35 protein-coding genes and 2 pseudogenes (1 of these 37 running past the window's edge) are annotated in these 46,580 nt (G+C 44.9%); 19 read left to right on the forward strand and 18 right to left on the reverse strand.

Annotated features, from left to right (window positions below; genetic code table 11):
* The 4 genes from QUB25_RS04250 to ftsH2 all read right to left on the reverse strand — a co-directional run.
* On the reverse strand, positions 1-2,444 hold the 5' portion of the coding sequence (locus QUB25_RS04250; RefSeq protein ID WP_333182121.1) for a PAS domain S-box protein. 103 nt of this gene lie to the left of the window's left edge; the window shows 2,444 of its 2,547 coding nt (coding positions 1-2,444); it begins with the start codon at positions 2,442-2,444; the stop codon falls past the left edge of the window.
* Between the two features lie 125 nt (positions 2,445-2,569).
* The gene (locus QUB25_RS04255) at positions 2,570-3,859 is read right to left on the reverse strand and encodes an aminopeptidase P N-terminal domain-containing protein (RefSeq protein ID WP_333182122.1); all 1,290 of its coding nucleotides are present in this window, start codon (positions 3,857-3,859) and stop codon (positions 2,570-2,572) included.
* 138 nt (positions 3,860-3,997) lie between these two features.
* Positions 3,998-4,408 (reverse strand): hypothetical protein, encoded by a 411-nt coding sequence (locus QUB25_RS04260; RefSeq protein ID WP_333182123.1) that lies wholly within the window; start codon positions 4,406-4,408, stop codon positions 3,998-4,000.
* 133 nt (positions 4,409-4,541) lie between these two features.
* Positions 4,542-6,428 (reverse strand): ATP-dependent zinc metalloprotease FtsH2, encoded by a 1,887-nt coding sequence (gene ftsH2 / locus QUB25_RS04265; RefSeq protein ID WP_006633417.1) that lies wholly within the window; start codon positions 6,426-6,428, stop codon positions 4,542-4,544.
* Between the two features lie 323 nt (positions 6,429-6,751).
* Between ftsH2 and QUB25_RS04270 the strand changes: the two genes are divergently transcribed.
* Positions 6,752-7,834, forward strand: coding sequence for a ParM/StbA family protein (locus QUB25_RS04270; RefSeq protein WP_333041971.1), 1,083 nt, complete (start codon positions 6,752-6,754; stop codon positions 7,832-7,834).
* A gap of 20 nt (positions 7,835-7,854) precedes the next feature.
* Positions 7,855-8,373, forward strand: a complete 519-nt coding sequence (locus QUB25_RS04275; RefSeq protein WP_333041970.1) for a hypothetical protein — start codon at positions 7,855-7,857, stop codon at positions 8,371-8,373.
* A 190-nt stretch (positions 8,374-8,563) separates the two neighbouring features.
* Here the strand turns inward: QUB25_RS04275 and QUB25_RS04280 are convergent, their stop codons facing one another.
* The 4 genes from QUB25_RS04280 to QUB25_RS04295 all read right to left on the reverse strand — a co-directional run bounded on the left by QUB25_RS04280 (position 8,564) and on the right by QUB25_RS04295 (position 11,795).
* Positions 8,564-9,487, reverse strand: a complete 924-nt coding sequence (locus QUB25_RS04280) for a hypothetical protein (RefSeq protein ID WP_333182124.1) — start codon at positions 9,485-9,487, stop codon at positions 8,564-8,566.
* Between the two features lie 239 nt (positions 9,488-9,726).
* Positions 9,727-11,124 carry a magnesium transporter gene (mgtE, locus tag QUB25_RS04285; RefSeq protein WP_333041966.1) on the reverse strand — a complete coding sequence of 466 codons (1,398 nt, stop codon included), beginning with the start codon at positions 11,122-11,124 and terminating at the stop codon, positions 9,727-9,729.
* A gap of 153 nt (positions 11,125-11,277) precedes the next feature.
* Positions 11,278-11,427 carry a hypothetical protein gene (locus QUB25_RS04290; protein WP_333182125.1) on the reverse strand — a complete coding sequence of 50 codons (150 nt, stop codon included), beginning with the start codon at positions 11,425-11,427 and terminating at the stop codon, positions 11,278-11,280.
* Between the two features lie 17 nt (positions 11,428-11,444).
* A complete protein-coding gene (locus QUB25_RS04295) occupies positions 11,445-11,795 on the reverse strand; it encodes a hypothetical protein (protein WP_333182126.1) in 351 nt (116 codons plus the stop codon).
* A gap of 85 nt (positions 11,796-11,880) precedes the next feature.
* Here QUB25_RS04295 and QUB25_RS04300 point away from each other — a divergent pair, with 85 nt between their 5' ends.
* The 4 genes from QUB25_RS04300 (at position 11,881) to QUB25_RS04315 (ending at position 22,517) form a co-directional block, all read left to right on the forward strand.
* Positions 11,881-12,105: a PAS domain S-box protein gene (locus QUB25_RS04300; RefSeq protein ID WP_333182127.1), complete on the forward strand. Its 225-nt coding sequence runs from the start codon at positions 11,881-11,883 to the stop codon at positions 12,103-12,105.
* 715 nt (positions 12,106-12,820) lie between these two features.
* Positions 12,821-18,310: a PAS domain S-box protein gene (locus tag QUB25_RS04305; RefSeq protein ID WP_333182128.1), complete on the forward strand. Its 5,490-nt coding sequence runs from the start codon at positions 12,821-12,823 to the stop codon at positions 18,308-18,310.
* Between the two features lie 126 nt (positions 18,311-18,436).
* Positions 18,437-21,532 carry a response regulator gene (locus QUB25_RS04310; protein ID WP_333182129.1) on the forward strand — a complete coding sequence of 1,032 codons (3,096 nt, stop codon included), beginning with the start codon at positions 18,437-18,439 and terminating at the stop codon, positions 21,530-21,532.
* A 10-nt stretch (positions 21,533-21,542) separates the two neighbouring features.
* A complete protein-coding gene (locus QUB25_RS04315; RefSeq protein ID WP_333041958.1) occupies positions 21,543-22,517 on the forward strand; it encodes a diguanylate cyclase in 975 nt (324 codons plus the stop codon).
* Between the two features lie 339 nt (positions 22,518-22,856).
* Here QUB25_RS04315 and crcB read toward each other — a convergent pair whose 3' ends face one another.
* Positions 22,857-23,255, reverse strand: coding sequence for a fluoride efflux transporter CrcB (gene crcB, locus QUB25_RS04320; protein ID WP_333182130.1), 399 nt, complete (start codon positions 23,253-23,255; stop codon positions 22,857-22,859).
* 128 nt (positions 23,256-23,383) lie between these two features.
* Between crcB and QUB25_RS04325 the strand changes: the two genes are divergently transcribed.
* The 5 genes from QUB25_RS04325 to QUB25_RS04345 all read left to right on the forward strand — a co-directional run bounded on the left by QUB25_RS04325 (position 23,384) and on the right by QUB25_RS04345 (position 28,957).
* Complete coding sequence (locus tag QUB25_RS04325) at positions 23,384-24,013, forward strand: macro domain-containing protein (RefSeq protein WP_333182131.1); 630 nt, start codon at positions 23,384-23,386, stop codon at positions 24,011-24,013.
* A 381-nt stretch (positions 24,014-24,394) separates the two neighbouring features.
* Entirely contained in the window at positions 24,395-25,000 is a 606-nt protein-coding gene (locus QUB25_RS04330; RefSeq protein ID WP_333182132.1) for a hypothetical protein, read from the forward strand.
* Between the two features lie 163 nt (positions 25,001-25,163).
* Positions 25,164-26,951 (forward strand): aspartate--tRNA ligase, encoded by a 1,788-nt coding sequence (aspS, locus tag QUB25_RS04335; protein WP_333182133.1) that lies wholly within the window; start codon positions 25,164-25,166, stop codon positions 26,949-26,951.
* Between the two features lie 87 nt (positions 26,952-27,038).
* The gene (locus QUB25_RS04340; protein ID WP_333182134.1) at positions 27,039-28,151 is read left to right on the forward strand and encodes an AAA family ATPase; all 1,113 of its coding nucleotides are present in this window, start codon (positions 27,039-27,041) and stop codon (positions 28,149-28,151) included.
* On the forward strand, positions 28,148-28,957 hold the full coding sequence (locus QUB25_RS04345; protein ID WP_333182135.1) for a DUF3226 domain-containing protein: 810 nt from the start codon (positions 28,148-28,150) through the stop codon (positions 28,955-28,957). Before QUB25_RS04340 ends, QUB25_RS04345 begins: the two co-directional genes overlap by 4 nt.
* A gap of 43 nt (positions 28,958-29,000) precedes the next feature.
* Here QUB25_RS04345 and QUB25_RS04350 read toward each other — a convergent pair whose 3' ends face one another.
* A complete protein-coding gene (locus QUB25_RS04350) occupies positions 29,001-29,234 on the reverse strand; it encodes a hypothetical protein (protein WP_190663608.1) in 234 nt (77 codons plus the stop codon).
* A gap of 166 nt (positions 29,235-29,400) precedes the next feature.
* Here QUB25_RS04350 and QUB25_RS04355 point away from each other — a divergent pair, with 166 nt between their 5' ends.
* A complete protein-coding gene (locus QUB25_RS04355) occupies positions 29,401-29,607 on the forward strand; it encodes a ribbon-helix-helix domain-containing protein (RefSeq protein ID WP_333182136.1) in 207 nt (68 codons plus the stop codon).
* Between the two features lie 78 nt (positions 29,608-29,685).
* Entirely contained in the window at positions 29,686-29,898 is a 213-nt protein-coding gene (locus QUB25_RS04360) for a ribbon-helix-helix domain-containing protein (protein ID WP_333182137.1), read from the forward strand.
* Between the two features lie 87 nt (positions 29,899-29,985).
* On the opposite strand, the gene QUB25_RS04365 is transcribed toward QUB25_RS04360, so the two are convergent.
* Positions 29,986-31,464, reverse strand: a complete 1,479-nt coding sequence (locus tag QUB25_RS04365) for a glycosyltransferase family 87 protein (protein ID WP_333182138.1) — start codon at positions 31,462-31,464, stop codon at positions 29,986-29,988.
* Positions 31,465-31,765: 301 nt separating this feature from the next.
* Here QUB25_RS04365 and QUB25_RS04370 point away from each other — a divergent pair, with 301 nt between their 5' ends.
* On the forward strand, positions 31,766-32,953 hold the full coding sequence (locus QUB25_RS04370; RefSeq protein ID WP_333182139.1) for a M20 family metallopeptidase: 1,188 nt from the start codon (positions 31,766-31,768) through the stop codon (positions 32,951-32,953).
* Between the two features lie 209 nt (positions 32,954-33,162).
* Entirely contained in the window at positions 33,163-34,818 is a 1,656-nt protein-coding gene (locus QUB25_RS04375) for a SpoIID/LytB domain-containing protein (protein ID WP_333182140.1), read from the forward strand.
* A gap of 344 nt (positions 34,819-35,162) precedes the next feature.
* Here QUB25_RS04375 and QUB25_RS04380 read toward each other — a convergent pair whose 3' ends face one another.
* Positions 35,163-35,462 carry a ferredoxin gene (locus QUB25_RS04380; RefSeq protein ID WP_106149950.1) on the reverse strand — a complete coding sequence of 100 codons (300 nt, stop codon included), beginning with the start codon at positions 35,460-35,462 and terminating at the stop codon, positions 35,163-35,165.
* Between the two features lie 525 nt (positions 35,463-35,987).
* On the opposite strand from QUB25_RS04380, the gene QUB25_RS04385 reads away from it, so the two are divergent.
* Positions 35,988-36,998 (forward strand): Gfo/Idh/MocA family oxidoreductase, encoded by a 1,011-nt coding sequence (locus QUB25_RS04385; RefSeq protein WP_333182141.1) that lies wholly within the window; start codon positions 35,988-35,990, stop codon positions 36,996-36,998.
* Between the two features lie 657 nt (positions 36,999-37,655).
* Positions 37,656-38,156, forward strand: coding sequence for a transposase (locus QUB25_RS04390; protein WP_333182142.1), 501 nt, complete (start codon positions 37,656-37,658; stop codon positions 38,154-38,156).
* A gap of 169 nt (positions 38,157-38,325) precedes the next feature.
* Here QUB25_RS04390 and QUB25_RS04395 read toward each other — a convergent pair whose 3' ends face one another.
* From QUB25_RS04395 to QUB25_RS04420, 6 genes and pseudogenes are all read right to left on the reverse strand, one after another.
* The gene (locus tag QUB25_RS04395) at positions 38,326-39,135 is read right to left on the reverse strand and encodes a glucose 1-dehydrogenase (protein WP_333182143.1); all 810 of its coding nucleotides are present in this window, start codon (positions 39,133-39,135) and stop codon (positions 38,326-38,328) included.
* Positions 39,136-39,420: 285 nt separating this feature from the next.
* A pseudogene (locus QUB25_RS04400) lies at positions 39,421-40,362 on the reverse strand (AI-2E family transporter).
* Between the two features lie 86 nt (positions 40,363-40,448).
* On the reverse strand, positions 40,449-40,721 hold the full coding sequence (locus QUB25_RS04405; protein WP_333182144.1) for a hypothetical protein: 273 nt from the start codon (positions 40,719-40,721) through the stop codon (positions 40,449-40,451).
* A gap of 478 nt (positions 40,722-41,199) precedes the next feature.
* A complete protein-coding gene (locus QUB25_RS04410; RefSeq protein WP_333182165.1) occupies positions 41,200-41,607 on the reverse strand; it encodes a potassium channel family protein in 408 nt (135 codons plus the stop codon).
* Positions 41,602-41,850 (reverse strand): annotated as a pseudogene (locus QUB25_RS04415) (cation transporting ATPase C-terminal domain-containing protein); the annotation flags it as partial. The pseudogene QUB25_RS04415 and the gene QUB25_RS04410, both read right to left, overlap by 6 nt.
* Before the next feature lie 5 nt (positions 41,851-41,855).
* The gene (locus QUB25_RS04420) at positions 41,856-42,005 is read right to left on the reverse strand and encodes a DUF3122 domain-containing protein (protein WP_333182166.1); all 150 of its coding nucleotides are present in this window, start codon (positions 42,003-42,005) and stop codon (positions 41,856-41,858) included.
* A gap of 784 nt (positions 42,006-42,789) precedes the next feature.
* Between QUB25_RS04420 and QUB25_RS04425 the strand changes: the two genes are divergently transcribed.
* Positions 42,790-43,821, forward strand: a complete 1,032-nt coding sequence (locus tag QUB25_RS04425; RefSeq protein WP_333182145.1) for a caspase family protein — start codon at positions 42,790-42,792, stop codon at positions 43,819-43,821.
* Positions 43,814-46,580: tetratricopeptide repeat protein (locus tag QUB25_RS04430; protein ID WP_333182146.1), on the forward strand; the 2,767-nt coding region annotated here is incomplete at its 3' end. The genes QUB25_RS04425 and QUB25_RS04430, both read left to right, overlap by 8 nt.

The following is a 46,580-nucleotide window of genomic DNA, read 5'->3' on the forward strand; positions in this document are numbered from 1 at the left end:
CTTACTAATCGCAATCCTAATGTTTCGGCATTTCCTGCGTCAAAACCCGCCGGGAATCCGCTACCATTATCTTGAATAATTAATTGAAGTTGCTGATAAGTTAATTCATTAAATTCTATGTTAATTTCACCTGCTAAACTTTGGCTAAAAGCATATTTTAAGGAATTAGACACTACTTCGTTAATAATTAAACCGCAAGGAATTGCTGTTTCTATGTTTAAATAAATTGGGTCAAGGTTGAGATTGAATTTGATGGCAGTGTTGCCGCACCCAAAAGATTGATACAAATTAGCAACCAAGTTTTCGACGTAGGGGGGAAGGTCGATGCGATCGAGATGTTCGGATTGATACAATTGCTCGTGAATCAGAGCCATTGAATGGATGCGGGTCTGGCTTTCTTCAAATAAAGCTAGCGTCGGTTCGTCTTCAATATATTGAGCTTGAAGTTGCAGCAGGCTGGAAATTACCTGCATATTATTTTTGACTCGGTGGTGAATTTCTTTGATCAATACTTCTTTTTCGCGGAGTGCTGCTTGGATGCGGACCTCGGTAAATTTGCGATCGCTGATATCTTCGCCAATACCCGCGATGCGGTAAATTTTGCCCGATTCGTCGTAAATGGGAAAAGCTCGATCGCACACCCAGCGAATTGTGCCGTCTGGCAGAAAAATCCGATATTCGGTATTGGTGGACTCGCCCTGCAACACTCGCCCCATTGCCTCTTCCAACAAATGTTTATCTTCTGGATGCAGCCACTCCATCATTTTTAAGGGATCAGCATACAGTTCTTCGCGACTGCGCCCCCAGATTTGTTCGTAAGCTGGACTCAGATACAATAAATCGGTGAATTCCGCAGACATTAGCCAGACGGAATCTTGGATATTTTCTGCTAGCTGGCGGAAGCGTACTTCACTTTCGCGGATGGTTTGTTCTGCCTGTTTGCGTGCGGTAATATCTACTGCAATGCCCACCATGCGGTAAACTTTACCAGAGTGATTTCTAATCGGAAAAGCCCGATCGCGAATCCAGCAGGTTTTGCCGTCCGGCCGGACAATTCGATATTCTATCTCGTCTTCAGACTCAATTTGTCTAGTTAAATTAGCAATAACGCGCTCGCGATCTTCTGGATGGAGGGAATCTGCAAAAAAGCGCCCGTTAGCATACAAATCAGCGCAGCTTCTGCCCCAAATCTTTTCGTAACCCGGACTGATATAAATAATTTCCTGCGGTTGAACATTTACCATCCAAAACACGCTTTCAATGTTTTCTGCTAGCTGTCGGAACCTTTCTTCACTTTCTTTCAGCGCTGCTTCTGTTTTTTTGCGATCGCTAATATCGCGCTGCACGCCAAAATAGCCCACGATTCTGCTGTGGGAATCGTAAATGCAAATATAGTCGCCTTCTACCCAAAATGGAACCCCGTCAAACTTGCGATTTTCATTTTCGATGTGAATTCTGCCAGCCTCAAAAAATTGCCTTATTATCTCTCTGCTACCAGTCAAGTTGTGCGAAAATAAAGAGTCAAGCGTCCGGCCAATAAACTCTTCCCTGGTACCTCCGTATTGAGCTATCAAAGCATCGTTTGCCTTCGTTACCCGCCCCTTAGCAAATATGTAATCCAAGACTTTTTCTTTGTCAACTGTATCATCCCAGTGTACGGGTTCGTCCAGCATCATAAAGAAAAAACCATCTAAAGATTGAGAGAAAAACAATTCTAGCTGTTCCTGGCTTTCTCGCAGAGCTTCTTCGGCGTGCCAGCGATAGATAATTTCTTCCCGCAATTGAGTGTTGGCTGTTTTTAAGTCTTCAGTGCGCTTTTGATATTTAATTTTTAGCTGATTTTTGATTTCTTGCAGCGCTATTTCTGCCTGTTTTTTTTCGGTGATATCCTGAGTAACTACCATGCCGGCAAAAATTTCTTCCCGGTCGTTTTTGACTGGAGCAATTGTTGTTGAATAAACACGATCGCCGTATTTATATTCAAAAGTATTCTCTTTTCCTGCCAAAGCAGCGCGATAGGTAGTCTCAAAAAGGGGCAAATCTTCAGGTGGGGATACTTCCCACAATGTTTTGCCTTCCAGCAGTTCTTTGGACAAACCAACTACTGCCAAACCTTGGCCGTCAACTAGAGTATAGCGCAAATCGAGATCGAACAAAAACACCGAGCCATTGGGATAATGTTTGATGAGAGTTCGGTACATTTCCTGGCTTTTTTCCAGAGATGCGATTAACTGAATGCGATCGTCCTCGGTGATATCCGATTCAGTTGCCCAAGCCGAAGAGTCCGCATTCTCCACTGCTTTGAGTTGTGCTTCTAATTTATGGCACAATTCTCTCTGCTGCTGCAAATCCTCTTCAAGTTTCCGAATTTTTGCTTTTTGCTCTGCTACTAATGCTTCACAGGTTTCGAGAGGTCGATCGATCTTGGTAGGATCAATACACATAATTGCTCTAGGTTTGCCAGTTGCGGACTTGAGCTTTTTCAAGTTAATACTAACAAAGCTCAAGCCTTTACTGCCAACTTAATTAGCCAGAATCTTTTTTGACTTGTGCTTAAAGCCTTCTACCTTTATTTAGGAACTCCCGCCGTCAAGACTTCATGACAATCCGCTGTCACCAAAACATCATCTTCAATTCTCACGCCAATCCCGCGCCATTTTTCAGGAACCTCCGGCTGTCCTTCCACGGGTTTAATATAAGGAGAAATATAAATCCCCGGTTCCACCGTCAGCACTTGTCCTGCCTGCAAAACTTGCGGATTTTCGCCGTACTGATAAACGCCGACATCGTGCACGTCCAATCCCAGCCAATGACCAGTGCGGTGCATATAAAATGGCTTGTATTTCTCTTCTTTAATTATCTCTTCAATGTCCCCCACCAAAAGTTTTAAGTCCATTAAACCTTCCACCAAAACGCGCACCGCTGTTTCGTGAATTTTGCTGTAAGGATTTCCCGGATATACTTGACTAATTGCCTGCAATTGTGCTTGCAAAACTAAGTCATAAATTATCTGTTGTTCGGCTGTAAATTTGCCGCTAACAGGAAAGGTGCGAGTAATATCGGCGTTGTAGTACCCGCAAGCACAACCGGCATCTATTAGCAGCAAATCGTTTTCCTGCATTTGCCGGTTGTTTTCGATGTAGTGTAGGACGCAAGAATTGTAACCGGATGCAACAATAGAAGGGTAAGCCGGAGTGCAGCCATTTAAGCCAAAAGTATGTTCTATTTCAGCTTGAATTTCATATTCGTATCTGCCCGGTTTGGCGAATTCTTGGGCGCGGTTGTGCGCTGCAACTGAGATATTAGCCGCTTTTCGCATTAATGCTAATTCAGTTTCGCTTTTCACAAGCCGCATCGGGTGTAAAATGATGTTGGAATCTTCGATTGCTGTGGGGCCTGTGCCGCGTTTTGGGTAGGTTGCCATCAAGCGCTGCCAGTGATTGAGGACTGTTTGATCGAAACTACGATCGCGCCCGAAGTGATAGTATATGCGATCGGCTTTTTCTAAATATTTCGGCAATTTTTCCGCAAGTTCGGCGATGGGGAAAGCTTCATCCGCGCCGTACAATTCCTTAGCGCCTTCTACTCCGGCGCGATAACCGTGCCAAGTTTCTTTTTCCAAGTCTTTTGGCTGCACAAACAACACAAATTTGTGTTCTTCGTGGTGCGGCGCCAGCACTGCTACCGCCGCAGCTTCATTGAAACCGGTTAAGTAGAAAAAATCGCTATCTTGTCGGTATGCGTATTCTACATCGTTGTGCATGACGGCTGCGGGCGCGCTGCGAAATATCGCCGTCCCGCTGCCAATTTTTGCCATTAACTGTTCGCGTCTTTGCCGATATTCGGTGGGGTTTGTCATCCGATTTTAGATTTTAGATTGTAGATTTTAGATTGAGTGTAATATTAACACTCGGCGGTTTCAAGCGCTGCTTGTCAGACTTGCACCCGCAAGCCCTGGGTTGAAGATATAGGCGATCTGTTTTTTTTGTTTGTCTACTTATTTATTCTCTTGTTCTGCGATCGCCAATTGACAAGTATAGTCAACCAGCCGAGACAAAGATGAGTGGCCATCGACTAAAGTCCATTTCGGAGAGAAATTAGACCAATTTTCGCCATCTTGGCTAACTCTGACAGTTCTCAACTGTCGTTGCTGACAGTCAACTTCCATTTGCGCCAACAATTTATCCTTACTAAACTGTTGAGTTACTAAAATAGTTCTGACTGGATAAGAGGGAGCACCGGGAATATCGGATTTGCTTAATTCAACGCTGCTGGAGTCGATGCAAATATCTACAAAACATCTTGATTTTTCGGCGCGGGCGCTCAAAGTATTGAGGGAAACAAAAATCAAAGTTGCTATTAAAAAAAATGACAAATTCTTAGTATGTATGGCAAATGTAGTATTCATCTGCGTTAATTGGCGTTTAGGGGCGGTTTAATATTATTGACAGTTTAATAAAAAAGTAGGGACGTGGCAATAGTGCTGCGTCCCTACTTTTTAAAGACACGGCATTGCCGTGTCCCTAATTTTTAAACAAGTCTTAAAGCTGAGGAACGTATTGTTCTTTTTCAGGAACAAAAGTGTATTCAGAGACGATTAGGCGCAACTCTTCGCCGTCGATGGTTTCTTTTTCGATCAACAAATCGACTAAGCGATCGATCACGGTGCGATTTTCGCGAATAATTCGGCGCGCGTCGTCGTAGCAGTGATCGACAATCGATCGAACTTGTCCGTCAATCCGAGAGGCTATTTCTTCGGAATATTCCGATCGCGCTGTGTAGTCGCGGCCGAGGAAAATTTCGCTTTGTTGAGCTTCCAGGGCGATCGGGCCCAAGGTAGACATCCCATAGCGAGTAACCATTTGGCGCGCCATACCGCTGACTTGCTGCAAGTCGTTGCCGGCACCGGTGGTTACTTCGGCATCTCCGAAAACTACTTCTTCGGCTGCGCGGCCACCCAAAGCACCGCTAATCCGGGCTAAAATTTGCGATCGAGAAATCAAACCTTGGTCTTCGCTGGGCATGAACCAAGTCAAGCCGCGGGCCTGTCCGCGAGGAACTAAGGTAACTTTTTGAACTGGATCGTGAGCTTGAATGATTGTACCGACGATCGCGTGGCCGATTTCGTGGTAAGCAATCAAGCGCTTGCTCTTGCTGTCCACCAAAGGAGTGCCTTCCATACCTGCTACCACGCGATCGACTGCATCGTCAACTTCGAGCATCGTAATCGCTTCTTTGCGGCGGCGGGCGGTTAAAATAGCAGCTTCGTTGAGCAAGTTAGCCAAATCAGCGCCCGTAAAACCAGGAGTGCGGCGGGCGATGGCGTCCAAAGAAATCTCTGCAGACAGCTTCTTGTTGCGCGCGTGAACTTCCAAAATTTCCAAGCGGCCTTTAATATCCGGCGTATCTACGCTAACTTGGCGGTCAAAACGTCCCGGACGCAGCAACGCTGAGTCAAGCACGTCGGGGCGGTTCGTGGCAGCAATGATGATAATGCCAGTATTGCCCTCAAAACCGTCCATTTCGGTCAGCAACTGGTTCAGGGTTTGTTCCCGTTCGTCGTTACCGCCACCGATACCGGCGCCACGCTGGCGACCGACTGCATCGATTTCATCGATAAAGATGATGCAAGGAGCATTTTCTTTAGCTTTCTTGAACAAGTCGCGAACGCGGGAAGCGCCGACACCGACGAACATTTCCACAAATTCCGAACCGGAGATGCTGAAGAAAGGCACGCCGGCTTCGCCTGCGATGGCTTTTGCCAGCAGGGTTTTACCAGTTCCGGGAGGGCCAACTAGCAGCACGCCTTTGGGAATCTTCGCCCCGACTGCGGTGAAGCGTTCGGGTTTTTTGAGGAATGTCACTACTTCTTGTAGTTCTTCTTTGGCTTCCTCAACGCCTGCTACGTCGTCGAACAGTACGCCTGTTTTAGCTTCCATTTGAAAGCGAGCTTTGGATTTGCCAAAATTCATGGCTTGGCCCGGGCCGCCGGGAACGTTGCCACCGCGGCGGAAGAGGAAAAACAGGCCTCCTACTAACAAGAGGGGAAATACTAGATTGCCTAAAAGTCCCCAGACAGCGCCGTCGTTGCGTAGTGGGTGAGTGTCAAAGCTGATTTTGGAGTCTCTGAGCCTAGAAACCAGTTCCGGGGCATTTGAGGGCAAGTCTACCCGCCACCGCTGCTCGTGATTGTCCAGTTCGGGATCGACTGCTAGGACAATAGCCGTCCGACCTCCGTCGTAAAGGTCAACGCTGGTCACTCGACCGGCGTTTAAGTAATCTAAGAATCGACCGTAGCTCAGGCGGGTGCTGGCGGTGTTCTTGCTCATTTCAGCGGGGGATGGGGCAAAGGCCCCCTGCCACAAGAAAAAGCCGATGACTAAGGCGGGTAAAGTCCAAAGTAGTATAGTTCGCCAAGAAATTTTCATAAATGCGGATGCCTTGAATTGGGGACAGATCGGGTAAGATCGCGGTGTCGGAGAAGTGCGACAAAAGTTTACACTCAGAATCTTAACTAAATTTAACTTAACAATGCACTCTCAGGCAACAGAGCTTTGAGGACTATGGCTCCAGAAAAAGTTAGGTTAGTTACGGTAAGGGCGATCGTCCCGAATATAATGTTTGGTGCTGATTTCGATACCGATCTAGGTAGAGTTAGAAGAATCGTCGCTTTCACCCACTGTCTTTAAGCGTGGCAGTGTCAAGGGATAAGGCATGATAATGGTGAGGCTCAGTGAGGTAACACATTTCAATGACAACTAGACAGCTTGTTCCTAATTCGGCTATGCTGACCCAGCAGACTAAAGTCGCTTCTAACAAATCGATTATTAGTGCTGATTTGGGTCGGACGGCAACTAAAGCTTGCGTGAGTCGCAACCCGAGTAGCGTTGTTTTCATCCCTGCCAACGTGGCTACTATGCCCGTGGAAAAGGTGCGGGGTGGCAGCTTTGAGTCCAAAGCAACAGACCCTCTGTTGGATATGTGGCTGGAGTACCAGGGCAAGGGTTACGCTATAGGTCAATTGGCGGCAGATTTTGGCGCTAATCTCGGTGGCGCTGACCAGTCGAAAGTAGTAGATGCTTTGGTTAAGGTCTTTTCCTGTGCTGGATATTTCCAGATGAAGGGTGAAATAGCAGTTGTGCTGGGTTTGCCGTTTTATTCGCAGGATCAGTTTGAGAAGGAAAAGGAAGAGATTATCAGCCAACTGCGCTCTCCCCACGTTGTGGTGTACCGGGGCGAGCGTGTGGATATTAATATCAGTCACGTTTGGGTGATGCCGGAAGGGTTCGGCAGCCTGATTTGGTGCGAGGCTCAAGATAACAAGGAGTTTACGCCGGAGTTGCCGGAACTGTCGGTGGCGGTTGTTGATATCGGACACCAAACTACCGATTTGTTAATGGTCGATCGTTTCCGGTTCGCCCGGGCAGCTTCTAAGAGCGATTCCTTCGCCATGAACAAGTTCTACGAACAAGTTGCCTCAAAGATTCCGGGAGCAGACCCTCAATCTCTGTCTTTACTGGAAGCGGTGAATAAACCGGAAGGCCAGCGTTTCTACCGTCCGAGAGGAGCGACTAAGCCGACTAATTTAGATCCGATTATTAAGGATTTGCGAGAGGCTTTCGCTAACGAACTGTCCGAACGTTTGGTGCAGTGGCTGCCGGAACGTGTGACGGATGTGGTTCTGACTGGCGGGGGCGGCGAGTTTTTCTGGGAGGTGTTGCAACCTTTGCTTAAAGACGCCAATCTTAAGGCTCACTTGGCTCAGCCTTCCCGGAAAGCTAATGCTTTGGGACAGTTTATTTATGCTGAGGCTCAGCTAGCCACGATTAAGTAACGCATTAAGGCTTGAACCCTATGGCACTGTGGGCAAAAAATAAGGCGAATTTCTCGGTGGCGTTTACGGAAGATGCTGCGGATCAAACTTTGCTGGCCGCTATTGAAAAAGAGTTGGCTTTCACGAAGTATCAGACTTTCAGCAATCTCTGCAAGCAAGCTTTGTGGCAGTTTTTGTCTGTATCTGAGTCTGCTAGCTCTACACAGAGCTTTCAGCGGTTGGAACAGCGTATTGCTGAACTTGTGGTCAAATTTGCTGAGTTTGAGCACAATGTTTCGGCAGAGGAATTAAGCCGTTTGGAGGGACTGGAACATCACCTGACTCAACTCAGCGCGCAGTTGGATCAATTGCAGGGGAGTGTTAACAGTAAGTTTGCTCAAGTTTCTTTTGCCCCAGTTTCAAAAGTAGTAGAGCCTGACCCCATTGAGTCTGAGTCTGTGGCGGATGATAATGTAGTGTCTGACGCTGAGGTTGCTCCTCCTCGGAATTCCGATCCTTTGTTGGAGCGTTTAAGTTCTTTGTTACCCCAAGATTTCTAAAATGAGGTAGACCAAGGCTAAAAAGCCTTGAGATGTAATGTTAGTGGCCCGCTGTTGGCAGCCGGTACTGAATACAGACACAAAGCGATCGCTCTTTTGAAAAAAAAGGGCGATCGCTTTGTTATTTGTCAGTTGTCAGTTGACTGTTGTCTGTTTTCTGTGGTTACAAATTACCAATTACCAATTACCATTATTCGATTAACCCTAATTTTTGTAATCGCGAACGAATCGCACTAGGCTGTCGCTGAAATCTCTGAGCTAATTCGTCAATTTGTTGACCGCTAGCATATTCTTTCTTCAAATTTTCGTCTTCATCCTGACTCCACTTGACATAAGCTCTGGGATATTTCTGGCGAATTTTCTCATTCTGGGTTTTAGGTCGATAACCATTCTTTTGAGCGACATTCAAACCCGAACCAAACTGTGGGTTAATTTCCCCACCGCGACTAGCTAGCGCCTCTTGCACGCGGTTGGGAATCACAGCAATTTCTTCTGAGAGATCAGCCAAAGCAGTGTCTACTTTTTGCTGAAGTTCTGTTAGCTGCCGCTGCTGCAAACTGCCCCACTGTGGCAGTTCGTTGATAAACTGCTGCAAGTCCAGAATTATTGTTGTCAAAGTTTCGACTTGTTGCAACTCGGGTCGCTGTTTGAATTGGCGGCTGGTGAGTTCGATCTCGCTTTGAATCATTTTAATAGTTTTTTCTAAAATTATTAGTCGCTGGCGCAGGTTCTCAATTGCTGAAATTAGAGAGTGTACGTTTTCTCCAGGCGCAACATTGAGATTTTCGCGAGATGTTTGAGAAAGAGCTTCGTCTAAAGCATTTACAGCAAGTTGCAATTCCTCGATCGCGCGATCGGTAGTAGCTGCTTGTTGATTTACGCGATCGAACGTGGCCGCCGCACTTGTTTTAACTTGCTTGTGCAGCTTCTGCCGGTTCACAAAATTCAACACCAACGAAATCACTATAGGCACTTGAGCATAAACGCTCTGCCCCCAAACCAAACTAGCAGCCAATCCCACTGCTGAGGCAGCAATAAAAACCACTTCAGCAGTTTCTAACAAATTGCTCGACTTGGGATTTTGGATTTTGGTGGGTGAATTGGATGATGACATAGGCTAATACCATTTTAGATTTTAGATTTTAGATTTTAGATGTGGAATGACTGAGGAAGCTCGGAGTTTATATCACGGGTCTATAGTGGCATTCTTTTTTTCAACTGGTGCAAGTATGCGGATAAAAATAAAGTACGCGCGACGGCAGATATCCGGTATGTAATCGCACGTAGACCCCGAATTTAGCAGTGGTCAAAAACAGATTAAGTTTTTTATTCACAGCCATCTAATTAAATATATTAAAGCTGCAAAATTAGTCTAGCTAAAGTGAAATAAATTAAGACCCCGAGGACATCAACTGCGGTGGTAATAAAGGGAGCAGACATTAAAGCGGGGTCTAAACCCAAAGAACGAAATAGAAACGGCAGAGCTGAACCGGCAATAGAAGCTAAAATTGCGATCGCAAACAAACTCACTCCCACGGCGAGTGCCACTGCTAAACTCCCTTGCAGAGTATAAGCCCAGCCCGTCGCTACAGTCCCCAATATAGCTCCTAGCAGCGCTCCCGCCATCCCCTCGCGAACAATTACTTGAAACGGGCCCATTGCTGTAATTTCATCAGTGTTCAAACCGCGAATTACAACAGTTGAGGACTGAGCTCCGACATTGCCTCCAGTGCCAGTCAGCAGGGGAATAAAGGCTGCTAGGGCAACTACTTGGTTCAAAATATCTTCTTGAGCTCTAATAATTGCGCCGGTGACAGTATTAGTTAAAAGCAGAACAAACAGCCACACCACCCTTTTCCGGGCAACAGTGATTAAATCGGTCTGAAAATAATTGTCGCCGCCGGACTGGACGCCACCCAAGGTATAAATATCTTTGGCTGCTTCTTGTTCTAAAATGTCGATCGCATCGTCAACTGTAATGATGCCGACCAGCCGCTGTTCGCGGTCTACAACGGGCACAGCTAAAAAATCGTAACGCTGGATCAGCCTAGCTACTTCTTCTTGATCCGTTCCTGTTTGAACAGAAACTACGTCGCGGGTCATAATTTCGCCGACAGTTTTGTCGAGGGGGGAAGTTACTAAATCCCGTAGGGATAAAATGCCAGTCAAGCTGCGTCCGGCGTCGGTGACGTAAAGAGAATAAATTGTTTCGGTAGTTCTAGCCAAAGAGCGAATTCGGTCTAAAGCTTGGGCGACGGTAAAACTTTCTTTGAGAGAAATATATTCCGGGGTCATGATCCGACCGGCGGTACTGGCTTCGTAACCCAAAAGTTGGGCCGTTGCTTCTCGTTCCGTCGGGCTCAGTTCACCCAACAGGCGACGGACTAATATTGCCGGGAGTTCGTCAAAGAGTTTAGCTCGATCGTCCGGGGACATTTTGTCTACAATATCAATGACTTCTTGGCGCTTGAATTTTTCGCAGAGGGACTGCTGAACGCTGGAGTCGAGATATTCGTAAACTGCGATCGCTTCGTCTTTGGAAAGCAAGCGGAAAGCTATTACTTGCATGGTTTCTGGCAGGCCTTCGATAGCTTCAGCTATGTCTGCTTCCTGCACCGGGTGCAAAATCGCTTTTGCTCCTTTAAAGTCTCCTTCTTCCAACAGGGCCCTTAACTGCGATCGAACTAATTCCCGCAGTTCCTTTCGCGCGTAAGTGGGTAGAGAAGACGATTGATAATTTTTTTCTGTCACTGATGACCCTCCTAAACCTGTGCTGCGCGCCTTCCTGAATCCAGTTTAGAGCCTATTGACGCCACTGGTTGCAGTGATCAGACTTGCCCTGACAAGATCCACACCTGACCCCTATTTTTCTGGTGCGCGCCCAGCATCTTGCCCGATTTGGGTTCAAATACATTTATCTTGATCGGCGACACTCATCGGTAGGAAAGGAGAATGGCGGCCGAGCACTTTTTCCAACAGGTTCGTCGAACTTTGATTGCGAATATAATTATTGACTGTTTCTTTCCATTCAGTGTCACTTGCTGGCAATATCATGCTGTAAGAAATGCAAGTTAAAGGCTGCTCCGGTATAACAGAATATTGGCTACGCTGCGAAAGCGCCCTTTCTCTGCTGATTCGTTGAGATCAGTTTCTAGTTTTTCTAAGCGGATGGAGCGATTTAATTTTTTTTCTAAGTTAGCTCGGAAAATATCTAAGCCTTCCATGCAAACTCCTTGCCATTTTTCACCTTCTAAGTAGCCGAAGGGAGGGGCATCTTTTCTGATACCAACTTTGAGAATGCCGGTTTGCCGAATTTCTGCCAGTGCTGTCTGGGCTGAGGCAATTGTAGGTAAAGCTGCGGGAAATAATATCGAAAATATGGCTGTAAATGCTGCGAGTTTGAGGTTTTTATTGGTTGGCATTGAGTTCATTCGTTCGGCATCCGAATAGATATGGTACAGGTTTTTAATATGATACGCAAAAAAACAATATTGTCAATATATTTGGGTGCTTGTATTTTGGGCTATTGGGGAGTTTTGGGTTGTGCGATCGGCTAACTTCAACCAGCACCGTTTAAAATTAATTTTCGGGGGCTACGTCAATCCTTTTTTCTGCCGCGTCACGGGTTATACACATAAAGAAGTTTTGGGCAAGAATTGGTTTGACAACTTATTATCTTGGTATAGTCAACAATTAATTAAAACTGTCAATATTATTGGCCAGCAGTCATAGCGAATCCCCTGACTCCCGCTATGTTCCTGTTCAAACTGCCAAATGTGTAGGGCCGGGATTTAGACTCTCCGATCAAATCAAGGAACAGGGAACAGGAAAATTATTTTATGTAGGAATGGATCTCAAAAGCTGCATCTGAATAGTGTAGAATTATAACAAACCAGATGGGACATTCCAAGGTGCGTATTGTGGGATAAAAATTCTCTGCAATCTGAATTTCATTACGGAATGTTTAAACTTGTATCTTTTCCTTAACCATTTTATATTCTTTACCAAATCTTTATTTTTTTTCTCTAGGGTATTGTTATGGTTGCTTCAAGCGAGCTTACAGCACTTTGTAACAAGAGTGAAATACCCTTTAGTTAAAAAAGAGGTCTTGATGACACACTGTCCCTGCTGCTCGAATTAAATGCTGCGTCACGTTCGCGAGCATCAAATCTACTGGTTTTGTCGCCAATGTTGGCAAACAATACCTATTTACAATCTGAACAGATGTTGCTCATCGCCATCTATAAATCTAGTTAAAGGGCTAGGGGTTCAGGAAAAACATTCTTTACCGATGGAATTTAACAGTCAACTTAGGGGGTATAAAGTTTAGAGAGTGCCTTATCGCTAACTGGTTTTCCGGCTCAAAACTTAGTTTTATTGCATCATTAAATTACCCAAGTATAGCCCAAAAAATTGAAGACCGTTCTATTCATATATCGCTTAATTTATGGTAATCCCTCGACGCAAAGTAATTATAAGTTTAGACCAAACACCACTTAAACGATTGCTACCTCTTTTGCTTGGTGTGGTGGCCTCTCTTGCTGTTTTATTTACGTGGCAACAGCTAACCATCAACGGACAAATTCACATCGAGCAGTTAATTCAGCAGGAAGCCAATGCGATTCAGTCACAACTGACCGAAGGACTATCCATTCGGGTGTTGACACTTCGGCAAATGGCGAATCGCTGGCAAGCCAATGGCGGAACACCAAAGGCTCTTTGGGAAGCCGATGCTGAGGCTTATGTAAAGGATTTTTACGGTTATCAGGCGATCGCATTAGTCGATCCGTCATTTAAAGTGCGATGGGTTGTGCCACTGGCTGGGAATGAGGCAGCGCAAAACCTAGATTTTAATCGGGAACTGCGTCGCAAAATCACTTTGCAAGTAGCTCGTGATTTGCGTCAACCTATCTTAAGTCGCAATATTTCACTTGTTCAAGGGGGTCAAGGATTTTTAGCAAGTTTTCCTTTGTTTGTAGGTGAACGTTTTGATGGGTTGATTGTCGGAGTTGTTCAGTTTCAGACTCTATTTGAAAGTATTTTAAAAGTGTCACCAGGATACAATGTGGCTATCTATGATGGCACAACTTGGCTCTACGGTCAAGAGTCTTTTTCTCAAAATTCAGATCATAAAACAGTTGTAGTGAAAGCCTATGGTGTAGACTGGAAAATCGATGTTTATCCAAATTTAGATTTAGTAGAAAGAGTCAAGTTTTATTGGCCTAGACTTGTATTAATTGGGGGCTTAGTTTTAGTTGGGCTGCTTATGTGGGTCATGTATCTCGCACAAGTTAGTTATTGCAAAGTCGATAAATTCAAAAAAGCCAATCGCCAGTTGCAATGGGAAATTCACCAGCGACAACAGGCAGAAATTGCGATCGCTCAACTAGCTGCCATCGTTGAATCTTCGGAAGATGCCATTCTCAGTAAAGACTTAGAGGGTGTAGTTACCAGTTGGAATGTAGGAGCCGAAACAATTTTTGGTTATACAGCGGCAGAAATAGTAGGGCAATCAGGGAGAAAATTGATTCCCGCAGACTATCGAGATGAGGAAAACGAAATTCTCACCAAAATCCAGCGAGGACAACGCATCAAACACTACGATACAAAGAGGCTGAGGAAAGATGGAACATTAATCGATGTCTCGATGAGTGTCTCCCCCATTAAAGACCCAGCAGGAAATATAATTGGAGCCTCAAAGATTGCCCGGAATATTGCTGACAGCAAACAAGCAGAAGCAGCACTACGTGAAAGTGAAGAACGCTGGGAACTGTCTGTACGCGGGAATAATGACGGCATTTGGGATTGGAATGTTCAAACCAATGAGGTCTTCTTTTCTAGTCGCTGGAAGGAAATGCTGGACTATGAAGACCATGAAATCCAAAACATTATAGACAAATGGGCGAATCTGCTACATCCCGATGATTTGGGACGGGTAATGCAAGCCGTTCAAGACCATTTTGCCAAGAAAACTCCTTTTTATATCACAGAACATCGCGTTCGCTGCAAAGATGGTTCCTACAAATGGATTTTGGATCGCGGTCAGGCACTGTGGGATGATGCAGGTAACGTAATTCGGATGGCTGGCTCTCACACCGACATTACGGAGCGCAAGCAAGCTGAAGTTGCTTTACAGGTAAGCGAAGCCAGATATCGGCAATTGATCGATAACTTAAATGCGGGTTTTGTGATTCATGCGACAGATACCAGCATCCAATTATGTAATGAAACGGCCTGTGAATTACTAGGGCTTTCAATGGATCAAATGCTGGGAAAAACTGCGATATCTCCGGCCTGGCATTTTGTGCGGGAAGATGGCAGCGTTATGCCCCTAGAGGAATATCCGGTAAATCAGGTTTTATCCAGTGGAAGTTCCCTCAAAAATTATGTTGTAGGAATTAAAAAAGAAATTGATAGTTGTGTTTGGGTATTACTTAATGCCTACCCGGAGTTCGATCAAAACGGTCATATCACACAAGTTGTAGTTACGTTTATTGATATTAGCAAGCGCAAAAAAGTAGAGCTGGAAATCCAAAAAACTCGCAATTTCTTACAAGCACTGTTGGATCATCTACCGATTGCAATTTTTGTTAAGGACGCAGAGCCTAAACGATTTGGCAGATTTCAGTTTTGGAATAAAACCAGCGAACTGTTATTTGGCATCTCAGCCGAACAAGCGATCGGCAAAAGTGGCTATGATTTTTTTCCAATAGAACAGGCTATCTTTTTTGATCAAAAGGATAGAGAAGCTTTTGAAAAAGGTAAGACTGAGGATATTCCTGAAGAACTCATTGAAAGTCATAGTCTGGGCAAACGTTGGCTGCATACTGTGAAGATTCCCATTTACGACGAACAGCATCAGTCCCAGTACCTAATTTGTTTTTCAGAAGATATCACCGATCGCAAACACGCAGAAGCAGAGCTTAGAGAAATGAGTGAGGTGATGAAAAATGCGCTGTCGGGGATTTCCAAAATAGACACTCAAGGACGTTACCTCTATGTCAATAAAGCATATTCTGACGTGACAGGCTATCAGCCAGAAGAAATGATCGGGATGTGCTGGGAAAAAACCGTATATCCCGATGAGTTGGAAAAACTGGTTGCAGCCTATTGGCTGATGGTGCAAGAGGGCAGAGTTGAACTGGAAACCAAAGGGGTTCGTAAAGACGGTTCTGTTTTTTATAAGCAATTGGTGATGATTTCAACTTACGACGAACAGGATCAATTTTTGGGGCATTACTGCTTCATGAAAGATATTAGCGATCGCAAAAAAGCCGAACTTGCACTAGAACAGGAACTCCTGCGGAGTAAAGCCTTCTTCAACACTTCCATGGACGGTGTTGTTGTCATGGATTGGGTCGGAAAAGTTGTCGAAGCTAGTCCCAGTTTTGCTCAAATGCTGGGCTACACGCTAGAACAAACCATGAATCTGAGTGTGTTTGATTGGGATGCTGAATGGACGAGGGAAGAACTACAACTTATGCTCCAGAGAGAGGAGGTTATTCCGCTGTTTGAAACGCGACATCGCCGCAAGGATGGTTCTGTATATGACGTGGAAATTAGCTGGAACCGGGTGGAATTACAAGATGAGATGATGAACTTCTGTATCTGCCGGGATATTAGCGATCGCAAACGCAACGAAGCGGAACGCCAACAAGCAGAACAGGCACTGCGAGAGAGTGAAACTCGCTTCCAAGCCTTCATGAATCACAGCCCAGCCCCTGCCTGGATTACCGATGAAAATGGTGTAATGCTCTATGCCAGCCAGACTTATCTCAATACCTTTAAGTTACCCACTGACGATGTGATTGGAAAATCCATTTTTGAACTTTACCCCGCCGCCTTCGCCCAACAATATCTAGACAATATCCAAACGGTTGCTCAAACCAATGAGCTAATTGAAACGATTGAGATTGCGCCCCGTCGAGATGGAACCCTGGGTGAGTTTCTGGTTTACAAATTTCTCATCCCCGACTTACCTGGGCAAATGCTAGTAGGTGGTGTGGCGATCGATGTGACGCGACAACATCAAGCGGAAACCGCTTTACAACTGAGTGAGGAACGCTTAATGCTGGCACTAGAAGCCTCTGGAGATGGACTATGGGATTGGAAAATTGAAACTGGAGAAGTTTACATTAATTCCTACTACCAGGAGATGCTGGGCTACAAGCCCGGTGAGTTGGTGATGGATGTGAACGTCTGGGAACAGATGATTCACCCTGATGATAAATTCTGGGTTTTTGAGGATCTCAATAGTAACTTGCCAGATAGCTCTCTCAAATATGCCTTTGACTACCGTGTGCGTTGCAAGTCAGGTGACTGGAAGTGGGTCGCTAACTACGCGAAAGTCGTTGCCTACGATGAAGATGGTAAGCCTTTACGGATGATTGGAACGCACAAAGACATCAGCGATCGCAAACAAAAAGAACTGGCACTGCAGCACGCAATGGAAGCCGCAGAAGCAGCGAACTTGGCAAAAAGTACCTTCCTAGCCAATATGAGCCACGAATTACGCACTCCCCTCAACGTGATTCTAGGATTTGCTCAGGTAATGACCCATGACTCCTCCCTAACTCCCAACCAAAAAGAAGACCTGCAAACAATTCGTCGCAGTGGCGATCACCTCTTGAGTTTGATTAACGATGTGCTGGATCTCTCGAAAATTGAATCGGGACACTGCACAGTTGAACACAGCGGATTAGATTTAATTGCGCTGCTGCATTCCCTCCGAAATATGTTGGCGGAACGAGCAAGTTCTAAAGGACTTGACCTTTGTTTCGAGATTGCGCCAGAAGTTCCCCAATTTATGCTTGTCGATGCTCAAAAACTGCGCCAGGTTTTGCTCAATCTGCTGAGTAATGCCATCAAATTTACCGATCGGGGAAGCATTACTTTGCAAGTTAGTATTGAGGCGGACGGTACAGGGGCATTAAGCACAACTCGGCCGATTCTCCAGTTTGTAGTGGCTGACACGGGTTTAGGGATTGCATCGGTCGAACTCGACACCATCTTCGATGCGTTTGTGCAAGCCCAAGCTGGGAAGCGATTGACCGGCGGTACTGGGCTAGGTCTAACCATTAGCCGCAAATTGTTGGAACTCATGGGCGGAGAAATTTCTGTCAGCAGCACTCTGGGAGAGGGGAGTAGCTTCACCTTTACCCTTCCCGTCAGCCCCATCAGTGGAGTTAATGTTACACCCGAAGAGAATAATCGCCTCGTGATTGGGCTGGCTCCCAGTCAAGGGGATCATCGCATTTTGGTGGTTGACGATCAAGCAGAAAATCGCTTGCTAATGGTCAGATTACTGACACAATTAGGATTAGAGGTAAAAGAAGCTACCAACGGACAGCAAGCTGTGCAGATTTGGCAACAATGGCAACCCGACCTAACCTGGATGGACATTCGGATGCCCGTGTTAGATGGATACGAGGCTACGAAGCAAATTCGGGCAATGGAAGACGGACAGAACAGTATCATTATTGCACTTACGGCCCAGGCTTCCCAGAGCGATCGCGCCCTCGCCTTAGCTGCTGGCTGCAACGACTACATCAGCAAGCCCTTCCGGGAACAGACCCTATTTCTTAAGATGGCGGAATACCTAGGTTTAGAGTATGTATATGAGGAAGAGGAAACTGAAATAGGGGAACGGGGAACAGATTGTTTTCCTTCTTACTTCTGTTCTGTTGCCTCTTCCGTTTCAGATTCCCTCGATCCAACGCTTCTGGCGACATTACCAAAAGAATGGGTGGTTGAGTTGGAAGATGCTGCTTTATGTGGGGATGATGTTGCGATCGTTGAACTGGTAGCTCAACTTTCATCAGACCTCGCTCAATTCGGTACTCATCTGACTGAACTCGCCAACCAGTATCAATTTGAGAAAATCCTTAATCTAATTCAAGGTAATTTCCCAAGTGTAATTCCTCCCTTGGATTTATAAACTGTTGTGTAGTTAAACGTTTGCTTAGGACTACGCAATTAGGAATCTGCCCTGAACAATTAAATTTAATTGTTGGCAAAGTCTGCCCCAAAACTCCTTAATTTTTATTGATAATTACTCTCTAAAATGCCTCATAAAATACCCAGAAATTCCCCAATTAATCCTTTCGATTTAACAAATCTAGAGGAATGCAGTGAAGAATCAGTTTATGCTCCCGGTCATATTCAGCCCCACGGAATAGTTTTATTGCTGCAAGAAAAAAGCCTCAATATTTTACAAGTAAGTGACAATGTAGAAGTGTTTTTTGGCATTTCTGTCGCCGAATTGCTAGGTCAGCCATTGCCATGGTTATTTGGTCACGAGCAAGTACAAGAAATTGTTAGGTATCTCAATCAAGAAAAGCTCAAAATTAATAATAGTTTTGAGCTGAAAATACCTCTAAAAGACGGTCAAATTCAAACATTTAGAAGCACACTGCATCAGCAACCAGATGAGTTAATTCTGGAACTAGAACCCCAATTGACTATTGAAAATAATCATTCAATGGATTTTTATCAGCGTCTGCAAACAGTTATCCTCAACTTTCGCAGTGCGTTCGGTCTTTCTGATTTAGCTCAAACCATTGCTAGAGAAGTAAAAGCCATGACCGGATTCGATCGCGTGATGATTTATCGCTTTGAAGCCGATGACCATGGGGTGGTGATTGCTGAAGAGAAAGAAAGCTATCTAGAAAGCTACCTGGGATTGCATTACCCGGCGATCGATATTCCCGTACCCGCCCGCAAATTGTTTTACAGCAATTGGGTGCGCCAAATTCCCAATATCAATTACACCCCTGCCCCCCTAATTCCCACCAACCATCCCCTAACCAATACACCCCAGGATCTCAGTGCTTGTGTGTTAAGGGGAGTATCTCCCTACCACATTGAATATTTACAGAATATGGGAGTGGCTGGGACACTGACGATTTCGTTAATTGACGATCGGCGCCTCTGGGGATTAATTGCCTGTCACCATTACAGTCCGCGATTGGTAGATTACGAAACTCGCAAAAGCTGTGAATTTTTAGGACAATTTGCCTCGATCGAACTGGTGCATCAGCAAGAGCGAGAATTGAACGTTTACCGATCGCAGGCTAAAACTATTCAGGATAAACTTCAGCAGGCATTCCGGCGAGAGTCTAATTTTATCGAACAGGTATTGACCGAAAATGCTTCTCAATTGCTAGATTTAGTTCATGCTCAGGGAGCTGCAATTCTGCTCGATGGTCGTCTGACATTGGTGGGTCAAACACCATCTGAAGCTGAGGTTGACGAACTCGTGCAATGGTTGCTGCAACACAACAAAGAACGAGTGTTTGCAACAGCTTCTTTGTCTCAGTTGTATCCCCAAGCCAAGCAATTCAAAGAGCGAGCTAGCGGTGTTTTAGCAATCTCAATCTTCCTCTGCTACGCCAAACAAAAGTCATACCATATCCTTTGGTTCCGACCGGAACAAATTCAAACCATAAACTGGGCAGGTAATCCACAGGATGCTGTGTCGATCGACGAAATTGGAAAAATGCACCTGTGTCCCCGCAAATCCTTTGAACTGTGGCAAGAGACAGTGCGGGAAATGTCTTATCCGTGGCAAATTGCAGAGTTAGAAGCTGCAGCCGAAATGAGACATATCCTCATGCTGGCGGTGTTAGAATTTTCGCAAGCTGCCCTAGAACACGCTGCAGAAAGGGCAGCTATAGCCAACCGTGCCAAAACCCAGTTCCTGGCCAACATGAGCCACGAGCTCAGAACCCCACTCAACGCCATTCTGGGATTTACCCAGCTTATGAACCGCAGCCCCTATATCCCAGAAGAATTTCAAGAGCATTTAGGGATCATTACCCGTAGTGGAGAACACCTGCTGACATTGATCGACGATGTTTTGCAAATGTCTAGGATTGAAGCAGGGCAATTGGTACTGAGTAAAAGCTGTTTTAATCTGCATCGGCTGCTAGGTTCTATTAACGAGATGTTCACCATCAAAGCGCCTGAGAAAGGGTTACATCTGAGCAGCGAGTGGGATGCTACTGTCCCGCGTTATGTCTGTGGCGATCAAGCAAAACTTCGCCAAATCTTGATTAATCTGCTGGGGAACGCGCTCAAATTTACAACAACAGGAACCATAGCCCTGCGCGGACGAGCTTTTTCATCAGATGATATGCCATCGAGTACAAATTGCGATCGCGCCACTAATCCACCGGATATTAAACCAACTATTACCCTGTGTCTCGAAGTTGAGGATACCGGACCTGGCATTTCTCCCTCAGATTTAGAATCAATTTTTGACGCTTTCATGCAAACCAATCGCGGTCGCAACGATCGAGGAACAGGTTTAGGACTGTCTATCAGTCGTGAGTTTGCGCGTCTGATGGGAGGCGATATCACTGTGCAAAGCACCCTCAATCGAGGCTCGACTTTTACCTGCCAAGTCGTTTTGGAACTACCAGAGTCCGTTGATTTAGAGGAACCTGAAATTAGCGCTCGGGTTATCAGGATCGAACCTGGGCAACCTATCTACCGAATTCTAGTAGTAGAAGACGTTCCAGAAAATCGGCAACTGCTGGTGACACTGCTGGAGTCAGTTGGGTTTGATGTGTGTGCGGTGGAAAATGGGGTAGAGGCGCTCGCTCGTTGGCAAACATGGCACCCTGACCTGATTTTGATGGACATTCAAATGCCTGTCATGGATGGTTATGAAGCGACGAGACAGATTCGAGCACAACAGTCATTAGTCATTAGTCATGAGTCATCAGCAGATAACTCAGGGCAAATGTCACAGGACAACAGACAAATTACACGCATCATTGCCCTCACTGCCTATGCTTTTGAAGACGATCGTATCGCCAGCCTGCAAATCGGTTGCGATGACTACATTGCCAAGCCGTTTACTGAAGACACACTTTTCGACAAAATAGCTCATCACTTGGGTGTGCGCTACTGCTACGCCGAAAAAGTTCCGCGAGATTTATCAGCTTCGCCACCAAAGATATTTATTCCAGACTTGAAAACCATGCCCACCCAGTGGATTGCAGAAGTTCATGAAGCAGCATTAGATCTTAGTGATAATAAGCTTTATGAACTTATCGCTCAAATTCCCAAGGAGAAACGAGATTTCATCGCGGCGATGACATCTCTGGTCGATAACTTTCAGCTTGAAGCGATCGCAACTCTCACCCAGATTTAGGAATAAGAACATGACAGATCTATTCAAACTTGTGGCCCAAACGAATATTCTCATCGTGGATGATACCCCAGACAATCTGCGCTTGTTAGCCAAAATTCTAGAGTCACAGGGCTATATTGTGCGTAAAGCCCTCAACGGGAGAATGGCACTCCAAGGTGTTCATCGCGACCCACCGAGTCTGATTTTACTTGACATCAATATGCCAGAGATGAATGGGTACGAAGTCTGCCAAAAGTTAAAAGCATCGGAAGCGAGTGATCAGATACCGGTTATTTTTATCAGTGCGCTCGAACGACTGGAAAACAAGGTACGAGCCTTTGAACTGGGTGGCGTAGACTATATTACCAAACCCTTTCAAGAGCAGGAAGTGCTGATGCGAGTAAAAAATCAATTACTCATCCAGCAGCAACGCCAACAACTGCTGGAACAAAATCAACGTTTAGAACACGAAATCCAAGAACGTCTGAGGGCAGAAGCCGAAGTAAGGCAGCTATCCGTGACCGATGAATTAACTGGATTATATAACCGACGAGGCTTCTTTTTACTAGCCGATCAACAACTAAAAATTGCTCGACGCACGCAAACATCCTATTTTATTTTGTTCGCTGACCTAGATGGTTTGAAAAAGATTAACGACACTTTAGGACACGAAATGGGAGACAGAGTAATCGTTGACGCCGCTCAAATATTGAAGCAAACCTTTCGTGAGGCGGATATTGTGGCTCGACTGGGCGGAGATGAATTTGCTTTATTTATTCCTAACTTTTCTGGGGATTCATCTATTAATTTCCAGGCTCGGCTGCAAGAAAATATAGATCGCTTTAATCAACACTCCGAGCGAGCTTATATATCAATAAGTCTTGGTGTGGAGTTTGGAGATTTAAATAATGAAGTTTTATTAGAACAGTTGCTAGCAAAGGCTGACAAACTAATGTACGAGCATAAACGCACCAAACGCTGTTTAAATCCTCAACCGTTCTTTTGAGAACAGCTATATCGGAGCGCCATAAGCATTATTTATTAAACGTGGGTTCAACCGAGAAAGAGTAAACTGAAAACAAGATAGGGAAACAGCTTGAAGACTTTACCCCGTCAGCCGGAAAACACGATGCAGTAAACTTCACCACACCTAAACCTGAGAGGGTAGCAACCCCGTTAAAAGCTTTCCCTGTATTAGTTTAATGGTGTGTGCGATCAAAAAATATCGTAGGTATTGTCCACAATCCTGAGCTAAAATCGACTGACTGATGCTGTATGGGTGGAGAGTTTGCCTACAGTTGTATTCTTTTTTTAAACTGGTATTATTTGCATAAACCGATTTTATTTATTTGCCCAATCGCGCTAAAATGATGCCTAACTGAACTGCAATTACTCCTAGTATGGCACTGCCTGCCCAGTAAAATGCGGCGAAGCTGTAAGATCGATCGCGCCACAAGACATTCGTCTCTAAACCGTAAGTTGAAAAAGTAGTATAAGCACCCAAAAAGCCCGTTGCTACCATTAATCGCATTTCCGACGGAATAGTCGGCACTCGTTCAAAAGCGAGCGTAATAAAAAATCCCATAGCTAAGCAACCAGTGATGTTAATAAAAAAAGTTCCGTAGGGAAAAGCCGTACCGAAACGGCTGGCAAACCACAAGGTGATATAATACCGGCTCAAAGCGCCGGCAACGGCACCTAAACTAATTGCGATCGGGTGGCGAAGATTCGGGTATTGCAGCATACAGCTATTAAATATTTGCTACTTGATATAGAGATTGATTTGAGATTCAGCGGACTTATGTAAAGTATTGTAGGATTAAATTGGCGATCGCTCTAGCTGTTCGCAATTAAAAATAAGAGAGAGTATTTATGCAAATTGTGCTGGCTACCTTAGACGATGGTTTAGTTAGAGCGTGGGAAAGCACTTGCGGCAGTATGGAAAATGTAAAGATACATCACGGTTCAATATTTGATGTGAAATGCGATGCTATTGTTAGTCCGGGGAATAGTTTTGGTTTCATGGACGACGGCTTAGAGCTAGAAATTTCGGAATATTTTGGAGGGCAGGTTCTTGAACGCTTGCAAAAACTAATTCAGGCTCGACATCACGGCGAACTCTTAGTAGGAATGGCAGAAATTGTAGACACCGATCATGCTGAAATTCCCTATTTAATAGCTGCACCAATTATGCGCGTTCCCACAGTTTTAAGAGAAACAGTAAATGTTTATCTAGCAACCCGCGCTATTTTGACTCTCGTAAAATTTGGCTCAGTCCCAGATGGAACGCCAGTCAAACATATCATTGAAACTATCGCTATTCCCGGCATGGGTACGGGAATGGGCAAAGTGCCTCCACATATCTGCGCCAATCAAATGAAAGTTGCGCTCGAACATATCCTCTTCTCTCAGTACGAATTTCCTCAATCTTTACTGCACGCTCAAAGATGTCACCACTTGTTATATACGGACGAAAGCGAAGATTTGCAGTTGGAAAATTGAAAGTATTAAATTTGCCAGTTTTATTGTGTTGAGAAACCAAGTTTATTTGTGTGTGTTTTTTTAGGTATAGAGACTTATCACAAATTAAAGTGCGCTAAACCGTACCTGCAACTTGGCGGTATCCTACACACGAGAGCAACTTTGGTAGATATAATGTAATAGAACTGAGGTCATTCCAACTAGGTAAGCGCGGATACAAAAGTTGATAAAGCTGGAACAAAAATTGCCTAGTTCTTATTAAATGCCAGAATTCCTTCTGGCGCTACACGTACAAAGTCTGTATAAAAGACCACAATTCCATCTGGCGCTACACCTACAAAGTCTGCATCCAGGGACTGTGAGATTTTTGGAAAATGTTTACTACCACAGGAGAAGATTGATATGACAGATCCAAAAGTAACCGAGGAACCAATTTTAGAGGCAACTCTCGAAACGACGGAGCTCGTCAAACACGAGATGCCCGACGCGACTGATGAGGCGATCGCAGAAACTGCGGCGCTGTTTGAAGCAATTAAAAAACGCGCCACCGCCGAAGTGCAAGCAGCGGGCGAACTCACCCGCGAAGCTTATTTAAAAGCTGTCAATAAGGCCTCCGGGGCGATCGAAGAAAATAAGGATCTCGCCCACGAGAGATTCACAGAAGCAGTCAGGCTGATTAAACAAGAAACTGAGAAAAATTGGCTGGTGGTAGATGCGATTAAAACGCGGGCGCAAGCGCAGGTGCAAGATGCCGGCGAAGTCAGTCGCGAAGCTTATTTGAAAGCAGTGCGACAAGCCCGAGAAGCGGTGGAACAAAATAAATTGATTGAACGCGATCGCATCGAACAAGCTGTTGACCACATTCACACGGAAGCTGAAAAGAATTGGCACCTTATTGTGAAGCAAATTGAGTCGATCGGCACTCGCTTGACGGATGCGGCTAAGTCTGCATGGAACGCGCTGACGGCGTTTTTTGACAAGTCTCACAGCGATCACCCAGATTCCTAGAAGGGCCAGCCGGGGGTTTGGAACTCCCAGCGGGTTGTTAGGGTAGTTAGCTTTGGAATTAATTCCAAAGCTAATGGCGATCGTGCGTGCATTTGCATTCAGCAGAAGTTTCAGGCATACTGCATAATTAAAAAGCTTTATTTTTAGTCCACAACCCCCAATTATGAGAAGTTACTACTGCGGCGAACTGCGAAGCGAACACATCGGAGAGACTGTCACCCTTTACGGCTGGGTGGATCGCCGCCGCGATCATGGCGGGGTGATTTTTCTGGATGTGCGCGATCGATCGGGTATCGTGCAAATTGTCAGCGATCCTGAACGCACCCCCGACTCCTATCACGGGGCTGAGGCTTTACGCAGCGAATACGTGCTTAAAATTACCGGGCGAGTCACCAGCCGCCCCGCAGATTCCCTCAACCCAAAATTGCCTACGGGTGAAGTAGAAATTTACGCTGACGAAATTGAGTTGTTAAATGCGGTTCGCAAACAGTTACCCTTTCAGGTGGCGACGGCGGAAAATGAAAGTGTGCGGGAAGATTTGCGGCTGAAATATCGCTATTTGGACTTGCGGCGCGATCGTATGAGTCGCAATTTGCAGCTTCGCCACCAAGTTGTCAAAGCTATGCGCCGCCACCTGGAAGATGTGGGAGGTTTTATTGAAGTTGAAACACCGATTTTAACGCGATCGACTCCTGAAGGTGCGAGAGATTATTTAGTGCCCAGCCGCGTCAATTTGGGCGAGTGGTACGCTTTGCCGCAGTCGCCGCAGTTGTTCAAACAATTGTTAATGGTTTCGGGTTTGGACAGATATTATCAAATTGCCCGCTGTTTCCGCGATGAAGATTTGCGCGCCGACAGACAGCCGGAATTCACACAATTAGACATGGAAATGAGTTTCATGTCTTTAGAAGAAATTCTCGAATTAAACGAAGGTTTAGTCTCCCAGATTTTCCAAAGTGTCAAAGGCGTAGAAGTGCCTCGTCCTTTTCCGCGCTTGACTTACGCGGAAGCAATGGATCGCTATGGTAGCGACAAACCAGACACTCGCTTCGGTATGGAATTAGTCGATGTTTCCGATTTGATGAAAGATTCGGGATTTAAAGTATTTTCCGGGGCGGTTGCTGCGGGCGGAATTGTGAAAGTTTTGCCGATTCCGGGCGGGAATGATGCGATTTCTAACGTGCGGATTAAACCGGGTGGCGATTTGTTTAGGGAAGCCAGCGAAGCCGGTGCGAAGGGATTGGCTTACATTCGCGTGCGGGATAACGGCGAAATTGATACGATCGGCGCTATTAAGGATAATTTGACGGAAGCACAAAAACAGGAATTGCTCGATCGCACGGGCGCGCAACCAGGTCATTTGTTGTTATTCGCAGCGGCTGATGTGACAACTGTCAATAAGACTTTGGATAGATTGCGTTTGTTTGTCGGTAACGAATTGGGATTGATTGACAAAGACAAGATGAATCTGCTGTGGGTGACAGATTTCCCGATGTTTGAATGGAACGCTGACGAGAAGCGTTTGGAAGCATTGCATCACCCGTTTACTGCGCCGCATCCTGACGATATTAACCATTTGAAAACTGCGAGAGCTCAAGCTTACGATTTGGTGTTAAACGGTACAGAAATCGGCGGCGGTTCTCTGCGGATTTATCAGCGGGAAGTTCAGGAAAAGGTGTTTGAGGCGATCGGCTTATCGACTGAGGAAGCTTACAATAAGTTTGGCTTTTTGTTGGATGCGTTTGAGTATGGAACTCCGCCCCACGGAGGCATTGCTTACGGTTTGGATCGGTTGGTGATGCTGTTGGCTGGTGAGGAATCGATTCGCGATGTGATTGCGTTTCCGAAGACGCAGCAGGCGGGTTGTTTGCTGACGAATGCGCCGGCTGGGGTGGATGAGAAGCAGTTGAAGGAGTTGCAAGTGCGATCGACTTATACGCCCAAGTCATAAGGCGATCGGGACTTAGGCAAAGCCTATGTGTCATGCTGAGAGAAGGGAAGCATCTCAGAATTACGTTGAAATGCCTAAGTCATAATTATGAAACACCTTGACAATTTAACCATTCATAGGTTCCGAGGCCTGCGAGATTTGAACTTGCAGGACTTGGGTCAAATCAACATATTGGTTGGTGGGAATAACTCAGGTAAAACCAGCGTTTTAGAGGCGATATCAACCTATTGTCGCCCCTTAGATCCGCTGGAATGGCTGAACACATCGTGGCGAAGAGAGATTAAATCTTCCCGTAAACCCCAGCTAGATGCTCTTAGATGGCTGTTTCCTCAAAACAGTGAAATCTCTCATGTCCATGTCTACGAAGGAGAAACTTATGTTTCAAGTAATGGCGATTTTCCTGTAACAGAATTGAGAGCAATTTACCGAGAGTTTGAAGGAGTTTCGGAATTAGGCGAGGCAGAAAATAGCTCAGAATCTCAACTAGAAATTGACGAAATAGAATTTGACAATATTCTGCGAGGTGCTGAGTTAGAACTCAAAGTAGCAACAATTTATGACCTAGAAGAATTATCAGTAAAATTTGAGATTTGGGAAAATCAGCGTTTTGTTAACAGAAAAAACCGCTCGACGGCGGTACTACCAATTGATACAGTTACACCGTTCTCTCACCGGATAGAACAGTTACAAATTAACTTACTATCAGAAGTTATTTTGTGGGGTATGAAGCCCGAAGTAATAAAATTACTTCAACAGATGGATGCAGAAATTACTGATTTAGTAATTTTGTCGCCAACTGGCAAACGTCCTAGTCTCTATATCGATCACAAACGTGTAGGTATTTCGCCGTTAAGTGCTTTTGGTGATGGAGTGCGGCGTTTGCTATTCATTGCTTTAACACTGGTAAAAGTTCAAGGTGGAGTTTTACTCATTGACGAGATAGAAACAGCCATTCATACGGTCGCACTTGGCAGTTCCTTTGCTTGGATTGTGGATTGGTGTCAGCGATTGGACGTGCAGTTATTTGCAACTACGCACAGTTTAGAAGCAATTGATGCGATGTTGGATGCTAGCGATTCCGAGACAGATTTAGTTCTTTATCGTTTGGAAAAAAAGGAGTCACAAACTAAAGCAATCAGACTTGAACGGGAAAGACTGCACAGATTGCGGGAGGATTTAGGTCTGGAGGTTCGCGCGTGAGATATGCCATTATTGGAGTAGAAGGCCCGCACGATCAGGCATTTGTTGGCAAGGTTCTCAAGCTTTTGGGTTTTAAAGATTTTAAGGAAGAGTGGGATAACTTGGATAAGTCGACAAGATTGGATATGTCAAAAGAATTGGAGAGTAAATTCGATAAATTCTGGCACAAATTTATTCCTAAGTATCCCAAACAAGGAAGCTTGTACAAACGTCTTGATATGCCTTCTATTCTGTTTAATGATACTATCTCAGTCGCAATTTATGCAGGTGAAGGAAGCAACCTTGTTACTAACTTAAATGATATTTTATCCGCCAATCCTGAGTATCAAACAGACTTGGCGGCATTTGGCATAGTTGCTGATTGTGACAAGTCGAATCCCGCTCAAGTTGTTGTAAAATATAGTAATTGCTTCCGAGAATACTTTCCTAATTTTCCCAACCAAGCAGGTGTTGTAGACGACATCAATATCCCCAGAACAGGAATTTATGTGTTGCCAGATAATACTTCACAAGGTGTGCTTGATACTTTGATTTGCAGTTGCGGAGAGATAGCTTATCCCGCTTACATGGAGAGAGCCCGTTCGTATCTAGATAAGTTTTCGGAGGTAGAAAAGAAATCTTTAAATTTGAAAAATTTTAATGGGGACAAAGCTTTAGTTGCTACTGTTGTCAGTGTTCTCAAACCGGGACTTACTAATACGGTAAGTATTGCTCGTGATAATTGGGTGAGCAAACAGACGCAACAGCAGGTTCCTGCTTTGGCAAATTTTATTGAGTTTTTGAGCCAACTTTTGGAACTGAGTTAATGGACGATCGCACTTTTTCAATTCGTGCGATCGCCCTCAAAGATTACTCTTTCCAGTAACGGGTTAAAATCCGAATCACCTCACCCGCTATCGGCGATGGTAGAGGCGGGCTCCATTCCCCAACTTCTGCAAAACCTAAAACGTGCAACAGATTAACGATGCTGTCTACCGCTTTGGGAACGCCACACAACAGCAAACGAATTGGTTGCTTACCTTGAGGTACATCAGGAATTTCTTCCCGGAGCAGTTCGGGAACTGACTTTGGCTGTGATATCATACAGTTTCTCCTAAATATGGGAGTTCAAGCCCCCACCGAACGATCGTGAGTCTGAGCGGTGGGGGTTTGGTTTTTGGGTGTTTAGATTACTATAGCATAAACTAGATTGTGGTGTGCTACCTTGGCTTAAAATTTTTCTAAAAAATTTGCAGTCAGCTAAAATGACATGGTGAACACGCTACCCCCAAACAATGTGAGTCCTGCAAAATCTCCTAGAGTTGCCTTTTACCCGCCACCCGAAATCAAGGAGAAGTTAGAAAAACTGGCGAGTATTGAGCGTCGTTCGATTTCCCAAATGGCATTACTTTTGGTGGAAGAAGGACTCGAAAGAGCGCAGAAGGAAGGCAAGTTTAATGAATCCAAAGGCGATTAAACTATCAACTACCACTGCGCGCGATCGGTATCACACCGTGTGTCACTATGCAAGAGGCGTACAAAGAAAGTACGATCGATGTATGAAGTAAATTCCCAGTTGCCTAACTTGCCAGCAAAAAACCTAAAACGAGTCACCAGCTACGTTCCTCCAAACGCCTACAACGTTTTGGAAGATTGGGCCAAGGAAGAAGACCGGACAGTCAGCAATCTCGTAAGTCGGATTGTCTCTCAAGCTGTAGATGCTTACTTGGCTAAAAAGACTACAGAAGATGAACCCAGCAGCAATTAACCTTTGAGCTCTACGCTAAGGGGTTATTCTCAACTGCCAACCTGTCGGGCCGTTGATTTTGTGTTGGAGTGGGGTTTTGTTTTTCCTCTAACCAGAAACCCGATCCAAAGGGTCAAATTCAGCAACCTGTTTTTGACCAAGGGATGTAATCGCTAAGACTAAAACACTTAACGTAAGGCCTAAAATCGCATAACTCGGTAGTGAAAAAATAGTTACTTTAAACAAATAAGGCAATTCCCCCCCCTTCCAGTTCCACCGCTTTCCTAGAAACACCAACAGCCCGCCATGAATCACAGCGGTTTGCACCTGGACACAGCCAACTGCCAATAACCAAACCGACATTCTTTGCCTAGAGAACGCACAATTTTTAATCTGAAAACATAAATCATTCAGCAAAAAAACCACCGCCGGTGCTAACATCACAGAACTGGTTGGCTGTGAATAGTTGATAGCAATACTCAAACTAGAAATTAGCACCATTTCAGATAAGTCAACTTTTTTTGACCAAACATTGCGAGATTGTTTTTTGTAAAAATACCAACTCATTAAACCAACTAGCAGCAGAATAATCAAGTCAGAAAATAGCTTCGCCACGAAGGGACTATCGGGGAAAAATCTCGGCCCCATAACCCTTAAATCAAGGCGACTCATAGAAATATAAGCATTATTCGATGGATCGTTGAGCCAGAGTGGAAATCCACGAGTCGCATCCTGTATAAATCCTGTTAAAGAATTGCCCGTTACAGCTAGACCTATGACTGCCAAAAAAGTTACCGTGACTAGAGATATAAAAACTAGCTGAAACCGTCTTTTGATTAAAAAATAAGGAATAAATAATATAACTAAAGTTGGTTTAAAAAGGGCAACACCTAATAAAATTCCTGCAATTACATCCAGATTTTTTCTAGCATAAATAAACATCCATAACAGCAGAACTGCAATAAAAGTTGCCACATTGCCAACTTGAAGATCGAAGACAAAACCGTAGAGGAATGCAACTGATATACTACAAATAGTCCGAACAGCTCGTGAGTGCGACACCAACAAGATATTCGCTCCCCATAAAACAAAACCTGTGGCAATAAGATGCAGCCAAGTCCAGATAGTGAAGGCAGTCTTCATCGGGAAATAGCCCAAAAACCACAGCGGAGGAATGATATTAGGTGGATAAACAAAAGATGGAATAAACCCACACACTTTAGTGATGCTACAGAAACCGATGTTAAACACCTCGACATTAAAGGGACTCAAATGCTGATGGGCTAATCTACTCGCTACATAAAACCACTTAAAATCCCAGTAAGGCGGATCGGGTCGAGTAGTCAGATTGTAAACCAACCAACCGGTATAACTGAGAAATCTGGTGAGAGCTAATACAATAACTGCTTGCAAAATAAAGTTAACAATAGGTTGGCGAAAAAACTGAGTCAACCTTTGGATAGAAGGATGTTTTAAAAACAAAGAATCTTGCCATGCTGTTTTTTCGCTATCTAATCGCCAATTAAATTTTATAAACAACGCGACTGTAATTAAAATTATTACATTCCAGAATCCAAAGCTAATCATAGAAAATAATTTTAATGAACTTACTACGTGATGATATCACAACCAGAAATTCTCAACTAAAAATCAGCATTTAAACCTAAAATATAGACTTTTGTTCCCCGTTTAAACCTAACTCTCTTTTCTCTCTTTTCTCTGCGTCCTCTGCGCCCTCTGCGGTGAAAAAAAAATATTATTCACAAACGAAATAGCATTGCTATCTAAAAGCCCGATCGCACTTTTGTCCCTTGTAACCCTGTTCACCCCCAAACATATGCGTTAACCTAGTTGACTACAACTTGTACCGCACTCCCCAACTAAATTCATGCTTCCCCGCATCAAAGAATTAGCCGCCACCCTAGCACCCCGCTTAATCGAAATTCGCCGCCACATCCACTCCCACCCCGAACTCAGCGGCCAAGAATATCAAACCGCCGCCTATGTAGCCGGAGTTCTCGCATCCAGCGGAGTCCGCGCGATCGAAGGAATCGGCAAAACAGGAGTGCTCGGCGAACTCAAAGGCAACAGCAGCGAGTCCCGGTGGCTGGCAATTCGCACCGATATGGACGCTTTACCGATTCAAGAACGCACAAACTTAGAATTTGCCTCCCGTAACGAGGGAGTCATGCACGCCTGCGGCCACGACATCCACACCACCGTCGGTTTGGGCGCAGCCATGATATTGTCTCAGCTAGGGGAAAAATTGCCCGGTCACGTCCGCTTCTTGTTTCAGCCGGCGGAAGAGATTGCCCAAGGTGCTCAATGGATGATTAAAGATGGGGCGATGGAAGATGTTGACGGCATCCTCGGAGTGCACGTTTTTCCGACGATTCCCGGCGGTTGCATCGGTATCCGCCACGGGGCCCTGACGGCGGCGGCAGATGACATAGAATTGATTGTGATGGGCGAATCCGGCCACGGTGCGCGTCCCCACGAGGCGATCGACGCAATTTGGATTGCTTCTCAGATAATTACCACTTTGCAGCAGGCAATTAGCCGCACGCAAAATCCTTTGAGGCCACTGGTTTTGACGATCGGGCAAATTAACGGCGGACGAGCGCCGAACGTGATTGCCGATCGAGTAAAATTATTGGGAACCGTGCGATCGCTGCATCCAGAAACCCACGAAAAACTGCCGGCTTGGATCGAACAAATTGTTTCTAGCGTCTGCGCGACTTACGGCGCTAAGTACGAACTCACCTACAAGCGCGGCGTGCCCGGAGTCCAAAACGACCCCAAACTCACGCAATTAGTAGAAACTGCGGCTTTAGAAGCTTTAGGTCGATCGCGCGTCCAAATTTTACCAGAACCATCCCTCGGCGCGGAAGATTTTTCGATGTATCTAGAACACGCACCGGGAACCATGTTTCGCTTAGGAGTGGGACTGACTGACAAACCGAACTATCCCCTCCATCACCCGCAATTTGAGGTCGATGAATCTGCGATCGTCACCGGCGCTGTCACCTTAGCCTATGCCGCCTACCAATATTGGAAAAACCAAGTAAGTAGGTAAACTCGCTTTCATTGAATTACCCATAATAAGATTGTGGGGTGGGTAATGGCTCAAAATTGCTTGATGTAAAGTTTATTTGCGCCTAGCGACTTAACAGAATTCGGGCAACCAAACCAGTTAATCTTCGGCAATTCCCTTATAGCAACGGCCAAATGTGCTAACGTACAATCAAAAATCCCCCACTTTCAACTATCGCGAGACAGATAACCGTGTTCGCTCAAGCACCTCCCACTCCCAATTACAAATGGTTTAGCTGCATTTCTAGCACTGTTTTCACCGCATTGTGCCTGTTACCCATCTTCAGCGCTGCGGGATACGCCCAAACTCCCCAAAATAGACCCATCAAAATTGGCGTAGTGCAGCGGTTTGGCACCAAACCAACCGACAAACTGACGCTGAAAGCATTACCGGGCGACAGCTTAACTTTGCGTTACAAAACTCCTCAAGGCATAGAAACCAAAACTGCTGCTAGCGTCAAGTTAGAAATAGCCCCCAAACCGCTGGAATCGCCCTTAGTAGAAGAACGAGTGGTACTAAGTTCTCACCGCAGTTTCGAGAGTGCGGAAGACAGCGCCACTGATTGGCGCGCCCAGGGAATAGAAGTAGAAATTGCTCAACCTTTGCGCTGGCAAGTTTGGGCAAAAAGAGATGTTTATAACTCTCCTTTGGTGCGGCGCTGGCTGTTGCAAAGTTTGCAAGCTCAAGGGAACACAACAGCTTTTTTGGATTCCAAAGTTTTTAAACAAGTACCCCAGGCATTTTGGGTTTTAAACGGCTTTCGTTTCAACCGCAATGAGTTGGATGTGACGGCGGGGAAAAATGTGATTGAGGTATTGGAACAAACCACCCAAGAGGCGACAGCTACTGAACCAGAAAAAGCAATTCAACAAACTCGCCGTTATGGTGGCAATTTGCGCCTGCAAAAAAATGCTTACGGCACTTATACTTTGGTAAATGAAGTGCTGACGGAAACTTATTTGCGGGGTGTTGTTCCTCACGAAATAGGGGCTTTTTCGCCTTACGCTGCGATTGTGGCTCAAACTATTTTGGCGAGAACCTACGCCCTGAGAAATTTGCGCCGGTTTGCTGTGGATAATTATGAGTTGTGCGCTGATGTTAACTGCCAAGTTTATCAAGGTTTGACCGAGGTTTACCCGCAAAGCGATAAGGCGATCGCCCAAACGAGCGGTTTGGTGCTAACTTACGAAAATCAGCTAGTAGACGCGCTTTATTCCGCATCTAGCGGCGGCGTGACAGCCTCTTTTAACGATGTGTGGCAGGGCGCGGAACGTCCATATTTGCGATCGATAGTCGATTCCGCTAATAATGTTTGGGATTTGTCCAAGCAGAGTTTGTCTGACGAAAACAATTTCCGCCGCTTTATCAGTTTGGAAAAAGGGTTTAATGAGGAAAAAGAAGACACGTTTCGCTGGCGCGAACCAGCTTCTTTGACAGCGATTGCTGGATTTCTCAAACAGTATCTTCAGAAGAAACAGCACCCGCTGTCTAATCTTAAAACTGTCACTCAAGTGGAAGTGGTGGAAAGGTCGGCCGCAGGTCGAGTTTTGAAAATGAAGGTTCAAACTGACTTGGGCCCCATCGATATCGACAAAGACGAGATTCGCAATGCTTTTTACCCGCCGATTAGCACGCTTTTTTACCTAGAACCAATTTACAATCCCGACAAAACCCTCAATGGTTATGCTTTTGTCGGAGGCGGTTTCGGACACGGGGTGGGAATGAGTCAGACTGGTTCTTACAATTTGGCTAATTTGGGCTGGAACGGATCTCAAATTCTGGGCTTTTATTTTCCCGGCGCTCAAGTTGTGCCGCTCAGTGATAACATTACATTTTGGCGCGAATAGTCGATCGAAGTCGGCCTAAGAGTCGGCAATTTAAATCGCCACTAAACCAACAAAGTCCGCGCAACGCGAGACTAAATATTAGCCGTTAAACTTTTAGATTTTAGACTTTGGATTTTAGATTGGTTTCACCGTTAATCTAAAATCTGCCATCTAAAATCTAAAATTATTTGGTCAGCTATCTGCTCAAACAGCTATGAATTCATAGCTGGGAGTGACAGACTGCTGGCGGCTTTGTTGCAATGTTAGACACAGAAACCCGGTTTCTTAACATAATTGCCGTATTTCAGCTTAATTCTGGAAACGAGAAACCGGGTTTCTTAGGGTATCACGCAGAGCGTCCTTTCTTAGTAGAGCGATTCTTCTTGGTGAGTTTCGATCGTACAGTCAGACTTGGGATAGGCGACGCAGGTGAGGACAAATCCGGCCTCGATTTGGTCATCGTCCAAGAAAGATTGGTCGGATTGGTCAATTTCGCCTTTGGTGATTTTGCCGGCGCAGGTGGAGCAAGCTCCAGCGCGGCAAGAGTAGGGGAGGTCGAGTCCTGCTTCTTCAGCAGCATCAAGAATGTAAGTATCGTCATCAACGTCAATGGTCTGGTTAATTCCTTCGGCTTCGCTGATGAGGGTAACTTTGTAAGTTGCCATGCACTAAATCCTCTCAAAAATTCAACAAGATTGATAATTTTTCCTAATGCAAACTTCAAGGCTCTATTAGCTTTGAGGTTAGGTCTTAGGTTCGTTCCCTCTATGATAGTAGGGGATAGAAGGGAGGTTGACACACTTATTTACAAAACATTTGAATGGGATTAGTTATAACTTTTTCTAATTTCATCTTGATTACTTATACCTATCTTGGGTTCAGCCTTGTGATACTGTTGCCGCAAGACTTGCGCTAAATAATCCGGTTTCCAGGAAAAATCCTGTTTTGAGCCCTACAGCACAAAAACCGGGTTGTTGGTATGCGGTGTGTCGATTGAGTTTCAGGAAAGTCGGCTACAAGGTAAGTCCCGGCAGGCGGTGAAATGTATAGTTAGATCGCATCAAGGCTTGGGTGTTGAAGGCTCGATCGAATAAATCGCACCACAACCACAGCTTAAAATCTGCACGGTAGAACCCTAAAGCCCTGCAGCGCAAGTCTGTAACTATCTAAAATCTTAAATCTCAAATCCCATGACTAATATTGATACTCGCTTTGGTTTTTCGGTTAATTCTCCAATTCGCGTGGGGATTGTGGGTACTGGTTTTGCCGCTAAGTTGAGGGCTGAGACAATTCAAGCTGATGGGCGATCGCACTTGGTAGCGGTTGCTGGCCACAGCCCGGAGAAAACCGCAGCATTTTGTCAAGGGTTCGGGGCAGAAGCTGCGGTTTCTTGGCGCAAGCTGGTAGAAAGAGACGATTTAGATTTGGTTATTGTTTGTACGGTGAACCGGGATCACGGGGCGATCGTCCTGGCAGCCCTAGAAAATGACAAGCACGTTGTGGTGGAATATCCTCTATCTTTAGACGTATCTGAAGCAGAAAGGGCGATCGAACTTGCCGCCCAAAAGCAAAAACTCCTCCACATCGAACACATCGAACTGTTAGGCGGTTTGCACCAAGCAATCAAAGAATCTTTGCCATTAGTCGGTAAAGTTTTTTACGCCCGCTACATTACTATTACTCCTCAACATCCAGCGCCACAGCGGTGGACTTATCAACATTCCCTCTTTGGGTTCCCGTTAGTTGGTGCAATTTCGCGACTGCACCGATTTACTGATTTGTTCGGGGAAGTGGCAAGCGTTAACTGTCAAGCTCAATTTTGGGACAGTCAGCCGGATTTCTACAAAGCTTGTTTGTGCAATGCACAGTTGCGCTTTGCCAATGGCCTTGTCGCTGAAGCTGTTTATGGAAAAGGAGAGACTTTTTGGCAGTCGGAAAACATTTTTACTATCTACGGTGAAGAAGGAACGCTGGTTTTTACTCCCGAATCCGGTCAATTAATTCAGGGAGAAAATCGGCACAACATCAAAGTAGGAACTCGGCGCGGTTTGTTTGCCAAAGACACCGATATGGTGTTGGAATATTTGTCAAAGGGTACGCCTTTGTACGTAAACAATGCCAGTAGTTTGTATGCTTTGAAAGTAGCAGATACTGCGAGGCTATCAAGCGAAACTAGGCAAACTCTCGAACTTATAAAATAGCCAAAAACTAGCCAACATAAGGTTATTTAATTTGGAAAAATTAAATATAACTGAGATGTTGCACTCTCCTCAATTACCTATTTAGGAACGGGCCCGAGAGGTTGTTTCCCAAGAAAAATCCTTCTTTGTGGAACAGGCCTGAAAGCGTGTTATTGAGAAGGGTGCAAGATTTGAGATACAGCGGTTTCCGCTGTTATGAGGTACACTAAAATATCCTTGTTGTAGTCCAACCTAATGAAAGCGTATTCTCTCGATCTCCGGCCAAAAATAGTGAAGGCTCATTTGGCAGAAAAGATGTCACGACCGGAAATTAGCTACTAGATTTGGGGTCAGTAAAAGTTGAGTTCAAAAATTGGTGAATATTCAAAAAACCGAGGGTAATTTACAGCCGAAACAGAGAGAAAAACCGCAATTGACTCATCTGATAAATTCCCAACCATTCGTCAAAGCACTGGTGGCAGAGCATCCAGATGCCACTAGGGTCAAGTTGTGTGAATTATTTGCTCATCAGACTGGAAATGGGGTGAGCAGAACGGCCATGTGTCGGTATTTGCAGAAGTTAGGATTAAATCGTAAAAAAAACATAGTATAGTACCCCAGCCGCAACAGAAAGAGTTTAAAAGTTAAGAGTTAAATATTGGGAAATGATCAAACATATTGAGCCAGAAAACCTGGTATTTTTGGATGAAACTGGGATTTTACGCTGGTTTGGCCAGAACTCATGCCCGTTCGCAAGCGGGGACAAGATTATCCTTATTAAAACCATTTTATCGAGGCGCAAAGATTACAGCTATAGGTGCAATTAGTATTAACCAAGTGCTGGCAGTAATGGCAATAAAGGATTCAATGGATGGACCAGCATTTGCCCTATTTATTGAGAACTTATTGTGTCCTGAATTATGGGCAGGAGCATTAGTAGTAATGGATAATTTACCCGTTCATAAACTAGCATCAATTGTACCAATGATTGAAGCTGTAGGCACGAGTTTTATTTATCTTCTGACTCTCGCCTATTTTATGCCTATTGAACTCGGGTGGTCACAACTCAAATCTTTTTTGCGGAAATTTGCTCCAACTAACGCATCTATGATTGATACAATAATAGCAGTTGCCCTCAATTTAATAAATCCTCAACATTTAAGAAATTGGGGAAGCTAGCTGTTGCTATTGTACCTCATAACAGGGGGAACCGCTGTATCTGCATGACACATTAGTGCGGTTTAGTCTAGTGTCCGGTGAGTAAAGAAAGCGATCGCCAAAAAAAATCCTTGTTTAGGTAAAATGACAGTGATCGCCTATTTACTCCAAATAGTTTCTCCAAGTTAATTTAGGCAGACCAAGCTTCGCGAAAGTCACCATAGAGGGTCAATCCACCATCAATATAGAGCGTTTGTCCCGTAATGTAAGCCGCTTCATCTGATGCGAGAAAGGCAACAGATCCCGCCATTTCCTCCGATGTGCCGGCCCGTCCCATTGGGATATGGCTTTCCACTACTGCCTTTTGTTCTGGATTGTCAGTCCAGCTTTCATTAATCGGTGTAATTGTTGCACCGGGCGCAATAGCATTGACGCGGATGCCTCGGTTTGCGTATTCCAACGCTAGGGTTTTAGTCAGATTTCCCATACCGCCTTTGCTGATGGAATAGCTGATATACATCGGGCGGGGGATGATTTCATGCACACTGGAAATATTGATAATCACGCCTGAGCGCTGCTGCTCTAACAGATGCTTAATGGTTTCCCGCGCACAGAGATATGCACCTCGCAAATTGACGGCAATTATGCGATCGAATTCATCAGTTGGCACTTCATGGGATGCGCTTTCTGTTTGAATCCCAGCATTATTAATCAGGATATCCAGACTACCAAATTTATCAATGACAGTATTCACCATACGAAGGATGTCGTCTTCTTTGGAGACATCTCCCTGAACTAATAGCGTTTCAACCCCACATTCCGATGCTTGTCCACAGGCTTTTTGCAGAGCTATTTCTTCAGTATCTTCTGCCTCTTCTAAGCTTTTGCGATAGTTAACGGCAATGTTGCAACCTTCTTGAGCGAGACGAATGGCGATCGCCTGCCCAATGCCTGAACTCGCTCCAGTAATGAGTGCGTTTTTTCCCTTTAAACCTTTCATAATTTCTCTCCTAGAGATTCAACAAAAAATGTTGTAATCGAAACCTCACCACAACTAGCTTCAACATCAACCAGAAGGTTATTCTGTCTTTTCCCCAGGTATTTCATCAACATCCAGGAGGCTGATTATTACGCCTGCGATCGGGAGCGACAGAAAAACTCTGACCAATCCAGCGCCTGGCGCCCCCACTATAGCAATCCTAAATCATTTGTGAATTCTTACTCCCTCCCCTTGGTAAGGGAAGGGTTGGGGTGGGGTAAAAAATTTACGACTCATTTAGGATTGCTATAATAGCGCAAAGAACATAATGACTGGATTTATATTAATGGAGTCTTGCATAATACGGGGCCTGAGTAAGTTTTTTTCAACCTGCTGTAAGACAATGCAAACCACTAAAACTTTCAAGCTGAGCAGAATTCCTTGAAGCAGAATAATCAGGCAGATAAGGCTAATCCCAATCGTTGCGCCAGCCAATACCGGGAATCATGTAAAATGCGCCTGTGACTGCTGCCATGACCAGTGCATAGGGAATATTAGGCAAAATAAACACCACAAAGGTAGAGATGCCGAAGAAGATTTATAACAGCAACCGACACCAAACAAACCAAGAAAATTATTTTGAATTGCCCTGGTCATATCATCGCGTAATCCGGATGGAAAGAGCCTCACGATCAGATTCCCTAGTCGTCTACCATCTAGCAGCATAAAGAAGCGAACCACCGCAATCACAATCAGATCTAGCAAGTTGAATAACACATTTTGTTGTGTGGAAAAACCCATGCCCATGATGCCGAGGGGTTGTTGGCGCAGTTGTGTCTCAAAGGTGCTCAAATCGGTCGTAATGCGCTTTTGCAGAAACGATTGGAGTGTTTCCAACAGTGCGATCGCCCACTCTAAAAATTGAGGAGCCTGTTCCAATAACTGCTGTGCTTGGGAAATGATAGCTAATCCTAACGTTGCCATTAACCCACCTAGAATCAACAAGGCAAGTAAAAACACCAGCACAACCGCTACCCAACGAGGGATGAAACGAGATACAAATTTTACTGGAGAGTTAAGCACAAAGGCGAGAATGGCTGCAAAAATAGAAACAATCAGAACCGTTTCAAAATATGCCAACACCTGCACGATCGCCCAGCCAAGCGTCCATAGTAGCAGGTAGCGAATGAGTGGAGGATTGTTCAGGTGTTCCCACATCCTATTGGTGTTAATTTTTGGATTGTCCATTACAGCCGGTCAACCTCTCCACCGTTCCTCATCCGCCTGATTCAAGGTTTTGCTATACCTTATTGATTTGATTTATGCTTACCTAATTATTGAAGTTTCCCTACAATCAGACCGACAAGCACAATCAAACCTAATGCTCTACGAAAGTAATTAACTCCTTGAAATAATTCTTCCCAAGCCCAAGTAAACAAAGAGCCAAAGGCTACTAGCTCCAACCCTAAATTAATTTTACCTGTTGTAACAATGAGCGTTAATAAACTAGCTATAATCCCGACACTCAGTGGTAGATTTGGCGTCTGAGCTATAACAATTTGGCCTTCGCTGTCGCGGAATGTGCGATCGAACAATGTGTTTTCCATGAGTTTCTCGTGTCAATGTAATAAATAGAACCAGATTAACATTCAATACTGCGGGCATTTTTGGTAACGATACTACAAGCTTTAGAGGGCAAGGATCGTAAAAAAGTCAAATTAAATGCAAGTCAGGAGTGGAGATGACATTGATTTAATTATCTGCTGGGCTTCAAAGTATTGAGAAAATCCGCCATTGTGCCTAGAAAAACTGTCCGCACTATTGAACAGTTAAACATTTGACTTAGGCTTGATAACGTGGGGATTTTTGATTTTCAATCATAAATTGATTCGGTTGATTTTTTCCAGCGTTCTAAATATGTTTGCGTTGAGTGGTTAGACGGTAATTTTATAGTAAAATTAAAGAATTTAAATATCCTCTGTCGCTTGGCAGAGTTGAGATTAGAATATTATCTATAATTGGACAGACATAATCGTTTGTCTACTATCGCATCGAGAACGATCGACCTCATGCTCAACTCTAAGGTTAGCAATTCACAGGTCTAAACCTTTTCGTGAAGCAGGCTTGAACCTCTGTTGGCAGTGCAGGAATTTCTGTTTCCAAAGCTTGAATAGATTGTGTAGCCGCTATTTGTGCTCGATCGCTCTCGGCCTCCTGGCTCACAAAAAATGTAGCCAGGGTTGCTGTAAAATAACCGCCTAGCGCGATCGCACACAACGCCAGCAAAAAACAAAGCACCCGCCCTTGGGCTGTTTTCGGAAAGTAATTAGAGCCGATCGTGCTCATCAACATTCCTGTCAACCACAGCGCAGTGCCACAGTCATTAATGCCAGCACTACCATTAGGAAACTCGCACTCAAACGCATTAATGCCAGCCGCGTCAATTAGAGTGACGATCGCTATCACATTATGCAACAGGAGCAAACCGCGCATAGTGTCAGCCGATAAGGGCTCAAAAGCTAGAGTGGCACTAAGGGCGACGGAACTCACCATATTCACCCAGAGAATCTGCACGGGCAAAATTGGCAAGGTGATACCAGCCAAGATTCCCACCACTATGGTCATCGCCTCTCCACCGTTGACGGGTAGGATAAACCCAATGGTTTTCAACAGGTTGCCATAAACGGTGCGTCCTTCTTCTACGGCGGCTTCAATGGAGGCAAAGTTATCATCTGAAGCACTCAATCGCTCGATAAACTCCCAAAAGTCGAGACAATCGCACTACCACCGGGATGAATACGCTTAAAGGCGATCGCCTGCCAGGAATTTCCGTTGTGATCTCGCAGGTTTTGCCGGGATGGGTAGAGCATTTGCGCTGGATATTCTTCGATTTACGTGACAGTAGCAAACTCCGCGTCCTAAACCTACAAAAACCCCGTCTAAATCGATCGCAGCCGCTCTGGTTGCCGGCAGTGTCAAGCTAAATCCAACTACGCCAATAATGCCGCAATTCTTAATTGTACCTCATAGCATCGGAAAGTGCTGTAAATCGAGCGCATTGATACTGTTGCTTAATCAGTTCAAGAGTCTGATTATTTTGATTCTAATTTTTGCTGCGGTGCTATAGATTTTCCTTCAAGAGGCGCCAGATGCCATATTTTTGGACACTCAGCCGGATTTCTACAAAGCTTGTTTGTGCTACGCACAGTTGCGCTTTGCCAATGGCTTTGTCGCTGAAGCTGTTTATGGAAAAGGAGAGACTTATTGGCAGTATTAAAAGATTTTTCCCATCTACGGAACCGAAAAAACGCTGGTTTTTACTCATGATTTTTGTTAATTAATTTCGGAAAAAATAGGCGCTGTTTTAAAGTAGAAAAGCACCGAAAATGGCTTGTAAAATATACCGATACGATGGCGAAATATTTGTCAATCTATACGCATATATACGTGAATAAGACCAGTAGTTTGTACAATTTGAAAGTTGCCAATGCTGCCCGCTATCGAGCGAAACTGGAAGAAAGGTAGCGATAACGAGTAAGCACTAAAACTAACAGCTTAGTCTAGTATTTATTTTGGAAGTAGCTTGATTGTGTTTTTTAGTTTATCCTGGTTTAGGAACTATATATTATTAATACAGGTTGAGGGATTGTTGTTTTCTGCTGGAGTTTTTTTTAGATGTCCGATCTATTTACCCACGGTTACGCGCTGTTGATTGGTGTTGGTAATACTGCTGACCCCAGGGGATCGCTTCCAGAAACAGCCAAGGATGCTCAAGCGCTCAAAGATTTGCTCACTGACGCAAATTTTTGTGCATATCCCAATACGCCCGATCATGTCCGGTTGTTACAGAACCAGGGTGCGACTCGCAGTGCCATTTTGGATGATCTGGACTGGTTAAAAGGATCTGCAGATGCAGACCCAGATGCCACGATCGTCATTTACTATTCTGGGCATGGTATGTTTGACCTCGCCAGTAATGCTTACTACTTACTCCAACATGATTTTGATGGGCAAGCCATTCCACAAACAGCCCTTTCAGCCGAAACCTTGAGTGAGAAGTTACGCAAGATCGAGGCTAAACGTCTCTGGGTCATCATTGATAGTTGTCATGCGGAGGGGATGGCTACCGCTAAGAACGATCTGCCAGCAGACTTTTTGCCTACAGCGTTGCCGAAAGGGGTGATTGATGCCCTGAAGCAGGGGGAAGGCCGGGCGGTGTTCACCTCATCACGAGGAAATCAAAGTTCTTGGGTGCGTCCAGATGGCATCCTCAGTCTCTATACCTATCATCTGATTGAGGCGCTGAAGGGAGGGGCAAATCAACCGGGCGATCGCCTCATCAGAATTTCCAACGTCATGACTCACTTGGGAAAAACGGTTTCAGAGAGTGCCCGTAACCTCTGTCGCGCAGAACAAACCCCGTTTTTTGATGCAGCAACGGAGGATTTCCCAGTGGCAATGTTGCGCGGTGGCAAGGGACTGCCCAGCCAAACCCAGAGTCCAGAGTTGCCTAGGGTAATGACAAATCAAGAGGTGATGACCCCAGCCTTGGCAATGGCGAGGCGATCGCTGGCTATTCTAGAAGAACAGGCTGCTGGCTTTGGGAAGCTGCAAATGCCTGGCCATCTGCGGATTGAACTAGAGGAAAAACGGCGAGAGGTGGCAGAATTGGAAGCAAGATTGAGAGATGGGGAAGTCAATGGATGATTGCGCTGCTTTGGAAGAAACACTGGCTATTGCCCAAACGGTGCTTGCAGACTTAGAGAAAAAGGCAGCAGGCTACACCAGCCTGACAAGGCCGTCAAATCTAAATATCGAACTGAAGGACAAACGCCAAGAAGTTGATAACCTGAAGGCACGATTAGAAGCGGCACAATTAGCAAAGAAAGAGACTCAGCAGTCAGCTCAGTCCGAGATTAATCGTCAATCTGCGATGCGATCGCGAGTGCCAGATAGCCATTACATAGAACGAGATGAGGCGACAAGGCTGTTAGAACGCTTTGCCCTAGCACTCAACGAATCTGAGGGACAACCCTTGCTATTCAATATTTGGGGAACAGGCGGAGTTGGTAAAACAACGTTACTGGGGCGGTTAAAGGATGCCCATGCAGGCAAAGTTGATTTTCTGGAGATTTGTTTTACGAAAACGCCTGATATCGAAACTCCCCTAAAATTGATGCGAAAGGTACATGAGCAGGCTGTTGAGCGTTTTGGAGGTGAAACGATCGCCGATTCATTCAAACAAAAGGAGGAGCAGTTTGAGTCAACTCTATACAAGTTGAGTCATGAGTCTATTGATGGTAAAACAACTAGCAGCGAAGAAGCAAGGAAGATTACAAGCTGGTTTCAACGCTTCATATGGCTAGGCCCAAGAGGTTTGACCTCCACCTCAAGTAAGCCGACATCTTTTAATGTTTCAGGGGTAGGTTTTTCTGCATTAGCGGCGATTGGAGAGGATGCAGACAGCTTGCAAGAATCGATCGAACAGCGAGTGCGGAATCACCCTGCGACCAAAGACCAGCCTGAGCTACAGGCTCTTATGTTACAGCCAGTTTCCAAACTGACGCAGGCATTTGCTGAAAGTCTGATGCAATTTGCCCAAAGCAGAGGACGATCGCTCGTGCTGATTTTGGATACCTATGAAAAAGCACAGTCTTACCTGAATCAATGGCTGTGGCAGTATTTGGTCGAATATACTGCGTTGTCTTGTGCACCAGTAAGGCTCGTGGTTGTAGGGCGGCGATCGCTGCAAGCAGATGAGGGTTGGCGCAAGCTCAACCAGGATCGGAAGTTGCTCCTTGAGGTGCCACTTAAGAAGTTTATCAAGGATGATACAGAGAAATATCTCAAGCAAATTGGCATTGAAAATGGCGGTATACGCGCCAGAATCAACAAAGCAACACAGGGATTACCCTATTATCTAGATTGGGTACGGAAGCAACGAGAGCAAGGTGAAGAACCTGATTTTTCCAAAGGAAACCAAGCGATCACTGATTTACTTTTGCAGGGGATAGAGCCCCGGCATCGGAAAGTTTTGTATGTGGTAGCTTGTTGTCGATGGTTCGATAGGGCGATGATTCAATATTTACTTGGAAGCGTTGAATTAGGCTTACAACAAGATGCCGATAATGCAGAGGGTTATTTTGAATGGTTGAAAGGCTCAGATTTTGTTGAGTTTACCGAAGGACACTACCGCTTAGATGATGTGGTGCGGGATGTATTTCGACACTCCTATTTTCAGGAGGATCAAACTCAGTTTCGCAAAACTCATGCTTTACTAGCCGATTACTTCCAGAAACAAGCGGATGATCTTGTCACTCCTGAAATGTTTTTACCTGATCAGTATGAGGATGAGGGGTGGCGAGAACTGATAGCCGAGTTTCTCTATTATAATCTTTTTGGCAACGGAAAGGAAGGACTCCAAAAATATATTGAACAGGTCTTTACCGCAGTTTATCTGCAAGTACCAGATGTATTTATGGCTCCCTTTGCTTTCATTCGTGCAGAGATAAGTGAAGAGAACCTGAATTTGCTTCCCAAAGCGACAGGCAAATTTTTTAAAGATTCAGAAATGGCTCTCAGCTTTGGCTCGCATTTTCTACATATACGCCCAACAAACTACAAGATTAAATTTGAAGGTGAGAATCCTCCTTCGGAACAAGCAATTGAGGAATTTTCTAAACAAATTGAGGTATCTATTCAATCCCTGTTGAAATCAGTTGGCGATCTCAAGGATACTCTAGGCAAGTGTGCAGGACTGATCTATAAGTCTTTACGTTGCACATCCAGAGAAAGAACTGATTCACTGTTGCAAGCGAAAATCCAGTGTGAAAAATTAACTCACTGCCATCCGAAAGTAAAGCATACTCTTTTTTCAAATCTTGGTGACTTACTGGGAAGTGCAAAAATTTACAATAATTCACTGGATTGCTATCAGAAAGCACTGGAATTAGATCAAAGTAATGCATCCACTTTTGTTGGGCAGGGTGGTTCTCTAGCCAATCTAAAGAGATATGAGGAAGCGCTGGAAAGTTGTCAAAAAGCGATTGACCTCGCTCCTGAATATGTTAATGCTTGGGTAAATCGAGGGGCTGTTCTCCTTGCTCTAAAGAGATATGAGGAAGCGCTAGAAAGTTGTCAAAAAGCGATTGACCTCGCTCCTGAATCTGTTGATGCTTGGGTAAATCGAGGGGCTGCACTCAATAATCTAGAGAGATATGAGGAAGCGCTGGAAAGTTGTCAAAAAGCGCTAGACCTCGCTCCTGAATCTGTTAATGCTTGGGTAGATAGAGGGGCTGCACTCAATAATCTAAAGAGATATGAGGAAGCGCTGGAAAGTTGTCAAAAAGCGCTAGACCTCGATACTGAATCTGTTGATGCTTGGGTAATTCGAGGGGCTGCACTCAATAATCTAGAGAGATATGAGGAAGCGCTGGAAAGTTGTCAAAAAGCGCTAGACCTCGCTC

Origin of the sequence: Microcoleus sp. B3-D7 (genome assembly GCF_036705305.1) — a bacterium.
Taxonomy (GTDB): Bacteria; Cyanobacteriota; Cyanobacteriia; order Cyanobacteriales; family Microcoleaceae; genus Microcoleus.

Coding starts and splice junctions, on each gene's coding strand:
- QUB25_RS04255 (WP_333182122.1), bottom strand. CDS start 3,859: ATGACAAACCCCACCGAATATCGGCAAAGACGCGAACAGTTAATGGCA.
- QUB25_RS04260 (WP_333182123.1), bottom strand. CDS start 4,408: ATGAATACTACATTTGCCATACATACTAAGAATTTGTCATTTTTTTTA.
- ftsH2 (WP_006633417.1), bottom strand. CDS start 6,428: ATGAAAATTTCTTGGCGAACTATACTACTTTGGACTTTACCCGCCTTA.
- QUB25_RS04270 (WP_333041971.1), top strand. CDS start 6,752: ATGACAACTAGACAGCTTGTTCCTAATTCGGCTATGCTGACCCAGCAG.
- QUB25_RS04275 (WP_333041970.1), top strand. CDS start 7,855: ATGGCACTGTGGGCAAAAAATAAGGCGAATTTCTCGGTGGCGTTTACG.
- QUB25_RS04280 (WP_333182124.1), bottom strand. CDS start 9,487: ATGTCATCATCCAATTCACCCACCAAAATCCAAAATCCCAAGTCGAGC.
- QUB25_RS04290 (WP_333182125.1), bottom strand. CDS start 11,427: ATGATATTGCCAGCAAGTGACACTGAATGGAAAGAAACAGTCAATAAT.
- QUB25_RS04295 (WP_333182126.1), bottom strand. CDS start 11,795: ATGCCAACCAATAAAAACCTCAAACTCGCAGCATTTACAGCCATATTT.
- QUB25_RS04305 (WP_333182128.1), top strand. CDS start 12,821: ATGGTAATCCCTCGACGCAAAGTAATTATAAGTTTAGACCAAACACCA.
- QUB25_RS04310 (WP_333182129.1), top strand. CDS start 18,437: ATGCCTCATAAAATACCCAGAAATTCCCCAATTAATCCTTTCGATTTA.
- QUB25_RS04315 (WP_333041958.1), top strand. CDS start 21,543: ATGACAGATCTATTCAAACTTGTGGCCCAAACGAATATTCTCATCGTG.
- crcB (WP_333182130.1), bottom strand. CDS start 23,255: ATGCTGCAATACCCGAATCTTCGCCACCCGATCGCAATTAGTTTAGGT.
- QUB25_RS04325 (WP_333182131.1), top strand. CDS start 23,384: ATGCAAATTGTGCTGGCTACCTTAGACGATGGTTTAGTTAGAGCGTGG.
- QUB25_RS04330 (WP_333182132.1), top strand. CDS start 24,395: ATGACAGATCCAAAAGTAACCGAGGAACCAATTTTAGAGGCAACTCTC.
- aspS (WP_333182133.1), top strand. CDS start 25,164: ATGAGAAGTTACTACTGCGGCGAACTGCGAAGCGAACACATCGGAGAG.
- QUB25_RS04340 (WP_333182134.1), top strand. CDS start 27,039: ATGAAACACCTTGACAATTTAACCATTCATAGGTTCCGAGGCCTGCGA.
- QUB25_RS04350 (WP_190663608.1), bottom strand. CDS start 29,234: ATGATATCACAGCCAAAGTCAGTTCCCGAACTGCTCCGGGAAGAAATT.
- QUB25_RS04355 (WP_333182136.1), top strand. CDS start 29,401: ATGGTGAACACGCTACCCCCAAACAATGTGAGTCCTGCAAAATCTCCT.
- QUB25_RS04360 (WP_333182137.1), top strand. CDS start 29,686: ATGTATGAAGTAAATTCCCAGTTGCCTAACTTGCCAGCAAAAAACCTA.
- QUB25_RS04365 (WP_333182138.1), bottom strand. CDS start 31,464: ATGATTAGCTTTGGATTCTGGAATGTAATAATTTTAATTACAGTCGCG.
- QUB25_RS04370 (WP_333182139.1), top strand. CDS start 31,766: ATGCTTCCCCGCATCAAAGAATTAGCCGCCACCCTAGCACCCCGCTTA.
- QUB25_RS04380 (WP_106149950.1), bottom strand. CDS start 35,462: ATGGCAACTTACAAAGTTACCCTCATCAGCGAAGCCGAAGGAATTAAC.
- QUB25_RS04385 (WP_333182141.1), top strand. CDS start 35,988: ATGACTAATATTGATACTCGCTTTGGTTTTTCGGTTAATTCTCCAATT.
- QUB25_RS04395 (WP_333182143.1), bottom strand. CDS start 39,135: ATGAAAGGTTTAAAGGGAAAAAACGCACTCATTACTGGAGCGAGTTCA.
- QUB25_RS04405 (WP_333182144.1), bottom strand. CDS start 40,721: ATGGAAAACACATTGTTCGATCGCACATTCCGCGACAGCGAAGGCCAA.
- QUB25_RS04410 (WP_333182165.1), bottom strand. CDS start 41,607: ATGCGCGGTTTGCTCCTGTTGCATAATGTGATAGCGATCGTCACTCTA.
- QUB25_RS04425 (WP_333182145.1), top strand. CDS start 42,790: ATGTCCGATCTATTTACCCACGGTTACGCGCTGTTGATTGGTGTTGGT.